Source organism: Butyrivibrio sp. AE3006, from assembly GCF_000424165.1.
In the GTDB taxonomy this organism is placed as follows: domain Bacteria; phylum Bacillota; class Clostridia; order Lachnospirales; family Lachnospiraceae; genus Butyrivibrio.
In genome coordinates this window covers 1-57,671 of the sequence record NZ_AUJJ01000023.1, presented here as the reverse complement: position 1 = coordinate 57,671, position 57,671 = coordinate 1, and the positions used below count along the sequence as shown (strand labels likewise).

48 protein-coding genes (1 of these 48 running past the window's edge) are annotated in these 57,671 nt (G+C 40.3%); 10 read left to right on the top strand and 38 right to left on the bottom strand.

Going from position 1 to position 57,671, the window contains the following annotated elements; genetic code table 11:
* Both G603_RS0112495 and G603_RS0112490 read left to right on the top strand, forming a co-directional pair.
* Positions 1 to 664: the 3' portion of a LysR family transcriptional regulator gene (locus G603_RS0112495; protein WP_026525170.1), read on the top strand. The gene continues 224 nt to the left of window position 1, outside the view; 664 of the gene's 888 nt are visible here — the last part of the coding sequence; its start codon lies off the left edge, out of view; its stop codon occupies positions 662 to 664.
* A 1-nt stretch (position 665) separates the two neighbouring features.
* Positions 666 to 959 carry a hypothetical protein gene (locus G603_RS0112490; protein ID WP_026525171.1) on the top strand — a complete coding sequence of 98 codons (294 nt, stop codon included), beginning with the start codon at positions 666 to 668 and terminating at the stop codon, positions 957 to 959.
* Here the strand turns inward: G603_RS0112490 and G603_RS0112485 are convergent.
* The 10 genes from G603_RS0112485 to G603_RS0112440 all read right to left on the bottom strand — a co-directional run bounded on the left by G603_RS0112485 (position 939) and on the right by G603_RS0112440 (position 15,920).
* Positions 939 to 2,087, bottom strand: coding sequence for an MFS transporter (locus tag G603_RS0112485; protein ID WP_026670435.1), 1,149 nt, complete (start codon positions 2,085 to 2,087; stop codon positions 939 to 941). The two genes, G603_RS0112490 and G603_RS0112485, sit on opposite strands and share 21 nt — an antisense overlap.
* 30 nt (positions 2,088 to 2,117) lie before the next feature.
* Entirely contained in the window at positions 2,118 to 4,607 is a 2,490-nt protein-coding gene (locus G603_RS21590) for an EAL domain-containing protein (RefSeq protein ID WP_026670434.1), read from the bottom strand.
* Between the two features lie 124 nt (positions 4,608 to 4,731).
* The gene (locus G603_RS0112475; protein WP_026670433.1) at positions 4,732 to 5,967 is read right to left on the bottom strand and encodes a hypothetical protein; all 1,236 of its coding nucleotides are present in this window, start codon (positions 5,965 to 5,967) and stop codon (positions 4,732 to 4,734) included.
* 63 nt (positions 5,968 to 6,030) lie between these two features.
* Entirely contained in the window at positions 6,031 to 8,022 is a 1,992-nt protein-coding gene (locus G603_RS22625; protein ID WP_051207810.1) for a glycosyl hydrolase 53 family protein, read from the bottom strand.
* A 275-nt stretch (positions 8,023 to 8,297) separates the two neighbouring features.
* The gene (locus G603_RS0112465; RefSeq protein WP_026670432.1) at positions 8,298 to 9,272 is read right to left on the bottom strand and encodes a carbohydrate kinase family protein; all 975 of its coding nucleotides are present in this window, start codon (positions 9,270 to 9,272) and stop codon (positions 8,298 to 8,300) included.
* 63 nt (positions 9,273 to 9,335) lie between these two features.
* Entirely contained in the window at positions 9,336 to 10,811 is a 1,476-nt protein-coding gene (locus G603_RS0112460; RefSeq protein WP_035793105.1) for a glycoside hydrolase family 32 protein, read from the bottom strand.
* Positions 10,812 to 10,879: 68 nt separating this feature from the next.
* On the bottom strand, positions 10,880 to 12,280 hold the full coding sequence (locus tag G603_RS21585) for a glycoside hydrolase family 32 protein (RefSeq protein ID WP_051207808.1): 1,401 nt from the start codon (positions 12,278 to 12,280) through the stop codon (positions 10,880 to 10,882).
* A 73-nt stretch (positions 12,281 to 12,353) separates the two neighbouring features.
* Positions 12,354 to 14,015, bottom strand: coding sequence for an ABC transporter substrate-binding protein (locus G603_RS0112450; RefSeq protein WP_026525208.1), 1,662 nt, complete (start codon positions 14,013 to 14,015; stop codon positions 12,354 to 12,356).
* 57 nt (positions 14,016 to 14,072) lie between these two features.
* On the bottom strand, positions 14,073 to 14,987 hold the full coding sequence (locus G603_RS0112445; RefSeq protein ID WP_035793099.1) for a carbohydrate ABC transporter permease: 915 nt from the start codon (positions 14,985 to 14,987) through the stop codon (positions 14,073 to 14,075).
* Between the two features lie 12 nt (positions 14,988 to 14,999).
* Complete coding sequence (locus tag G603_RS0112440) at positions 15,000 to 15,920, bottom strand: ABC transporter permease (protein ID WP_026495560.1); 921 nt, start codon at positions 15,918 to 15,920, stop codon at positions 15,000 to 15,002.
* Positions 15,921 to 16,107: 187 nt separating this feature from the next.
* On the opposite strand from G603_RS0112440, the gene G603_RS0112435 reads away from it, so the two are divergent.
* Positions 16,108 to 17,160 carry a LacI family DNA-binding transcriptional regulator gene (locus G603_RS0112435; protein WP_026495561.1) on the top strand — a complete coding sequence of 351 codons (1,053 nt, stop codon included), beginning with the start codon at positions 16,108 to 16,110 and terminating at the stop codon, positions 17,158 to 17,160.
* 115 nt (positions 17,161 to 17,275) lie between these two features.
* On the opposite strand, the gene G603_RS0112430 is transcribed toward G603_RS0112435, so the two are convergent.
* The 6 genes from G603_RS0112430 to G603_RS0112405 all read right to left on the bottom strand — a co-directional run bounded on the left by G603_RS0112430 (position 17,276) and on the right by G603_RS0112405 (position 22,623).
* Positions 17,276 to 18,532 (bottom strand): redoxin domain-containing protein, encoded by a 1,257-nt coding sequence (locus G603_RS0112430; RefSeq protein WP_330367649.1) that lies wholly within the window; start codon positions 18,530 to 18,532, stop codon positions 17,276 to 17,278.
* A gap of 660 nt (positions 18,533 to 19,192) precedes the next feature.
* Complete coding sequence (locus G603_RS0112425; RefSeq protein ID WP_026670430.1) at positions 19,193 to 20,437, bottom strand: sensor histidine kinase; 1,245 nt, start codon at positions 20,435 to 20,437, stop codon at positions 19,193 to 19,195.
* Positions 20,434 to 21,117 carry a response regulator transcription factor gene (locus G603_RS0112420; RefSeq protein WP_026670429.1) on the bottom strand — a complete coding sequence of 228 codons (684 nt, stop codon included), beginning with the start codon at positions 21,115 to 21,117 and terminating at the stop codon, positions 20,434 to 20,436. The genes G603_RS0112425 and G603_RS0112420 overlap by 4 nt, the downstream gene beginning before the upstream one ends.
* Positions 21,117 to 21,674, bottom strand: a complete 558-nt coding sequence (locus G603_RS0112415) for a hypothetical protein (RefSeq protein WP_026670428.1) — start codon at positions 21,672 to 21,674, stop codon at positions 21,117 to 21,119. The genes G603_RS0112420 and G603_RS0112415 overlap by 1 nt, the downstream gene beginning before the upstream one ends.
* A 136-nt stretch (positions 21,675 to 21,810) precedes the next feature.
* On the bottom strand, positions 21,811 to 22,356 hold the full coding sequence (locus G603_RS0112410) for a prolyl-tRNA synthetase associated domain-containing protein (protein WP_026670427.1): 546 nt from the start codon (positions 22,354 to 22,356) through the stop codon (positions 21,811 to 21,813).
* A 6-nt stretch (positions 22,357 to 22,362) separates the two neighbouring features.
* On the bottom strand, positions 22,363 to 22,623 hold the full coding sequence (locus G603_RS0112405) for a hypothetical protein (RefSeq protein ID WP_026670426.1): 261 nt from the start codon (positions 22,621 to 22,623) through the stop codon (positions 22,363 to 22,365).
* Positions 22,624 to 22,875: 252 nt separating this feature from the next.
* Here G603_RS0112405 and G603_RS0112400 point away from each other — a divergent pair, with 252 nt between their 5' ends.
* The gene (locus G603_RS0112400; RefSeq protein ID WP_026670425.1) at positions 22,876 to 23,748 is read left to right on the top strand and encodes an aldose 1-epimerase family protein; all 873 of its coding nucleotides are present in this window, start codon (positions 22,876 to 22,878) and stop codon (positions 23,746 to 23,748) included.
* A gap of 135 nt (positions 23,749 to 23,883) precedes the next feature.
* Here G603_RS0112400 and G603_RS0112395 read toward each other — a convergent pair whose 3' ends face one another.
* A complete protein-coding gene (locus G603_RS0112395) occupies positions 23,884 to 25,251 on the bottom strand; it encodes a leucine-rich repeat protein (RefSeq protein ID WP_026670424.1) in 1,368 nt (455 codons plus the stop codon).
* Between the two features lie 287 nt (positions 25,252 to 25,538).
* Between G603_RS0112395 and G603_RS0112390 the strand changes: the two genes are divergently transcribed.
* Entirely contained in the window at positions 25,539 to 25,796 is a 258-nt protein-coding gene (locus G603_RS0112390) for a hypothetical protein (protein WP_026670423.1), read from the top strand.
* 104 nt (positions 25,797 to 25,900) lie between these two features.
* On the opposite strand, the gene G603_RS0112385 is transcribed toward G603_RS0112390, so the two are convergent.
* The 9 genes from G603_RS0112385 to G603_RS0112345 form a co-directional block, all read right to left on the bottom strand.
* A complete protein-coding gene (locus G603_RS0112385) occupies positions 25,901 to 26,116 on the bottom strand; it encodes a hypothetical protein (protein WP_155832673.1) in 216 nt (71 codons plus the stop codon).
* An 88-nt stretch (positions 26,117 to 26,204) separates the two neighbouring features.
* Positions 26,205 to 26,759 (bottom strand): hypothetical protein, encoded by a 555-nt coding sequence (locus G603_RS0112380; protein WP_155832672.1) that lies wholly within the window; start codon positions 26,757 to 26,759, stop codon positions 26,205 to 26,207.
* Complete coding sequence (locus G603_RS0112375) at positions 26,756 to 27,943, bottom strand: hypothetical protein (RefSeq protein WP_026525219.1); 1,188 nt, start codon at positions 27,941 to 27,943, stop codon at positions 26,756 to 26,758. Before G603_RS0112375 ends, G603_RS0112380 begins: the two co-directional genes overlap by 4 nt.
* 3 nt (positions 27,944 to 27,946) lie before the next feature.
* A complete protein-coding gene (locus G603_RS0112370) occupies positions 27,947 to 28,351 on the bottom strand; it encodes a helix-turn-helix domain-containing protein (protein WP_026495573.1) in 405 nt (134 codons plus the stop codon).
* Between the two features lie 156 nt (positions 28,352 to 28,507).
* Complete coding sequence (locus G603_RS0112365) at positions 28,508 to 28,945, bottom strand: DUF3021 family protein (protein WP_026670421.1); 438 nt, start codon at positions 28,943 to 28,945, stop codon at positions 28,508 to 28,510.
* A 1-nt stretch (position 28,946) separates the two neighbouring features.
* Positions 28,947 to 29,381: a LytTR family DNA-binding domain-containing protein gene (locus G603_RS0112360; RefSeq protein ID WP_026525221.1), complete on the bottom strand. Its 435-nt coding sequence runs from the start codon at positions 29,379 to 29,381 to the stop codon at positions 28,947 to 28,949.
* Positions 29,382 to 29,393: 12 nt separating this feature from the next.
* On the bottom strand, positions 29,394 to 30,314 hold the full coding sequence (locus tag G603_RS0112355; protein WP_035793096.1) for an ABC transporter permease: 921 nt from the start codon (positions 30,312 to 30,314) through the stop codon (positions 29,394 to 29,396).
* Between the two features lie 2 nt (positions 30,315 to 30,316).
* Positions 30,317 to 31,228, bottom strand: coding sequence for an ABC transporter ATP-binding protein (locus tag G603_RS0112350; RefSeq protein ID WP_026525223.1), 912 nt, complete (start codon positions 31,226 to 31,228; stop codon positions 30,317 to 30,319).
* Between the two features lie 291 nt (positions 31,229 to 31,519).
* Positions 31,520 to 32,704: a response regulator gene (locus G603_RS0112345; RefSeq protein WP_026670419.1), complete on the bottom strand. Its 1,185-nt coding sequence runs from the start codon at positions 32,702 to 32,704 to the stop codon at positions 31,520 to 31,522.
* Positions 32,705 to 32,822: 118 nt separating this feature from the next.
* Here G603_RS0112345 and G603_RS21580 point away from each other — a divergent pair, with 118 nt between their 5' ends.
* Together G603_RS21580 and G603_RS0112335 are read left to right on the top strand one after the other, a co-directional pair.
* A complete protein-coding gene (locus G603_RS21580) occupies positions 32,823 to 36,572 on the top strand; it encodes a chemotaxis protein CheB (RefSeq protein ID WP_051207806.1) in 3,750 nt (1,249 codons plus the stop codon).
* Between the two features lie 30 nt (positions 36,573 to 36,602).
* Complete coding sequence (locus tag G603_RS0112335) at positions 36,603 to 36,959, top strand: hypothetical protein (RefSeq protein WP_026525225.1); 357 nt, start codon at positions 36,603 to 36,605, stop codon at positions 36,957 to 36,959.
* An 81-nt stretch (positions 36,960 to 37,040) separates the two neighbouring features.
* On the opposite strand, the gene G603_RS0112330 is transcribed toward G603_RS0112335, so the two are convergent.
* The 11 genes from G603_RS0112330 to G603_RS0112280 all read right to left on the bottom strand — a co-directional run bounded on the left by G603_RS0112330 (position 37,041) and on the right by G603_RS0112280 (position 51,042).
* Entirely contained in the window at positions 37,041 to 38,165 is a 1,125-nt protein-coding gene (locus tag G603_RS0112330; RefSeq protein ID WP_026525226.1) for an SLC13 family permease, read from the bottom strand.
* A complete protein-coding gene (locus tag G603_RS0112325) occupies positions 38,134 to 39,519 on the bottom strand; it encodes an MATE family efflux transporter (RefSeq protein ID WP_026670418.1) in 1,386 nt (461 codons plus the stop codon). The genes G603_RS0112330 and G603_RS0112325 overlap by 32 nt, the downstream gene beginning before the upstream one ends.
* A 929-nt stretch (positions 39,520 to 40,448) precedes the next feature.
* Entirely contained in the window at positions 40,449 to 41,120 is a 672-nt protein-coding gene (locus G603_RS0112320) for a methyltransferase family protein (protein WP_026670417.1), read from the bottom strand.
* Between the two features lie 176 nt (positions 41,121 to 41,296).
* On the bottom strand, positions 41,297 to 42,721 hold the full coding sequence (locus G603_RS0112315) for an ATP-binding protein (protein WP_026670416.1): 1,425 nt from the start codon (positions 42,719 to 42,721) through the stop codon (positions 41,297 to 41,299).
* 197 nt (positions 42,722 to 42,918) lie between these two features.
* A complete protein-coding gene (locus G603_RS20255) occupies positions 42,919 to 44,820 on the bottom strand; it encodes a glycoside hydrolase family 31 protein (protein ID WP_035793112.1) in 1,902 nt (633 codons plus the stop codon).
* Entirely contained in the window at positions 44,820 to 45,524 is a 705-nt protein-coding gene (locus G603_RS0112305) for a carbohydrate ABC transporter permease (protein WP_242829656.1), read from the bottom strand. The genes G603_RS20255 and G603_RS0112305 overlap by 1 nt, the downstream gene beginning before the upstream one ends.
* Before the next feature lie 118 nt (positions 45,525 to 45,642).
* Positions 45,643 to 46,554 carry a carbohydrate ABC transporter permease gene (locus G603_RS0112300; protein WP_242834879.1) on the bottom strand — a complete coding sequence of 304 codons (912 nt, stop codon included), beginning with the start codon at positions 46,552 to 46,554 and terminating at the stop codon, positions 45,643 to 45,645.
* Positions 46,555 to 46,611: 57 nt separating this feature from the next.
* The gene (locus G603_RS0112295) at positions 46,612 to 47,955 is read right to left on the bottom strand and encodes an ABC transporter substrate-binding protein (protein WP_026670413.1); all 1,344 of its coding nucleotides are present in this window, start codon (positions 47,953 to 47,955) and stop codon (positions 46,612 to 46,614) included.
* A gap of 56 nt (positions 47,956 to 48,011) precedes the next feature.
* Positions 48,012 to 49,793, bottom strand: coding sequence for a glycoside hydrolase family 31 protein (locus G603_RS20250; RefSeq protein WP_051207804.1), 1,782 nt, complete (start codon positions 49,791 to 49,793; stop codon positions 48,012 to 48,014).
* Positions 49,790 to 50,812 carry a LacI family DNA-binding transcriptional regulator gene (locus G603_RS0112285; protein ID WP_026670412.1) on the bottom strand — a complete coding sequence of 341 codons (1,023 nt, stop codon included), beginning with the start codon at positions 50,810 to 50,812 and terminating at the stop codon, positions 49,790 to 49,792. The genes G603_RS20250 and G603_RS0112285 overlap by 4 nt, the downstream gene beginning before the upstream one ends.
* 17 nt (positions 50,813 to 50,829) lie before the next feature.
* Positions 50,830 to 51,042, bottom strand: a complete 213-nt coding sequence (locus G603_RS0112280) for a hypothetical protein (RefSeq protein WP_026670411.1) — start codon at positions 51,040 to 51,042, stop codon at positions 50,830 to 50,832.
* A 181-nt stretch (positions 51,043 to 51,223) separates the two neighbouring features.
* Here G603_RS0112280 and G603_RS0112275 point away from each other — a divergent pair, with 181 nt between their 5' ends.
* From G603_RS0112275 to G603_RS0112265, 3 genes are all read left to right on the top strand, one after another.
* Positions 51,224 to 52,483, top strand: coding sequence for an ATP-binding protein (locus G603_RS0112275; protein ID WP_026670410.1), 1,260 nt, complete (start codon positions 51,224 to 51,226; stop codon positions 52,481 to 52,483).
* 540 nt (positions 52,484 to 53,023) lie between these two features.
* Positions 53,024 to 54,211: an AAA family ATPase gene (locus G603_RS0112270; protein WP_242834878.1), complete on the top strand. Its 1,188-nt coding sequence runs from the start codon at positions 53,024 to 53,026 to the stop codon at positions 54,209 to 54,211.
* Positions 54,212 to 54,739: 528 nt separating this feature from the next.
* A complete protein-coding gene (locus G603_RS0112265; protein ID WP_026670408.1) occupies positions 54,740 to 55,717 on the top strand; it encodes a flagellar basal body-associated FliL family protein in 978 nt (325 codons plus the stop codon).
* 374 nt (positions 55,718 to 56,091) lie between these two features.
* Here the strand turns inward: G603_RS0112265 and G603_RS0112260 are convergent, their stop codons facing one another.
* On the bottom strand, positions 56,092 to 57,570 hold the full coding sequence (locus G603_RS0112260) for an ISLre2 family transposase (RefSeq protein WP_026669892.1): 1,479 nt from the start codon (positions 57,568 to 57,570) through the stop codon (positions 56,092 to 56,094).
* Between the last annotated feature and the right edge of the window lie 101 nt (positions 57,571 to 57,671).

Sequence of the window (57,671 nt, the reverse complement as noted above, 5' to 3'; positions counted from 1 at the left end):
GTTCACCAACATCAGACGCATGCTGTCCAATAGCACTACTCTCATAAGACTTGGCTACAATGTCGGATGGAATGTCTCATATTTTTTGCCTGAAGTAGTCCGTAAATGTCGCGAAATTGACCCTGATTTCAACATAATATTTGAATGTCTTGGTTTTAAGGAGCTCACCCATTCCCTTGAGGATAAGCGACTTGATGCCATTATCACCACCAACGATTATCTTGAGAACAGAACGGAATTTGTGCGAAACAAGTTCACGTCGATAGACAGAATCATTGTATATTCGGAGCTTCTTCCGGGATTTGAATCAGTAAAATCTCCCAAAGATCTGTCAGAATATACATTCTATATGGTGGATGATCCCAGAATCGGTGAATTGTGTCAGGATATTGAGATCATATTCCGTCCCTACGGTTTTGTCCCTAAGTTTACTGCAGCTGCAAACATATCAACTGTTTTTGCAAATATCGAGAACGGACTTGGCGTGGCCGTTTTGGATGGATGGTATCAGGGAATACATCATCCCGGAATTCACACCCTGAAACTCAATAAGGATCTGCCCATATCCATGGCATGGCACAGAAGCACTGTTTCACCATCAATTGAATTATTGTATAATCAGCTTGCTGAATATTTTAATATGCATAAAGAGGAGGAAAAATAAAATGGAACCTGTACAGAGTATTGATGCTGAAGACGATCAGTTTGCATATCGCTATGACACACAGCTTCTTATCGACAGACGTGATAAGGACTTGGATGAGGATGAAATAGCAGATTATATCACTACACATTTTGAAGGAAACTCTCTTATCGCCGCAGGCGACGAGGAGATCGTTAAAATCCATTTCCACACAAATGAGCCCTGGAAGATCCTTGAATACTGCAATACCGTTGGAGAAATCTACGATATCGTAGTTGAGGACATGATCAGACAGTCAGCGGGTATGCAGGGATAATACCGCTATTATTGACAAAATGAAGAACGCTGCAAGGCACATCATTGCACCGGTAATTCCCATGGCTCCTGCCAGAATGCCTGTAAGTGCTGTAAACACAACGCCACCTATACCCGTTGATACAGTTATCATCGCGGTTGCGGTGGCCTTTCTTTTTCCTGAGAACTGCAGAAGTGTGGTCAGAACGCTGGGGTAAATGGCTCCGCAGGCAAAACCAAGAGGAATGCAAAGAGCCAGCACTACAGCTGCACTGTTCATCTGAGCTATGATCACTGTAATCACGGGAATGGCTATTACTGAAGTAATGAGTATTTTCTTAGCATGAGCGGAGAAATAGCCCACCAGCACGCGGGACGGAATCATAACCGCCCAGAACAGCGATAAAGCATATTTTCCAAGGGATGACTTCAAAACATCAGTAAAAAGTGTATCTACGAAGAATGCAAAACCATTCTCAAATCCCACATAGATGCACATAACTACGCAAAGCAGCAGAACTCCTATGATAATAAACTCTCCGTCTCCCACTTTTTCATCATCTGCAAGGTCCTTTACCTCTCCTGTGCTGTCTCGATTGGCCATAATTCCCACCAGAGTGATCACCGTTCCAAGGGACAATGTAAGGAAGAACATCCTCCAGCTAATTCCTCTTTTCAGATAAAAATCCACAAAAAGTGGCGAAACCAAGGCTCCAAGGGCATACATGGAGGTCATGATTCCTATCTTCTTTTTACCTGTTAAGGGATAGCTTTCCGCAAGAGCAGCGATAGCTATGAACTGAAGTGCACTTGTGGTCATTCCAAGGAAAAAGATTCCCACAACGAACAGCATCTGAATGGAACTTATGAAAATAGCGCAGGCAAAAGCAGCCTGTATCACCTGCAGGATAAGAATACATTTAAGTTTATCTGATTTATCTGCCCAGTTTCCAAGGATAAGCGGTGCAAGCATAGTTGCCAAAAGCTCTACGGCAGCAAAAAGGCCCATATTTGTTATGGACAGATCATAGGTTTGGCCAATACTGTACAGGCTTGCCTGATATCCACCGGCTTCAAATCCATTGATGAACACTACAAGAAAAAGGAACAGCCATAATAAATCTTTTTTTCCGTCTCTGGTCTGATTCATAAGCACCCCTCCATGCTCAGGATCTGATGATTATCTGGATTCCTTTTCATCAAGCTCATTCAGGGCCTGATAGTAGATATTCTCGTCCTTTACGCACTCATCTGTTCTGAGTTTCATGGACATTGAGACCTTAATGGTAACGCTCTTACCATTAACCTCATTTATACCCTCAATGCTTTTCTTTAGCTTTGCAGCCAGTTCTTCAAGTTTTTCTCTGGAATCAGTGTATGTAAGCACACTAAAATAAGCTTCCTTAATTCTCGAAGCAGCTGCGCTCTGACCGATACATTCTATTATCTTTTCACCTATTTCACGGACTACTCTGCCGGCCTGCTTTTCACCGTAATCCGCAGTAATCCTCTTATGGTTCATGTTATGGATGATAATTACGCCATAGTTCCTGCCTGCATCATTAAACTGCATAGCATAGTCAGACATAACATCCATATATGACCTGAAGTTCATAAGCCTGGTCAGATTGTCTAGTTTGGACGGATTAACCAGCTTCTGAACTCTGTAAAGCTCCTGGTCGATATCCGCAAAATTACCCACAAGACCTACTATTTCGCCCTTGTCATAAAGGGGCATCTTATTACAGATGATGTTGTGAACGACACCGTTAACTATGCACTGTCCACGGGCGTTAAAGACAAATTTGCCCTTTCCGATCACATCAAGCTCATCGCCCTGATAGGGTCCGTCATTGACATGCCAGTGCATCTCCTCGTCTGTTTTACCGATAATTTCATCAAGAGAGCCAATCTCATAAAAATCCAAAAATGACTGGCTGACACCTCTAAATCTGCGCTCTTTATCCTTCCAGAAATGCATGGTTGCAGAATTATCTACTATATTTTCCCAGATTAATGCGTATTCCTTAACCTTCTCAGAAAGCTCAGGACTGTCATGTCCTGCATCTCCGTATGTCAGATTATCAAGAGCCTCACCCATCTCCCTGGATAAAGTATTGATCGTGAACAGATATTCATTTCCATCGGTTCCGGGCACCATAAGAAGTATGATCGTTCTCCACTTATAACTGCCATCCTTTTGGCGAAGCCTGAAGTTTCTTGCGATATAGCCCTTCTTACTCTCTTCTCCCCTTTGCTTGATGGTATTTGTATCAATAAACGCCATAAATGAAACACGTTCATCGGGATATACGCATTCCTGTACAAACAACGCCACCATCTCATGGAAATCCTGATAAACGTTAGCGCTGCCTGTCATATATCTGTAAGCGCCAATAAGAGGTGATGCCTTATTTGTACTTATATTGATCAAAAGAACAACTTCAAAGAGGTTATTGAGCTCTCTTAGCCTGTAATCCAGCCTGTCTCTCTCCTTGATATTCTGGTCCAAGGATATATTCGATATGGTAGTTTTGAACAGATAACGGTCATCATTTTCTGCCAAAACCTTGCCCTTAAGATAGTAATAATTTCCCTTATCTGTATAATAAAAACTTTCATAATTCCTGCTTTTTATGGCTTTTTCAAGGAACTGCTCATGCTTGTCCAGAAGCGGTGAAGCAGGATTATAGATAGTGCTGTCGATATATTCAAGATCATCAACTGCAACTCTTATCTGCTGTCTGTAGGCGTCATTCATAAACAGAGTCTTGAAGTGCTTTCCATCATACTCCGCTACCTGAAGTGCTGTCTCAGTATCCCTTGTATTGAAGCTTGCAGTCTCATAATAATTTCGCCACTTTCGCTCTTCTATGGTAATGCCCTTCTTTTCAATGCTTTCAAGCATTTCATTTAAGGGTTTTGGCAAGCCGAAATAAGCCCCCTGAAGCTTACCGCAACCGATAGCCTTTAGGAACTTCACCTGCTCCTGGGTTTCAACACCTTCAGAAAGCGTCTTGATCCCAAGCTTTTTGGCCATTGCAAGAGATGAGCGAACAATGGTCTTGGACCTCTCACTCATATTTGCAAGGAAAGCCATATCCAGTTTTAGTACATCAAAATGGTAATCCTTTAACAGATTTAAAGAAGAGTATCCGCTACCGAAGTCATCAATCCAAACCTCATAGCCCCTGTTCCTGAAGCTTTCAATAACACCTGTCATCAATGCTTTATCCTGGGCTATCATGCTCTCTGTGAGTTCTATATGCAGATAATCTCTGGGAATATCATATTTCTCAACTGCTCGCTCAACAACTTCAAGCATGTCGCAGACCATGAAATCCAGTCTTGAAAAATTCACGGATACAGGGAATGCAGTTTTTCCGCTCGCTATAAGGTCATGGATATCCCTGCACACACTTTCAACCATAAAACAATCGAGCTTATGAATCTTTTGGGTTTTCTCCAAAACATTGATAAACTCGTCAGGTGATAAGAAGCCCACATCAGGCGCAACCCACCTTGCCAGTGACTCAGCCCCGGCAAGCTGCCCCGTAAGTGAACGCACAACAGGCTGATAATAGACCTTAATATCCCCTGCTGCGATTGCTTCTTCAATATGATCGACTATGTAATGACCTAGCGCTCTTTTCCCCGAATGATTAGCCATAAGTTATCCTCGCCAAAAACGTTAGTTCCACATAGTCATTCTATCATCGAAATATTAAATTTTTATAAATGCTATATTATGCGCGTATTATATTTTCAGAATATAAGTGCGAATTTTAATTTATTTATTCAAGTCCCATTACTTCTAAAATTTTGACATCATATCCGAATATGCTGTGATATATTTTTATGTGGGCCTGCCCGGTTTCAAGGGCCTGAATAGCTCTGCCTCTCTTAACGGTAAAGGTCTCCTTAGTACCATCATCATACTCAACATCAATGTAGAATTTGCGGGTTTTGTATTTGCTGCCCGACAATTTGGAATGTGTTTTGGTCATTGTGACATTCTCGTAGGTAGGCTCAGATGTTGTAAACACCATTCCTGCACCGTAGCTTGCGGTATTCATAAGGAGAAGTACAAGGAGCAGTCCCAATGCCACATTAAAAAAGGTGTATTTTTCCTGCTCATCTTTAACCCAGAGAATAATATGCCTGATAAATTCGCCAGCAAAAAACAGAATGACTGTGGCCGTAAGCACCAAAGCAACTTTCGTGTTAGTCCTTGGAGAATTCAGTAAATCCGTGTATTTCATCTGGTAAAGGTAATAGAATGTTATGCATAAAAACGAGAACAGATGGGCCAAATTCAGGTCTTCTGTTCTCTCAAGAATCCCCACAGGTCCGCCAATTATCATCAATCTAAGAGCTACAAACAGTGAGTAGAAAAGCATTGTCCAGGGAGATAAAACGCTCCTGCAGCCTGCAAAAAGGTAATCCGCGATAAACATGCACACAACAGGGATATCTATAATGCAAAAGATTATGCCAAATATTTTGTAATAAATCCTAAATGCCAGATTTCTTGGTCTTTTTGTCGTTACTTTCTTGGTCTTATCTCTGTACTGCGCCTCACTTTTAAGAAACGAGAACAGATCGTCAAAATTTTTATGAGTGCACTCCACGATGGAAACATTGTCGCCGTTATAAAGAATAACGATCTTCATTATGCCAAACACAGTGTCAAGGCAGTCCGTTATATCCTCTATCCTGTAGCCGTCCAGCTTTTTAACGTCGATTGTTACAGGCTTTCGAAGAAATTTCTTAATAGTGATCTCTCTTCCATCTACCGTGACCTTTGAAAGCACCGTGGTCACATAAAATTCAAGTGCGATAATGCAGCATCTGCAGACGCACAAATACAAGGCAGTTACCAGTATTTCAGCCCAAATGCTCATGACCTTCTCAGGATTGCTGTTTACAAAATTGAAGAACCACACGGTGGAAAAATATGCCGCAAGCACACTTACCACCGGGATCCAAAGGAAACTTATTACTCTACCTTTTACAACAAAACTTTTCAAAACTTACTCCAACTACTATTATTTTTGAACTGCGAAAGAAATACTAAGCGCGATTCCTTTATCTTAATCCAATTTCTGCAGGGTGAAATCATCCCATGCGCCCCAGCAGCCTGCTGATGCCTTTACTCTGGCTCCGAAGGTAACCTCCGTGCCGTCCTCTTTAACTTCTATCTTATCGATTACGGGATGCTTGTACTCGCGCCATGCGGTGACCTTGGTGCTCTCTTCAATGGTCTCGTCACCGTTAATGCAGTACAGAACGAACTCATCGCCGGATTTGCTGTCACCGCCGTGAATATAGCCGTCAAAGGCATAGGTTCCCTTATCCAGGGTAAGGGTCTGCTCAACCTTGAATTCAAAGTCCGACTCATACCAGAACTTCATGCACCACTCGCCGGTTCTGCAGTCGCTGTGCTTCATGATGCTCACATCCTTAGAGTTGCATTCTGTGGTTACTTCCCAGGCTTCCTTACCGTCTTCAAATCCGGGATTTGCAAGGAGGTTGTCTGCCTTTATCTCTAAGGGGATGGTTACTGCCATCTCTGAATCACCGTCTGTAACTACTCCGTCGATCTCGTACTCACCGATACCGGCTTCTTTTGCGGCATCTAGCGCTGTTTCATCCCAGGCTACTTCCAGCTCCTTCTCAGAGCCGTCGTTATATCTGACGTTTACTTTTTCCGGAAGATCTATGTCTTCACCGGGCTTTGCTGTCACGGCTTCAGTTGTTACGCCTGTCATGGCAAGTACGCCCTCTGAACCCTCTCGCATGTCCGCATACATTCTGGCAGAAGACAGCGGATGTCCATGAAAATCAAACCATGCCTCGTTTTCAACAACAGCGCCGCCACCGCCATAGCTTCTTACGTCCTTGTCGTATTCGCTGGCATAGCCTGTTGCCCAGCCTGAGCCCTTTTCCTCCCAAATGCTCTTATTCTGAGCAAGTATCTGGGTTGAGCCTTCTTTTCCAAGCTCAAAAACCTGTACAGGAAGCCATGCAGGTTCCCAGTAAAATACGCCGATTCCGCCATCTATGGACGATACTGTATCTACCACTGCTCGAACAGAATCTGCCTGCCCCTGAGGAGAAATGTCAAAATTAAATGCATCCACCTCAAGGTCCGCTTCATTCTGAGTATTTCCGCAGCCATCGCCGTCCTCTAAGGTATATACGTAGGAGGTCTCTGCTACCATTACCTTTTTATTGTAGGTCTTCGCTATAGATTCAAGCTCATTTTGGAGATTTTCAAGAGTTCCGTGCCAGTATGGATAGTAGGAGGATGCAAAGACATCATAATCCACCTCGTACTGATCCAGCTTCTCTGCGTACTGCGCAAAATGCTTTTCGGGATTCGCGAAGTGAACTGCCACAAGGATGTCCTCTGAAACGCTTCTTACAGCCTCACTTCCTGCCCTAAAGAGCTTGCACATGCTGTAAAAATCCGTCTCTCCGCACAGTCCGTTATTGGTCTCGTTACCAATCTGAACCATGCCCACATCAACGCCATTATCTATAAGATACTGAAGGCTCTCCTTGGTAAATTCCTTAAGTGCCTCCGCTCTGTCATCTGTTTTCATATCAGCCCAGGCCTTAGGTGCTGTCTGCTTGCCGGGATCTGCCCAGAAGTCTGAGTAATGGAAATCTATAAGAATTCTCATGCCTGCTTTGGTGGCAAGCTGGCCAATTTTCCTGGCATTTTCAAGGTCGCAGTTTCCGCCGCCATAGCCGTGGCCTTCCTCATCCTTAGGGTCATTCCATACGCGAATTCTCACGTAATTTACGCCGCACTCATGAAGAAAATCAAAAAAGCCCTGATCATCCAGCTCATTACCGTCATAATCGTAGTATTTAACACCGCTGTCCCTGAGGGCAGTAAATGAGCTTATATCTATACCGGTAATAAAATCATCTGTCATGTTTTCAACCTTTTTTACGAAAATTCCGGGATCGGCAGACTCACTATTTTGCGTGGGTTCTACGGTTTTTCCATCACCACATCCAGCTGTCATTACTATGGATGCCGCAAGAATCAAACTCAGTACTGCTTTTTTCATAATTACATAATCTCCTCGATTTGTTGTTTTCCTTAGCTATTCTACAACTAATACAACCTAAAAGCACCTGTTTATATTTAATTATTTATGATGCTTGTCAAAATGTTTTGGAACAAAAAAATAAGCGCAGCTGCCAGAGTTAATTACTCTGACAACTGCACTTTTAAAGCATTAAAAGTCCTCAATTTTCCCGCTTACCGGAACATCTTTTTTTGCAATCCTTTAGCTCCTCTACATCAACAGTCTTATCCTTATCTGCAAAAGCTCAAGGTATATCATTTAAATTCCAGAATATACTTGGTAACATCATCATATGAAGGCATTACGGCCAACGCGCCGCGTCTTGTAGTTATAAGGGACGCTGCGGCGTTTGAAAACTCAAGTGTTTTGCTTAGATTATCCATATTAAGGTTATCAAGCCCATAATGGTGCACAAAATGAAGCGCACTGGCGCAAAATGTATCCCCGGCACCGGTTGTTTCTATTGTTGCAGGATTAAGAAATCCTCCATGAGATACAACCGTATCTCCATAATATGCTCTGCTTCCTTCCGAACCTAAGGTGGCGAAAATGAGCTTAATTCCAAACTCATCTTTTATGGCAGCTATGCCTTCATCAATATCTGTTTTGCCTGTCACAAGTTCAATCTCATTGTCGGAAATCTTTAAAATATCACAGACGCTCATACCATATCTGATGGCTTCCAAAGCATCCTCAACCTTGTTCCATAAAGGTGCTCTGTAATTGGGATCAAAAGAAACAGTACATCCGCTTTCTTTTGCAATTTCAATGGCCTTCTCAGTTGCCGCTCTGCCACAGGTGCTGGTCATTGAAAGTGTACCAAAGTGAAAAATATCAGATTTCTTAATGTATGACGCTCTTTCCAAAACCTCATCAGCTGTAATCATCATATCAGCTCCGGGATTTCTGAAAAAAGCAAAATCGCGGTCTCCGTTTGGGAGCTTTTGTACGAATGCAAGTGTTGTTCCTACATTTTTATCCTTCAGTACTGCGCTCATATCAATTTCCTGTTCAGCTGCCTTTGAAACCAGCATTTCTCCCAGGAAATCTTCTCCAACCTTTCCGATAAAAGCTGTTTTATTTCCCAGCTTCTGTAACATGGACAGCACATTACAGGGTGCTCCGCCGGGATTTGCTTCAAAGATTGAATTTCCCTGTTCACTTTTCCCATTATCAGTAAAATCAACCAGCAATTCACCAAGTGCAACCACATCATATCGACTATACATTTCTCATTTCTCCTTATAAAACTGGCAGGATTACTTCTTAATCCTGCCATATCGTCAAAACTATTATTCCTCAGCTAAAGTATTCAGGCACACATCTACCACTGCTTCACCATCTACATTGAAGCTGATACCATCAGCGTGATAGTCCGTAAGAATACTCATTGACATAACCTGTTCCCCATCATTTACAAACACTTCAAGGCTATATCTATCCATTATTATGCGAAGCTTCACTGCTCCGTCATTCTTACCGACCTGACATCTTCTCTGATGAACGATAGCTCTTCTGCTACCCGAATATTTGCGGTCAATTTTTAAAACAGATTCAACCGGATCAAAGAAAACAGAAGAATGGAACCTGCCATTATCTGCAAGCCTTATCTCAATCTTTCTGTACAGATTCTCTGTTCTCTTTATATCCAAAGTCATATCTATTGTTCTTCCACTTATGCCGGAAAGAGTGCAGTCACCTGATATACGTACATTCTTTCTCTCAATAGTAGATGAATATAGCTTTTCAATCTCTTTAAGCGGCTTTTGGATCAGCTTTCCATTAACAATGGAGATTTCTCTTGGCATACTCATCTGTCCAAACCACGGGAAATCATCACGTTTAAATCCGGTGGTATCCCAGTTCTGCATCCAGCCGATCATCACACGTCTGCCATCTTCCAAAAGAAGAGTCTGTGGTGCATAAAAATCTATGCCATAGTCAACAGCCTGAGAATACTCGTCTTTAAACATGCCACTTTCATCCATATAACCTATCTGGCAAAGTGTTCCGTTACCATTATGAAATTCCAATTCTTCAGGAAGCATATCCTGAGGACTTGTAAGCAATACCTGTTTTCCATCTAATTCAAAGAAGTCCGGACATTCCCACATACGTCCGAAACGATGGTTGTTCTTTGCAAGAAGCCTTTCGTATTTCCAGTCAAATCCATCCTTACTGCTAAAAAGAAGCAGCTGACCATCTGCATCCATAGTCTTACTTGCAATTACAGCCTTAAAGCCATCCTTATCTCTCCATATCTTTGGATCACGGAAATCATTTCTGCTGGCGCCTTCCGGAAGAGATGATTCATCAAGTACAGGATTATTCTCATACTTTACGTAATCTTTTCCATCACCAACCGCTATACACTGAGTCTGAACATCATGAAAAATACCATCTTCGTCTTCTTCCCTTATAACTCCTGTATACATAAGAAGCTGCTTGCCATCTGAAAGTTCAATAGCACTACCTGAAAAACACCCAAAATCATCATATTTTTCATCCGGTGCTATGGCTGCGGGAAGATTCTCCCAGTGCAGAAGGTCTGTACTTACTGCATGTCCCCAATGCATCGGTCCCCAAACTGTATCATAGGGATAGTACTGGTAGAACATATGGAACTTACCACCATAATATGAAAAGCCATTTGGATCATTCATCCAGCCCACTCTGGGTACCAGATGAAAAATCGGCTTTAGCTCCTTTTTTATAAGCTTCTCCCTTTTTTCCTCATATTCTCTGGCTTTGCTTAACTTATCACTCATAATTACTCCGATCTAATATAATATGAAGCAACCATACTAAATCATGACTTCGTCATGATGGCTCCTCTTCAAAAAACAAACATATCTATATCCGAAAACTCAGCATCTCCTTCAATATAAATCTGCCATTCGTTATCTACAGCAGAATAAATCCGGTTACTGAGAGCTTTTTCATCATTAATATAAAGCACAACTATTTCATTCTCCACGACCAGCTTTATATCATACGTCTTTCCGGCTTCCAGCCTGCACTTCTGAGAATTCTCAAATGCATCATAGATAATCTCCTGCTGATCAGGATCAATAATTACTTTATAATCTCCAAAGGAAAAACCTGCTTTTCCGCTTGTATTATTGAAGGTTACCTTGCCCTTAAGCAGCATTTTTCGCGGAAGTATTCCCAGGTTTTCCGTAGAAGTAACCTTCATGCCCTGTTCTTTTTTGTCTGCTCCGTTTTCAAAATAGTCCGTGAACTGGTCAGGCATCGTTACTCCTAGTGTGTTGTCATCTTTTTTCACCAGTTTGTACGGCATGACTGAACCTGCCCAGGTATATTCCAAAATATCGCTGCCACGCTTTTTATGATCAAGAAATCCCACTAGATAACGGGTTCCGTCATAAAGGACAGTTTTTGCAGCGTAAAAACCGTTGCCATCAAATGTATCAATTTCAGGCTTTATCCATTCTCCTTCGAGGTCCTGTGTCATTCTGTAGTATGTGACATTATTCCAGGAAAAAACAAGATAATACCAGCCATCTATCTCAAACAGATCCGGGCACTCCATAAAATAAAGCTCATCACTATAATAAAATTCACCTTCAAATTTCCAGTCTGATAAATTCTTTGATGTATATTTCAGAATACAGCTTCCTGAATCATCATTTCTTTTTCCGCCAACCAGCATCCAATATTCGTCATATTCATCCATCCGGATAACTTGCGGATCCCTGAAATCATTTGTGCTATATCCTTCAGGAGCATGAATCGTATCTTTTGGTAGCTTTTTGTAGGATTTATTATTTTTGCTTACTGCGTGCATCAGGCACTCTCTGTCCTGATTATTATCAAAAGTTTCCGTATAGTCATTGTGTCCTGTATAAAACGCATGGTATTTACCATTTTCTGCCTTAATAAAGCTTCCGGTTCCTACCGCTATATCAGGATCCTCAATGTTTTCTCCAAACGGAATGATCTCTCCGACGTCTGTATAGCTACAGAAGTCTTTTGTGTCAAACCTGTAGATTGGATGATATCCTGTACCGTTATGATCCGTATCATACAGGTAATTGAGATGTATTCCATCTTCGTCAGCCTGTGCCATCACATCTCCAACCCAGGTCTCTTCGATATTGGGGAAAAGGCTGTCTATCTTCTCTCCGCTTTCCGTTTGTTCCATTGCGTTTCCACATCCCTGACAAAGAAAAAGTGATATGGTCAGAGCTGTTCCAATTACTTTTTTATAATTCATACTCTTTTAAAATGCCCCAGCCAGATCATCTGACCGGGGCGAAAACTATTTGTTTAGTTACATTTAAAAGCTCTTAATTAGCATAGAATGCATCAAGATATTTCTGATAGATTGAAAGGTACTCATCAAGACCATAAGCGTTAACCTTATCGAGGTACTCATTCCAACCTTCATCAGTCACACCATTCATAATGAAATCAGACTTGCTTGAATTTACATATGAGATAAGGTCTGTCTGGATTCCTGTAAGTTTTTCTGTATCATCTGCTGACATGAATACGTTAGGATATACATACTCACAATGCATATCGTCTGTGTAGTATTCCTTGATCCAGTCAAGACGATACTGTGCATCATCAGGGCATGTTACATAAACGCCATAATACTCATCAAGGATTGCAAGAGGACCACCAACAGCCTCTGCTTCTCTAACTTCTACAGGTGAAGCATCTCCAAGAGGTGCATGCTTAAGCATCTTGTCACCGTTCTCATTAGTTGAAAGCTCAAAGATATCGAACTCGTCATCTTCGCCATAGGTTCCCCAGTTGTTCTGAGGTGACTGGAAAGGATCATACATAAGATCAAGCCATGCACATACAAATGCAGGATTGTCACACTTAGCTGTTACTACGCATCTTCCGCGGTCAAAACCTGAAGTGAATGAACCGTTCATAGGTGTTACGTTTCTTGTATCTGCCTCAAGTGCAGCAAGGGGTACATAGTCCTCGATATTATCGATATTTGCTACATCCCATGTAAAGCAAACGCCGTATCTGTGGGATTTTCCCTTAGCAACATATGTAGACCAGTCCTGAGTAAAGCATTCAGGATCCATAAGTCCTTCATCATATAACTTGTGAAGCCATTCTACACCTGACTTGAAGCCATCCTGCGTAGCAGTGAAGATAACCTTCTTGTCATCAGTTACAGCAATGTGCTGTCCGATATCATTGTCACCATAGCCTTCGCCAAATCCATTGATAAGAAGGCTGGGATCGTTGTCATTGATGATGCATGACATAGGAATAATGTCACCGTCAATTCCGAATTCTGCCTGAAGCTCAGAAGCATGATCCTTGAATGCAAGGAGTACCTGTTCGAACTCATCAACTGTTGTAGGTGTCTCAAGTCCAAGGAAATCAAGCCACTTCTGGTTGATGTAAGTAAAGTTGTTACCTACAGTCTGGATAGCAGTCTTGTTAGAACCAAGCTGCTCGATCCAGGGAAGTGCCCAGATATGTCCCTCTGAATCTTCACACATTGCGCGGTATTCAGGATACTTGTCAAATACAGCCTTTAAGTTAGGCATGTTTGAATCGATATATTCCTCAACAGGAATGATTACACCCTGATCTGCGTATCTGATAAGATCGCTGTTTGAGAAGCCTGCGTTAAATACGAAATCAGTAAGTGCATCCTTGTTAGCCATGTTAAGACTTATCTTGTCTCCCCACTGATCATTTGAGATTGCAGTCCAATCTACATGTACATTTGTCTCTTCCTCAAGTCTCTTGAAGATTGTCTTGTTGTTCTGATTCTCTTCTGTTCCTGAAGGATAGCTGATCATACCGGTAATTGTAACCTTATCAGCAAGTGGGAAGCTGATGTCTTCAGCTGTCACTTTAGCCGCATCACTTTTTCCGGCTCCATCGCTACTGCCACATCCTGCCATCATTCCGGCAACCATTGTTGCTGTCATAACTGTGGCAAAAATTCTTTTCATTTCCTTTTTCATTTTTCCCTCTCCTTTTTTATTTGAACCCTTTGGGTTATTAACAACGAAGTTCTGCTCTTAGCCTTTTACAGAGCCCACCATAATTCCTGAGTCAAAGTACTTCTGGAAGAACGGGTACATGACTAACAGCGGAAGGCTCGAAATTATGATAGTTGCATATTTCAAAAGCTCAGCAAGCTGCGCTCTTTGTGCTGTACTCTGCATATCCGCGATCATTCCCGGATCAGGCTCATTCTGGATCAGGATTGCTCTGAGCACCAGCTGAAGTGGCTGCTTTGATGAAGAATTGAGATAGATCATCGCATCAAAGTAGCTGTTCCACATACCTACAAACTGCCAAAGAACTAATACTGCAATAAGTGGTGTACATACCGGAAGAAGAATTCTGAAGAAGAATACCAGCTCATTAGCACCATCAACATCTGCCGCTTCTCTGAGCTCGTTCGGAATTCCTTTATAGTAAGTTCTTGCAATTATCATGTTCCACACACTGAAGGCTCCCGGAAGGATTACTGCCCACATAGTGTCCAGAAGACCAATGTTATTTATAAGAAGATATGTAGGAATAAGTCCGCCACCAAAAAACATGGTTATTATGAAAATTGTGTTAAACAGTTTTTTTCCTTTAAAATCATCCCTGGACATGGGATATGCACAAAGTAGTGTTATGAAAACAGAAATTACGCTGAACAACACTGAGTAGATAATTGCATTTTTAAAACCTACCCATATCTGCGAATTCGTCATAACTCTCTCATAAGCAGTGAGCGTCCACTTTTCAAAATCCAGCACGATTCCCTTATTCTGAAGAGTGATGGGATCCATGAAAGACGCCACAACGATATATACCATCGGCAAGATTATCGCAAAGACAAATGCTGCAAGCAGGGCATAACCGAATATCAGAAAGCATTTATCTCCAAATCCATATTTTGCAAACCTGCTTTTTTTCTTAACTATCGTTTTTTCCATCTGAACGCCTCCTTATAATCCCTGTCCGTCGTTCATCTTCTCAACTATCTTATTTACAAGGACCAGCAAAATTACATTGATTACTGTATTAAATAGTCCAACAGCCGTTGAGTAGCTGTAGTCTCCGTTAATAAGACCCTTTTTGTACACATAGGTTGCTATGATCTCAGAAGACGCGAGGTTCATATCTGACTGAAGTGCATAAGCTTTCTCAAATCCAATGCTCATGATGTTTCCTGCCTGCAGGATAAACTGGATAACTACCATATCTTTGATTGCAGGCCACTCTACAGCCTTGATCTGCTGGAAAATGTTGGCACCATCTATCTGTGCAGCTTCCTTAAGCTCCTGGCTTGCATTGGATAATGCCGCAGTATACATAATTGAAGCCCATCCTGCTCCCTGCCATATTCCGCTGATAATGTAGATCGGTCTGAACGCTGCAGGAATTGTCAGGAAGTTGATGTTTGTCCCCATCATCATATTCAGTGGTCCGGTAACTGATAAAAGAATTCTTACCATACCGCAAAGTACTATGACTGAAATGAAATTAGGCATGTACAAAACAAGCTGTATATTCTGTTTTAATTTGCTGCTTCCCACTCTGTTTAACAAAAAGGCCAGAATGATCGGTACCGGGAATCCCCATAACAGTCCGAAAATACTTAACTTTAATGTATTAGCAAGATATTGGAGAAAGTCAGGTGATGATAAAAACTGTTTGAAGTATTTAAGACCGACCCATTCGCTTCCCAGCAATCCTTTGAACGGATTGTATTTCTGGAATGCAATCAGTATTCCTCCCATAGGTACATATCTAAAAAGTATTGTCAAAAACAACGCAGGTCCTAAAAAGAGTACATAAAGCTGCCAGTGTTGCCTGATATATACAAGCGTATTATGCAGCTCTCCTTTTTTTGTCTTTGTATTCATAATATTCTCCCAAAACATTTTACATTTGCACATCTGTGTTTTACATGTGTAAAATATAACACCAACAGGAACGAATGTCAACACTATATTTTTACATATGTAACACTTTACTTTTACATTTGACACCCTGGTTTTTACATTTTATAATGAAGAAAACAATTCAAGGAAATGGAGATCAGAATAACAGATGGCATCCAGAGTAACATTACAAGACATTGCAGATGCTTTGGGCGTATCAAGAAATACCGTCTCAAAAGCCATTAATAATACAGGCGTTTTAGCTGATTCAACCAGAGACAAAGTATTACAAAAAGCTTTGGAAATGGGATATAAACAGTTTTCCTACGCAAGCTCGGTATCAGAGATAAAGGCTCCTTCTTTTTCTCAGCCGGCTAAAGCATCAGGAGAAATAGCCCTGTTTACAGGAAATCTTTTGAACAATTCTCACTTTGCATCAACCATGCTGGACAAGTTCCAATATGAGATTTCTCTTCTTGGATACAGCCTTAGCATGCACAGAGTGGACTCCAAAAACATCGAGGATCTAACACTTCCTATTTCTTTTATAAAAGAAAAGACTGTAGCAATAATGTGTATCGAGATGTTTAATCACCCCTACTGTGAAATGCTATGTGACCTGGGTCTGCCGGTTCTTATGGTGGACGCACCCGTGGCAAGCTATTGGAAACCGTTAAATGCAGATCTTATTCTCATGGATAACTTTTCCAATATCTACACAGTAATTAATGATATGAAAAAAAGGGGAATCAGTAGTATTGGATACATTGGACAAGTTACTCATTGCCGTTCTTTTTATGAAAGATTTATGGCCTTTAGAGAAGCCATGTATATCAATGGGCTTACTATTGACGAGAAATTCTGTTTAACAGAAGTACATTCTCATGGAGACGAATACAAGGACTACATCTCTATTGCGCTTTCAAGGCTCAATGAGCTGCCACAGCTTTTTATCTGTGCCAATGACTTTGTTGCAATAGATGTACTATATGGTTTGAAAAAAATGGGGCTTGATTGTCCGGGAGATATAAAGCTTTTTGGTTTTGATGATTCACCCGAATCAAAGATAATGACTCCTTCTCTTTCAACGAGCCATATTCACAGCCAGGTAATCGGATATTCCGCTGCTAACCTGATTATTACCAGAATAGAACAACCTGACTTAAACTTCAGAACTGTCTATACTGAGACGGATCTGATCTATCGAGACTCTACTTCATAGAATAGAATGCTGCTTACATCGCACACCAACATTATACACCATGCACAAGAATTACCGCCATGTGATATCACACGGCGGTAGTTTCTTTACTTCTTAAGCAAATCTTTTACAGTTCTTATTTTAATTCTCTTGCCTTATTTATCACATCTTCCATTATTTCTTTGGTCATGCCGCCAGGAATGTATCCAAGAACATAGCCTTCAGGGTTAATTAAAAATGTGGTTGGGTATGCCGTTATGTAGTAAGGAAGCTGGAGCGATGCCCCCTCATCCATAAGTACAGGATAGGTGTAACCGTTTTCATCAAGGAAGTTGCTGATCCCTTCTATGCTGGTCTCATCTCCCATGTTCGGAAATGCAACACCTAATATCGCCACATCAGAATCCGGCTGAGAGTACTTTTCATATAGCTCCTGTATGTAAGGCATCTCTGCCCTGCAAGGAGGGCACCAGGTAGCCCAAAAGTTGAGGAAGACAATCTTTCCTCTATAATCTGACAAAGAGTGCGTTTCGCCATACTGATCCACCAGGGTAAAATCAGGAGCTAAAATACGCTCTTTCTCAGAAGTTTCAGTTGCCCGGTTCTCCTCACTAGCTTCTGTTGCAGCCACATCCTGCTCGTCAGCCTCTTTTGAATTCTCAGCACTAATCTGTGTTCCAGTGAACTGTGAGAGATAATTTGAGATACTGTTAAGTCTTCCTGTAAACATAAGGATTCCAATAAGTATCATGAGCACAGCTCCGATTTTAACTGTATACTTTACAACACTCCTGTGCTTTCCAAAAAACTCTAAAAGTGTTGTGGTAAACAGCCCCATCAGTAAAAACGGGATAACGTAGCCTATGGTATATATTCCAATCAGCAAAAATCCTACGGATGCTGAATCTGCGGAAGCCGCCATGATCAGCACTGATGACAGCACAGGTCCTATGCAGGGGCTCCAGGCAAAACTTATAACAAAACCCATAAAAAGCGCTGTTATAGGAGACATTGTGAGCTTTCCAAAATCTATAGGAATCCGCACATCCCGGCTTAATAGCCTGCTGCTACCAAATACTCCCAGTTGATATAATCCGAACATTATGATAATAATGCCTCCGATTCTCACAAAGAGTATCTGATTACCACTAAAAAACCTTCCAAGAACGCTAAGCCCCATTCCCAGAAGGAAAAAGGCAAAGCTTATGCCAATCACAAAAAATATGGTATTCACCATGACCCTGGCTCTGTCATAGTGTTTTGTACCATCATTTTCTTCCTTTAGCGCCCCGCCGGAAAGATAACCCATATACGCAGGTAAAAGCGGTAACACGCATGGTGAGAAAAAGCTCAATATACCTTGTAAAAAAACTGTTAAAAATGAAATATTCATATCAGAAACCCCTATCTCACTGTTTTATTACGGGGAAAATATTGTTTTTCTTTTTTCATCCCCGTAATTTTTAGCCATTTTTCCGCCATTCTTACGTGGATGAATCTCATTTCTCTAAGCACCCCCGTAATCCTGAGCCTTTTTTTCGCCAATCTTACGTGGATAAATCACATTTTCCCATTCATCCCCGTAATCCACTTCGCCATTTCCTGATTTTCTTACGTGGATAAATATTGTTTTTCACGATACCCACGTAATTCAAAACAGCAACTGTAAAAAACTAAAAAGCAGCTAATGATTGACCGACCTTCCATGGAGCACCCACAGTCATATCAACAGCTTTAAACGATTTAAATTTCATAGCTTGTCTTTCTTTGTAATCGATTGTATTGTGCGCAACCTATTATGATATTATTTCTTTTTCCCGAAATTGTCAATGTACTCAGATTGACCAATTAAAAAGACAGCTATTTCAGGAAAAAAAATCAGCAGGTGCTTCCTGCCGATTTTTGCTATTTAGCTCGCTTAATAAGTGATAGAATTTTCTATCCACTATGTGAAATTATGTCAGCTTCTGCCGTATGACTCTATATTCTCACTGCCATCACGGCTGCTTTCCAATGTACGCGAGGATGCCTGCCTCCTTATATATAAGTTATATTATATCGAAACTACCTCCGGATCAAAAGACACCGTTATTCTTGTGCCTATTTCCTGACGCGACAGAACTTCTACTGTCCCCTTATGTGCATCTACAATCCATTTTGCAATGGAAAGACCAAGTCCGGACCCGCCGGTTGCAGAATTTCTTGCCTTGTCGGATCTGTAGAAGCGCTCGAAGATGTGGCTCAGCTCCTCGCCTGCCATACCGATACCTTCATCCTGAACCGTATAAACGATATTGTCGCCCTCATTTTTAACTGTAAGCTTGATTGTGCTGCCTTTATCTGAGTATTTTGCGGCATTCTGGACAAATATCCTTATGGACTGCTTTATCATGGCCTGATCGCCTAAAATAAAACAGTCATCACTATCCTCGATAACATACTTGTGATCAGGATCGATCATCAAGGACTCTTCCCACACTTCGCGCATTATTTCTGTCAGATCAAGTCTCACCATAGACAGCTTCTGACGGCCGTTATCTCCACGTGCAAGGAAAAGAAGCTGGTCAATGAGCTCCTTCATGTTCTCGGATTCATGCTTGATAGCTTTAATAGATTCATCGAGAACTGCCGGATCATCCTTTCCCCAGCGGTCAAGCATATTGGCATAGCCCTGAATAACAGCTATAGGCGTCCTAAGTTCGTGTGACGCATCGTCAACAAACCTTGCCTGCTGCATTCTGGCCTGCTGCATTCTGTATAAAAGGCTGTTAAGCGCAGCTTCTATGCTGGCAAGATCTTCATCTCCCGTAGATATCCTTGCTCCGTTACTATCGGCAGGAACCTTCAAAATAGCTTCTTCAAGCTCTTCAAATTTTGTTGTATCTAAAGGCACTTCACTTATGGCCTCTGCCTTCAGCGCCAGCTCATTTAAAGGGCGGAGTCTCCTTCTAATCCTTGAAGTATGGGTAAAGGATGCAAGAAGATTAAGAAGCTGGTAGGCGATTACAGCGGCAAGAATTATCCCAATAAATAAAACATAATCCCCCATCGGAAAGCTATACTGGGAGCTGTCCGTATAATAGTTGAGGACAACATTGCTTATCTTATCACCGCTTATTAAAAATCTCCTGATAACCTCGTCTTCAGGAACCGACAGATAGCTGTTATAGCAGAACAGCCCAAAGGAAACCATAAGTATCAATAAATCCAATGTAAAAAAAGCTTTCAGTTTATTAAACCAGAAAGCTGTATTTATACCTCTTGCAATTGATGTGGCGCGGTTTTTTGCATTATTCATAGCTGGCCTTCTTTTATTACATATCCGACACCTCTGACTGTCTGGATAAGCTTGATGCCATATTTGTCATCTATTTTAGTGCGCAGATGTCTTACATAAACATCCACAACATTAGTTTCACCATCGAAATCATAGCCCCAGATTTCGCTTATTAAGTGCTCTCTATCCAGGACTATGTTACAGTTTTCCATAAGAATTCTAAGTAGCTCAAATTCGTAGTTTGTAAGCTCTACCGGGTTACCGGCGGCAACCACTTCATGTCTGTCCAGATCCATCGTCACGTCGTTTATCGTAAGCTGTCTGGAGGCAGGAGCTGAACCACCTTTTCTTTTCAGAGCTACTCTTATACGTGCGAGCAGCTCCTCAATAGCAAAAGGTTTGGTGATATAGTCATCCGCTCCGGCATCAAGGCCCGACACCTTATCCATGACCGCATCCCTTGCAGTCACAAGGATTATAGGTGTCTCCTTTTTTGCTCTTATCCTTCTAAGAACCTCGAAGCCATTGATGCCCGGCAGCATGACGTCTAAAAGAATCAGATCATAGTCGACTGAAAGAGCCATATCAAGACCGCCTCTTCCATCCTCTGCCTTATCCACGGTATTTCCCTCATGAATAAGTTCAAGTTCCACAAAACGTGCAAGCTGTGTTTCATCTTCTACGATCAATATTTTACTCATTAGTTTTGTTCATCATCCTTTTTGAATTCGTTTTTGATGTTCTCAGCGGTCTGAGCTGCTTTATCACAAACATTGTTCATATCTGCAACCACCTTGTCAGCACCTGTAAAGTTGTAAGATACTCCAAAGAAAAGTCCGATAATGATAAGCGGAACTGTTACCCAGAAGAATCCAAGTACCATAAGTGCCAGTACAAGAACAGGAACACTTGCGATCTTCTTGCCATCCCTGTTTATGTTAAAGTAAATCTCAAGACTCTTACGGAATAACAGTCTGAAGAACTCCGCGATATTTCTGAATCCTTCCTTAACATTATTCTTGTTGCAATCCTTTTCGTACTGTCTCTGAGCCAGCTCAAACTTCTTAACATTTTCCATATCCTGGCTTGCTCCGGTTGTGTAGCTGCCTTCCTTAGGCTCTATAACCTTGCCCTGCTTTTCCAATTCGATGATTGCATCCAGCATATCGTAATTGGTCTGTTCAAGAACCTTCTTGGCCTCCTCGTAGGATACGCCTGTCTTCTCTCTGAGCTTTTCAACCTTTTCAAAATTTTCCATAACTATTACCTTCCTTTCAGATATTTATGAATTGCTTGTTCATTTGATATCTGAAATATACACGCCCAAGATTAATATAAGATTTTTGAAAGATTAAAATCAGATTAAAATTAGATTTATATTTAGCTTTTTTATGTCAATCCTCTCCTACAAGGTGCACTGTCTGGGGTTCGTGCCCTACAGCAGGCAAAAACTTCTCGAAAATATCAGAAGTCTTTATCTTCATACTTGATGTGCATACACATGGATGGCAGCCAAGATACTCAGATTCCCTTACATCCTCATCAACAAGGAGCTGTACTTCATGGTTTTCATCATTCATGAGTCCCATTACGCTTACTGCTCCGGGTTCGATATCCAGGTATTTAAGCATATCCTCGGCTTCTGCAAAAGAGAGCCTTGTTGAATTGATCTGACTTGAAAGCTCTTTTGTCTTGAACTTCTTATCTCCCGGCATGAGCAGCAGATAAAACCTGGTCTTTTGCCTGTTACAAAGAAAAAGGTTCTTGCACATCAGCGTTCCAATGGCCTTGTCCACTTCCTCGCAGGCTTCCATGGTGGTTGCGGGCTCGTGGTCCACTCTTTTAAACTCTATTCCAAGCTTATCCAAAAGGTCGTAGACTCTGACTTCCCTTGGTAAGCGCCCTTCAGCATTTTTCGGTCTTCCATCAAATAATTCCATCTGTCCTTACTCCTTAATGCTTTCTTTTATCTTTTTACTAATGGTATGAAGAACAAAGCTGATGCACACTGCAGCAATCGATATTGCAAGACATGTATAAAAAACAGGTCTAAACAGCGGCGCATATTCTTCAGGCGCAAAAATTCCCTGACTGTGAAGCTGTGCAGAATAATATATCCAATAGACTGTAGATACCAGAGCAATGATCCATAAGCATACTCTGGCTGCGAAAAGAACTCGTATCTGCGTTTTAGATTTTCCCTGCATGTTTTCCCTCTTCCTCCCCATGCTCTGCTGCATCGCAAATACTGATTCCGGCAGAACATCAAAACTTTCATACGGATATAATTATACAGTAAAATGGCCTATCCTTATATAGCAAGGTCTACTTCTCTTTTTATATGAAATCTTTTTTTGCTCTGCTATAATATGAATACTGAAATTATTCTGTCGGGTTATTGCAATAACTGTTTTTATCTGAGAAAACAAAGTATTACCCACTAATTATGAGGTGAATCCATGAGAATAGTATTAAAAAACGAGATTTTAGAAGTATCTATAGAATCAAAAGGCGCTGAAATAAAGAGCGTCGTTAAGGATGGCAAGGAACGCATGTGGCACGGCGATCCAAAATTCTGGGGCAGGACATCTCCTGTTCTTTTCCCTTTTGTAGGCTCAGTTGCTGAGGGTAAATACAGAGCTAAGGGTCAGGAATTTCCCATGGGTCAGCACGGCTTTGCAAGAGATATGGAGCATGAGCTTGTGGAGAGTTCCGCTGATTTTGCTCATTACAGGCTGGTTTCAAATGAAGAGACAAGGGCAAAATACCCCTTTGACTTCTGTCTTGAGATAACCTATAAGCTTGTTGGCAACGAGATCACCATTGGCTGGAAGGTAACAAATACAGGAAGTGAAACTCTGCATTACGCAATTGGCGCTCATCCTGCATTTAACTGTGAGCTTGATGAAAACGGCACTCTTAAGGGCAATTCTGTCGTATTTGATACAGATAAGGATGTCCTTACAGTAAGAAAATTCCATGATCCGCTAGCAGCAAAGGCTACCTGCGAGCTTCCGCTTCCTGCAGATAAGTCAATCGCTGTGGATGAGCACACCTTCGATAACGGTGCCATCATCCTTGAAAACAGCCAGGCTAAAGGCGTAGGAATTAAGGATGCTTCCGGAAAACTGTTCATAAAGCTTACATTTGATGCTCCTCTCCTTGGAGTATGGTCACCATCCGGCAAAAATGCTCCTTTCATTTGCTTAGAACCCTGGTATGGCAGAGCTGATGCCGAGGGCTTCACCGGAGACATCAGCGAGCGTGAATTCGAGCAACACCTTGAACCCGGCGAAGCATTTACTACTGAATATAAGGCGATCTATTATTGATTCTTTTTACAATCAAGCCTACCCTTAATAGAAACAGGATCCATTTATCTTGCCCCTTCCACAATATGTCGCTAAGTCAAAACAGTAAAAAAATCCTCCTGCCATTTCTTCGAAATAATGACAGGAGGATGAAACTTACTTCTTATTTTTTACTCTCTTAACTGTTGCATTCTTTGGAAGTTCGGACTTTACAAGAAGCTTCTTGTTCTTCCCAAAGTTCTTGGCTCCGGTCTTAACCTCTATGGTCACGTTCTTCTTCGTGTTCTTAAGAGCGCCCTTTCCAACCTTAGTAAGCTTTCCTCTGATGATTATAGTCTTAACCTTTTTACCGTAATTAAAGGCATTCTTGTCGATAGTGTTGACATTCTTGCCTATATCTACTTTTGTTGCCTGCGTGCAGTTTTTAAGAAATCCCTTGCGGATTCTTGTAACTTTGTAGGTCTTGCCATTTACATTTACTGTTTCTGGAACTACTACAGTTTTGAGGCTATTACTGCTTACATTTGTAAGGTCTACTGTTGTTCCTTTTGCTTTTTTGAAGACAAATTGTGAAATCTGTTCATCAGTCTTGCTGTAATTGGTAATCACTATTGTTTTGCCATCAGCATTCTCTTTTGTAACCGTGGCCGCCGTCTTCTCCACCGCGTCGGGAACCGTGATGGTCGCATCCGAAGTCGGCGTACCGGAAACTGTTACAACTGTACTACTCGTTCTTTTGGCAGTAATACCATTGTTAGTTATATCAGTAAACTCCGCAAAGTAATATCCGGTGTTCGCCGTATAGGTCACTGTGGTCATAGCGCCTGTCAGCCCGGTCTGGCTCGTTGCCCCGTCGATTGTTGCATTTGCTCCGCCGGAAAGAGTCACACTGTACGGCTTCAACGAAAATGTATTTGTTCCAGATTCGAAGATGACCGATGACAGATTGAGCTTTAAAGCGGGGCGGACACCAAGCGCGTTGTTATACACGTAACTGCCAAAATTGTCGACAGCCCCGGACCCGCCGTAAACGAACGCCGCATAATAATTGTAAGTGTTACCCTGCGAGCAGAGCCACCAGTCAACGCCTGCTCCTTTTGCCTTAGTCACAGACAATCCTTGTGCCGTTATTTTATCAATCAGGGTTAAATCGGATATCACTCTGCTGATTTTTTCGAGCGGCTGCCCCTCTCCAGTCAATCCATCCACATATTTTTTGATATCGGATGTTTCATAATTATTCCCTTTTGATGTGTCACTGTTAAATGCTTGGTTCGCAAAGCTTTGTTTTGACAGCAGTGTGACCGTTGAACTATCGTTAGCAATTACATACCAGGTTTTCCCGGACACCTCACTAATGGTCACCTCGGTGTCATTTGTAATCAAATCACCAAAGCCGGTATACGTTGAAGCCGGATTATATGTTGTGCCATCCGCATACGCCGTCAGGCTCATCCCCGGCATCAAGCCCAACACCATCACAAGGCTGAGCAGGAATCCTAAAAAACGTTTCTTAATTTTCATAAGCTATTATCTCCTTTATACTTTATTCACGGCTGTTATGGTCGCCGCCTATTATCATGGCAATCCTGCGCTGGGGGGCAACCATATCAACCACAACATTAATGGTAGGAACGTTTGGTTGGTTGAACGACCCTCCAAATTTGGAGGGTCGTATTTGTTTAGGCCTCCGAATTCATCAAAGGTACTATATGTATGATTTTATCACAGTTTTAATTACAGTTTGATTGTTTTGTAACGTGAAAATCCGCGTTTGTCTACGCTGCCGTCATGAACTACCTCCACCGACTATGTCGGAAGGAGTTTTCTCGCTGATACATCATAATTATAAGGAAAATGAGAGTACTGCTAATAAGGATGCAGATAAGAAGCAGGAAAACGTAAATAATACTCCTGCAGCAAGTAATACAAATACTCAGAATGTTCTTCCTGTCGGACAGGAAGCTAAGACCGGATCAGGTGCTACAGTTCAGGTATCTGATAACAGCTATCATTATCTTTCCTATACTATTTCTACAAAGGATGCAGGAATATATCTTTTTCTTTAGTTTATCCGGTAATTCTCCGATTGCGCGTACCTTTTTCTTTTCAAGATCAATTGCATAGCCGCCTGCGAAGATCATGTTCTTTTCCCTAAGATAAACGAATCCGCTCAAGATATTTTCAAAATCAAAAGATCCAGTAACAGGTATACAAACTGTGCTTTTAAGAGAATAGTCATGACCATACTACTTGTAGCACCTAGATCATACATCTTTTTATCCATAAAAAGAGGAATCTCGCTAAGCGCACTGAGCATAGCAATAACTTCACTTGCATCGGACTCTTTTTCCAGGATTTTCTTAAAGGCCTTCGCTGCCTTTTTCATCAAGTTCAAGTGCTGAAATAAGCTGAGGCAGTCCGCTCTTTTTACAAAAGCCATTGTCTAGCAGGTATTCGCCTTTCTTGGCCTTACGTTATATCTCCCCTACAATTCCAGCCGTGTTTTCCACATTCCTTGTCCTATGTTTTCTTGCCACTACACATAAGTAGATTGAGACCAAAATGTCCAAAACGATACAATAACTAAGAATACCTGTAATCACAGCCGCAACTATAGATATCTTTTTCTCTCTAAGGAGACATATTATGGTGCCTATCTGAATTGTACCTGTCATCAGCATTATTGAAAAAAGATATGCATAAACAACTGCACTTGCCATCCAGCCATATATCGGTATGATAAGTCCAATCGCCATTAACACGCACATTTCTACACAGGCATAGATTGGAACAAGCTTCATTACTATTGAATAAATAGTAGTTTCGCTGCCTGTATGTTTTCCTATGATACACAATATAAGATGCCAAATGACTACTATGACAGATAGTATGAGCGATAAAAGAATCACCGATGTGAACCAATCCGGGTAAGAGGATACCTCATATGATATCCTGCTCTGACAGTAGTACCATACATAGCTGTATACGATGACCGGTAAAAACTTTAAAAATCTTAATATTCTCATCATTTCCATATGTCTTTGCCCCTTTGGAAAGCCTCCAGTTTCATGAGTTTCTGCTCATATAGTCTTTTTAGCTGAGGTATTCTTATTTGCCGTTCAAACATATCTTTTTCATATATATCAAAATTCATGCAGGCTTTCTCCAAATCAACAGCCTGCCTGTCCTGAACATATGACAGTAATTTGCTTTCCATTGCTATAAAGGAGTGCGTTTTTATTGAAGACAACTTTACATGCTCAAGCTCAGTATATGGAATATTGTAAAACATGGAATTTCCGGAATCGTAAATCGGGGCAAATCCCATGAATTCCAAGGTGTCCGGGTTACGAACGACTGAAATATTGTTCATGTGCCTGTCCGTATTGGATATAAGATAATCTGTCATAATCTCATAGTCCATAAACCGGGTGAACTCTTCATCACTGATTCCAATACTTATACATACCTTTTTGAGTGGATAGTATAGGGATTCATTCTGCTTGATTTTTATTGTTTGCAGTAGCTCCCAGGCGCTTATGCACTCCAGATTTTCGCTGCAAAAATCATAAGACATGCATCCGATACCTTCTATCCCTCCCTCCACATCAACGGTAGAAAGAATATATTCTGTATAATTGCTAAAGCCTTGCTTGCGATGAAGGTCAGTTGCAAAAATCTCATTTAAACTCTGCTGATAAGAACTACCATAGTTTCCTTTGACCATATATCTGCGTCCGGCATCATCAATGCACCATTTCTTTTGTAATTCTCCTTGAGACGCTGCACATTTGAACCGTGTTTTCCTGCGAAGATCTATAACATGATCCTTGTTTATCGTTAGTTCTCCAAAGGTATCCACAAAGTCATTTGTGAACAGGTTTACCTCTTCCCACGACAGATCTTCACCACGTGGCTTTATCCAGTAACAATCTGACAGGCTGAGCGCAAGATTATCCACTAATGCACTATTAGTAGATTCATATCCCAGCTTTTGAAGCGCAGATTTAGCACCATTTCTGGTCTTGGGAATAGCACGGTCTTTCCACCATTCATGGAATCGCATGTCATTCAGCCTGCCGCCCAATGGAAAATGATCTATTTGTGCTTCATTTTTCTTATAATTCCCAAGTTTGCCATCCTCAGAAATCTCCATCAGACATACCGGTATGTTTTTGTGCATAAGATAGTATTCGTTACCAATTTTTTTCACTTATTAACTCCATATAATATCTTCGTTCTTGTCATATTCGCAATCCTGCTCGAATCTCCCACGTACATCATAAAAAGAATCAAACATGTCTTTAACATACAAGCGGAGATTCTCTCTCTTGACCCCTTCGAGAGAAACTCCTATTTGTATCGTGTTACCAAGAGAATCGCTAATACTGTTAGCACTCTTATCATAGAAATATCTATCGCCACTTGCTGTCTGAATGATTTCTGAATACTTTTCCGGCATTGGTAAGAGCATTGATATCATATTCATGATATATGGAGCAGGTCTGGATTCACCCTGTTCCCATTTTCTCAGTGTACTCACAGGAATGCCAAACTTAGCAGCAAAAGCCTTTTGTGTAAGACCGGTATTTTCTCTTAATTCTTTTATTGTTACAGCCATATTATTGCCTCATCAGTTCGTTTAAACTTGTATCCACATTGGATAGTATTATTATATTAGTAACCATATTAGATATCTATATAAAAATAGTACCCAATTAGGGTACTATTGTCAAGCCGCAGGTCTTTATTCCATATATTAGTTCCTTCCACTTTTTTATTCTTCATCCCTGATTTTATCAAGTGCTTCACTTATTATTTTCGAATCATGCCTGAATATCAGCGTGGTTCCTGCCCATGCACCGAAATATATGATGACATAGATCACAGAAGTTACGATGAAACCTGATGTTCCTCTGTACCAGTGACACAGGTATCCAAATCCCATTATAACAAAATATAACAGCACAAAGTGCAGGATCAAGCTAACCCAACCTCTTACTTTGGACTGTTCATTTTTCTCATCAAAATCATACAAAAAGAAAACAGTTACAACGCTGCACATAAAACTTGCCAGCACAATTGATCCCGGAATATACCAATCGAAGGTGTAATCATATTTTTTCATAGCCAAAAGGCCATAAATGCTTACATAACAGAGCACCATAAAACTCACCATCATGGTCTGTTCGATTATTATTTTTATTCTATTCATATCACAGTCCCAACCTTTTCTTCATCTCTTTTACATAACTTCTGGTGATTATGACAATTTCTCCGTTTAAAAGGACAGCCTGCATTCTTGCGTTGCTCTCCGCTTTTACACTTTTTATTTTCCTGATATTGCAAAGCATGGATTTTGAACATCTGAAAAATCTGAAATCGAGGTTCTTTTCTATCTCATAAAGTCTCGATCGTATCTCAAGACAGTTGTCCTTTGTATATGCAAAACATTTATCATCAACGGTTTCAATATAGTATATCTTAGAAATCGGACAGGGAATGCTTTCGCCATCCCTGTATCCGACTATTATCTGCTCCCCATTTTCGAGAAGACCTATTGCGGTATCTATCGCAGAAGAACGCTCACAGGCATTTATTACTGCGTATTCATCCTCTCCCGGTATAATCTTATTGAACCTGACCTTCAAAACTTTTCCCCTTTAGTTTTTGTTGTATGTTTTTGGATAAATGAATCTGATTGCAAATATAGAAACAACTGTAATAATTATTATGTAAAATACAGTCTTATTCAACTCCCAATTTCCGCCAAATACCTTCGAGTTAAAAGAGAATATTTCCTTCATTGATCTCAAAAATTCTCCGTTATCAAGTCCACCAATACATTCATCCATGTGCTTTAAAACGCCGCCTGTGAGATAATTCCTGATAAGTATGGATATTCCTGTGGAAGGGACCAGATTACACACATTCTGAATGTTCTCATTAAACTCTGAAAGCGGGATGTACGCTCCGACTACAAAGCCTGATACAGCTGACAATATTCCCATAAAAGCACTGCAGGTACTCATATTTTTAAAGAACATCATAAAGAACATTAATACAGCAGTTGATGATATTGTGCCAAGCAAGACTATTCCCATCAGTTTAAAAATATCCGCCGATTCAAAATACATACCCCCATTTACAGTAAGTACACCTATTCCCAAAAACATCACAGTTACTACCTGCAAAAACGAAGTCATTACAGCTGCAAAAAAGTAGGACATGATTATTTCCGATCTCTTTACAGGTGTGGCACTCATATCAAAGAAAGTCTTATCTTCTCTGTCTTTTACCATTACTTCAAGTGCATTGTAAGGTATAGTAAGAAGTGCCGTACTCATGATTCCTGTAAGAAGAAGCCCGTTTACAAACCTGTCGATATCATCTTTTGATACAAGTTCTCCAAGCTCTGATACTGCTTTTTCAATAGGCGAAACCAATGTATTCTTTAGGAAAAGAATATACAAAGCAAGTATTATCAGCGGTGTCAGCATTGAAAAAAAGATCGATCCTTTGTTTGTAAAAAATACCAACATATTTCTCTTAATAAGTCCCCATATACCTCTTAACTTTTTCATTTTCAGCTCACCATTTCCTTTCCTGTCAGTCTTAAAAATACGTCGTCCATTGTGCCCTTAATTATCTCGAAATCCTTAATGCGATCTTTGTTTTTCCAGACAAAATCAGTTATGCCTTCGTCCATTGAAATGCTGTAATGGTCGGCCTCATACCTGTACTGCAATACATCGGCATTTTCAATTATTTTTCTGTTATCATCGTTTGCCTGGGTGTACCAGATCAGCTTTTTAGCGGTGTATCTGCTCCTTAATTCTGCCGGAGTTCCTTCCGCTATAATGTTTCCTTTGTCCATGATCACTACGTTGCCAGCTCCTGTTGTTTCCTCCATATAATGCGTTGTAAGGAAAATCGTGAGTTTTTCTTTTTCCCGCAGATGATTTATATAATCCCAAACCATTTTTCGTGACATCGGGTCAAGACCTGTGGTGGGCTCATCCAAAAACAGGATTCCCGGCTTATGTATCAGTGCTCTTGCAATATCTATTCGCCTTCTCTGTCCTCCTGAAAGCTTCTCGTACTTTTGATTCCAGATTTCTTCCAAGTTAAACTCCTCCCAGAAGTCCCTTAGCCTATTCATTATTTCATCCTTACTGTATCCGTAATATGCGCCTCTTGTGAGCAGATTCTGTTTTACTGTAAGCTTGCTGTCCAAAACGGAATTCTGAAAAACGATTCCAATCTCTTTTCTTATTTCATCATCATTTTTTCCGAGCTCATGCCCCATCACGAAGGCTTCTCCCGATGTTTTGGGAAGGATTGTGCTAAGCATGTTTATTGTCGTTGATTTACCTGCACCGTTTTCACCCAGAAAAGCAAATAACTCACCCTGATTTACAGAAAATGAAATATTGTTTACGGCAGTAAGATCACCGTAACTTTTCTGCAGATTTCTTACTTCAATTGCTTTGTTCATACTGTACCTCTTTCCTCTGATTTATTATCCTAATCAGGTATCCTTTTTCTTCCCAAAAGTGTTTGTTGCTACTGTAGTTCTTTCTTACGAAATTGATATTATCGCATTTGAGACATAAAAAAAGCGTAACTGCGGTGAGTTACACTTTTCATAGGGTGAAATGCAATTTCTTGCCTCAATTTTCCATGGTTATTTCCATTGTCTACTTTAGGGGAATCATATCACAAAACTTGTGTCAGGTCTTTGTAATATCATGTAATTGGGCTAAAAGCTCAGGTTGAGCTCTCAACCTTAAATATACTCGACAATTGTGTTATACAGCCTTCTGGATTCAATCGGCTTTACAAGGTGAGCATTCATCCCGGCCTTGATGCTCTGTTCGTAATCTTCGTGGAAAGCATTCACTGTCATAGCTATGATTGGAATACTCCTGGATGAAGGAATTGTTGTATTCTCTCTTATCTGTCTTGCTACGGATAATCCGTCTATATCAGGCATTACAATATCAAGCAGTATAATATCAAATTTACCATGTTCCGTCCTGTATGTATGTAGCGCCTCCCTGCCATCACGTACCGTAACTACTTCCGCGCCTTTCTGTCTAAGAAGCCTGTCTACAATCTCAAGATTGATCTCATCATCATCTGCAACAAGAATTCTTTTATGTGAAAAGTCGAAGTTGCGATTAATCAAAGCAGCATACTCTCCAGCCGATACCATAGAGAAACGGATCGTTAACTGTATACTTGCTCCCTCTTCAGGATCAGAGGTGGCTTTAATAGTGTCCGCTCCCAATTCATGCGCATAATATCTAATGATAGTAATAGTTGGATCCATAGTTTCCAAAAAGGAATACGTATCATATTCAACAGCTTCAAACTCATCCCTTAAAGCCTGCAGCTTACTGCTTGTAATTGTTGTATCTTCCCCATAGGCTTTAAAACTTATATCAATATAATTGTTGACGTTGCCTACATTTTCTACTTCCAGATTAACAACACCCTTATTGGACATCATCTCTGTAACCACTCTTATCATCTTACGGAGAATACGAAAAAGAATTAAATAATCTGTACTGATGTAACAGTTCTTAAGCTTCTTTTTCTCTATGACAAGCTCTATTCCCACCGGACTTAAAAAATTAGCAACATCCTTTTTCAATGAATCCAGTAATGCATCCATATCAACAAATTCCGGATGCAATCTTACATGGTTCAACGTAATTTGACGCATTGCCATAACATCATCAATAGATGCATTCATCAAATGGCTTGCACGGTTTATCTGATCCAGGTAATGTTTTGTGGCTACTTCATCATAACCACTCTCTTTTGCCAAATTTGAAAACTCAATGATAGAATACAGTGGTCCTCTGACACTTCTGTTCATCTGCTCAATTAAGGAATTGCTATTTTTTAACTTATGTTCTGTATCAATAAGTTTGTCAATTAGCTTCTTATCATCAATATCGTCCATGTTTTTTCTCTTTTCTATGGAAAAATGTCTGAAAACTTGAGATAATAATATCATATATTCTAATAAAAATGGGTGAATTAAATATAAAATTATTATGCTGAGCATAGAAAGGCACTATATGTATAACACTCAGGAGATTTCTGTCAATATTCAACCGCACTGTGTAGTAGGAATTGGAGCTTCAGCCGGTGGACTTGAAGCTCTTCAGCAATTTCTGACTTTTCTTCCATCCAATACCGGCATGGCTTTTGTTATAATCCAGCATCTGGCTCCCAATCACAAAAGTATGCTTGTTGACATACTTGGAAAATATAATTCAATGCCTATAAAGGAAATAGAGGACGGAATGCAGGTCGAAAGAAACCACATATATATGATTCCGCCCAAATACAACGTAGTAATCCATAACAATGTCTTGAGTCTCAAGGAGCAAAACCCCCAGGAGATAAGCCACCCTATCGACATCTTCTTCCGCTCTCTTGCCAATGCCTATGAAAACCGTTCCGTTGCTGTCATTCTTTCAGGAACAGGTTCTGACGGAACAAATGGTATCAGGGCCATCAAAGAACAAAATGGTATGATTATTGTTCAAAGCCCTGAGTCTGCCAAGTTCGATGGCATGCCAAGAAATGCAATAAGTACAGGTTTTGTGGACCTTATGTTAAAACCGGATTCCATTGCCAGAGAACTTGCGCATATTGCCAAATCTGTGGTAGACGCGGAAACACAGCTAGGCGTCACCGATGATGACCTTCTCTCCAAGGTTTTTTCAATATTAAAAAATGTCACCAATATAAACTACGCTTACTATAAGCAGACAACCATCCTTCGAAGAATAGAAAGAAGACTTGTAGTAACACATAATCGTAACCTTCGGGAATACGTCAACTACATGACTACAAACCCGGAGGAAGCAAAAATCCTTGCGAAGGAGGTTCTGATTGGTGTCACATCATTTTTTCGTGACCCTGACTACTTCGAAGTATTAAAAGAGAATGTCATCAAAAAGTTGATCACAAGATCTCATTCCGACGATGAACTGCGCGTCTGGGTTGCCGGCTGCTCAACAGGTGAAGAAGCCTACTCTATTGCTATTCTGTTTGCCGAAGCCATGGAAGAGCTTTCAACACACAGAAGCGTAAAGATATTTGCAACAGACCTTGATCCTGACTCAATAAGCACTGCTGTCCGCGGAATTTACGGAAACAACATAATTGAGGATGTGTCTGTCGCAAGACTCTCCAAATTTTTTACACGAAAAGGGAACAAATATGTAATTCATCATGACATAAGAAAGATGATCATCTTTGCCCAACACAACGTATTCCAGGATCCTCCTTTCGGAAAACTGGATTTAATCTGCTGCAGAAACGTACTTATATATTTCCAGGCTGTTCTGCAACGGAATCTTTTTGCTATTTTTCACATGGCTCTTTCCGACAGGGGATATCTGTTCCTTGGTCGTTCAGAATCAGTTATAGACTATGCGGATGTATTCCGTGTTGTGTGCGCTGATGAAAAGATTTTCATACACTATGCAGAGGGGAATGCACCCGTTCACGAGCAATTTGCCTATTCAATGAGCAATATCGAAACCCCTATTGAGCCCATCAATGTTTCTGGAATTGACGATGAAGATACCACCAGTTACAAGGCGCACGAGCTCGACACCTCTGTTCTTGAAGCGCTTATGCCCGCGACTGTTCTTGTTAATGAAAAGAACGAGCTTGTAAGAAGTTATGGTGACTGTTCAAGGCTCATCTCACTTCCTACAGGCCAAGTTACTTTGGATATTTTCCAGCTCATCAGGGCTGATATTAAAATTGCGCTCTCAACTGCACTTAAAGAAGCCAGAATTACTGGCGAACGCAAAGCATACTCAGATATTCCTGTTGAAATTGATGGTAAAGCAGAATTTGTTTCAATTGTTGCATATCCTATCTCGGATAATCATGGTGATAAAACAGATTTTACTGCAGTTTCATTTATACGCAGACGCGAACTTGCAAATATCGATATGCAGAAATATAAGGTTGATTTTGCGGCATCCCAGCGTATATCAGATCTCGAACAGGAACTAAAGGCAACCAAAAACTCGCTGCGCCAGACCGTAACAGAGCTGGAATCAACTAACGCCGAGCTCCAGGCCGCCAACGAGGAGCTTCTTACCGCTAACGAAGAACTTCAGTCAAGTAACGAAGAGCTTCAGTCAGTTAATGAAGAATTATATACTGTAAATTCCGAATATCAAACCAAGGTTACAGAGCTAGCCGTTGCAAACAACGATATCTCGAACTTTTTGTCCTCCACCCTTGTTGGAATACTTATGGTGGACAAGGATCTGAACATAAGAAAATATACGGAATACATCTCATCCGAATTCAGTATTGCAGATCAGGATGTAGGTAGATCACTTCGCTACATTGGCTTTAACTTTACCACAATAGATCTTCTTGAACTATGTCGTGTAGTTCTTAATACCATGGAACCAGTAGAACAACGATGTGCATCCGTTGCAGGAAAAACCTATCTTATCCGCATTGCACCTTACCACGAAATCAATGGAACTGAAGAATCCGGTATCTCACCCAACGATAAAAAACGGGCACTCAAAGGACTGGTTCTTACTTTTGTTGATACTACAAAGCAAATCGATGATCAGGAGCAGATTGATGAAATGGGTAAAGCCCTTCGCGCTGCGGTAAAATCAAGTCGCGAAAAAGAGACCTTCCTTTCACAGATGTCTCACGATATGAGAACTCCTCTCACTGCTATCTTTGGACTTACACAGCTTTCACTTCAGGAGGATTCCATAACACCTGCACTTAAGGATAATCTTGATAAGATTATGACTTCCAGCCAATATCTTTTGACACTTATCGAGGAAATTCTGGAGACAAGCAAGATTAACGCAGGAAAAATAGTTTCCATAAGTTCGGCTGTCCGCGAGGAAAATCTTATAACTTCAATTTCAACTATGACAGCCGAGCAAGCTCGTGAAGCAGGCCTTAATTTTGAATATAAGATAAATGGTTCAAAGGATCGTTATGTCCTTATGGACACCAAGCATGTGGAGAGATCCATCCTGAACCTTCTTTCAAATAGTATTAAATTTACTCCAAAAGGCGGCAGGATAATCTTTACAACAAATGTAACCTATACTGATACATCTTCTGTTCATACATACACTATCAGAGACACAGGTATCGGAATAAGTGATGATTTCCAACAGCGTATGTTTATGCCCTTCGAACAGGATCGTGGTACAGATGATCCATACCAGGAAGGGACAGGACTCGGTCTTTACATATGCAAAAATCTCGTAGAACTCATGGGTGGAACCATCTCCTGCACTAGTCACGTAGGCGTGGGAACCGAGTTTACCATAGTTCTTACATATCCTCTCGCAACAGATGAGCAGATATCACTGCATACGCATCAATCTGAAGAATACGAGGATCAGATTCTCTACGGAAAAACCATTCTTCTTGCTGAAGATAACACAATAAATGCGGAAGTCATTATTAAACTGTTAAAAACAAAGGGAATTCATACAGAAGTAGCCAGAGATGGACAGGAAGCCATTGATATGTTCAAAGGACGTGATCCTTACCATTATCAGGCCCTTTTAATGGATCTTATGATGCCTGTCAAGACGGGTCTTGATGCGGCAAAAGAGATTCGAAGCCTTTCTACGCCTGATGCAGCTGTTATTCCAATCTTTGCGCTTACTGCAGATATGGCTAACGATGTAGAAAGCCGCTGCCAGAATGCAGGTATCGATCTGATACTGGAAAAGCCAATTGACCAAAACAGACTGTTTGCAAGCCTTGCCAAGGCTATCCAGAAGCAGCTCGATAAGGCCTGACACTTTACGCATTTTTCTAGGAGATATTGTATGGACAATAAGCAAATTGAAGCACTTAACTTATGGGGAGCGGATTCAGAATCAGCAATAAAAAGGATGCTTGGCGACGAAGTCTTCTACCTCAGTCTTGTTGATGCTTTTGTATCAAATAATGATTGGAATGATATGTGTAAATTAATTGAGAAAAAACAATACAGGGATGCCTTTGTCATATCTCACAGAATGAAAGGCTCCTGTGTCGATCTCTCGTTGACGCCGCTTTTCAAAGCTATGTGCGAACTTACAGATGATCTGCGCTACGAAGAAATACGTCCAACGCTGGAAAGCGACCTTGAGGCAGCACAAAAGCTCAGAGACTCTTTAATCAAAGCCTTACATTTAGAATGATTTATTTTCTGTTAGTTATAAAAAGCCTGTCACCTTTACAGAACTTGTGATATGTATAAGTGACAGGCATTTTTTCCGATTTTAACGTACAAATATATGAACCACTATGAAAACAGCCAGATATGCGATGTTCACAAGAGTGAAGGTCAGCAGATATTTGCCTGTTTTTTCTTTGTAATCATTGGTATATGCCTTAAAAGAAATCAGGCTGGCCATTGATGCGATAAGAGTTCCAAGACCTCCTACATTTACACCTGCAAGAAGCTCTTTGTAGTCTCCTGCAAAATCCGTAAGAAGCAATGTCGCAGGCACATTACTGATAAACTGGCTTGTTATAACAGATGTTATGAATTCTTTTCCCTGAACAAGATTCTGCAGAATATCGCGGATCTGAGGGATTTTTCCTATGTTTCCTGTAAAAATGAAGAATCCTATAAAGGTAAGAAGCAGGATGTAGTCTGCTCTCAGCAGAATTTTTCCATCAAGGATTGCCACGGTAACCAGGATGATACCCGCCATGATCTGCCATGGAATTATTCTAAGTACCGTAAGAAGTGCAACTACAAACAGGATGGAGTATATGACCACCTGCCCGGTGCTTCCGAAGCTTTTTACTATGTGGTAAGTGTCTGTCCTGTCACCAAGACCTTCCTTTTTTCCTGGAATGAACAGCACGGATATCATAAGAAGAACCAGCGCCAGTATCGAATACGGCAGCATACATCCGATGAACTGCGCCATGCTCATGCCTGTAACTCCGTACAGATAGAGATTCTGAGGGTTTCCGATGGGAGTAAGCATACTTCCAAGGTTGGCTGCCACGGTCTGCAACACTACCACAGGGATCATCATATCTTCTCTTTTGCAGTTGTGAAGTGTCATAAGTGCGAAGGGCACGAAGGTGATCAGCGCCACATCATTTGTGATAAGCATGCTTCCGAAGAAACACATGAGGATGAGGATTACCGCTACCTGCCATCCTTTTGAAACCTTTTTGAGAAGAATTTCTCCTATTTTTTCAAAAATGGAGTTCTCCCTGAAACCCTGGACCACGATCATCAGTCCCCATAGGATGCCCAGCGACCTGAAATCTATATAACCGAGATAATCTTTTCCCGGGTGCACGAAAAAAGCTGAGATCACGGCGAGAAGCCATGCTGCCGCAAGGACAGGATCAGATTTTAACTTGCTTATTATTTTTTTCATTACTACTATCCCCTTTGATATAATCATTGGAATTCCAGGCCCAGATAAGCTCCATGGCCATGAAAATCCAAATAGATGGCTCACACCATATTACAGCATTATACCCGAAACTGGGAATAAGTAGTATCACAAACATAACTTTTCCGCAAAGTTCTATTACGCTGGAGATCACAGCAACGATCTTGTAACCGATTCCCTGCAGGGAGTTTCGGTTGAAATTGATGATGCCAAGAACACACAGAAATGGTCCAAGGACATAGAGATATTTTGCGCCGTTTTGGATCACTACAGGGTTATCAGATCCGGAAATCAGCCTTATAAGAAAAGGAGCTGTTGTCCAGAGAATAAGCGCCATTACGGCTGCTCCTATGAAGAAAAAGATGTAGCACTCCTTCATGGCTTTTAGAATCCTATCCTTGTTGTCTGCACCTTTGTTTTGGGACACGAAAACGGATACGGCCACCGGCACGGAAATAAATGGCAGAGCAGCCAGACCCATTATTTTCCTTGCTGCTACATGGGCTGCAATAATCTGGGTTCCAATTCCGTTTATGCCTGACTGGAGAATGACAGAGCTGATGCTGACTATTGAAGACATGAACATCATGGCAATTCCCTGCCCTGCCAGGTCCTTTATCAGTTCCGGTTCTGTCTTGAAATGCTCCGGTCCCGGAATGAGGATTTTTACTTTTTTCAGAAGATAAATCAGGCACAATATGGCTGAAAATGCCTGTGATATGACTGTTGCTATTGCTGCGCCGTCCACGCCCATTTTGAGAATGGCGATGAAGCTGTAATCAAGGATCACGTTAAGGACAGATGAAATTATAAGGAAAATCAGCGGCATCACTGAATTACCGATGGAGCGCAATATCCCTGAGAAGAAATTGTATGCAAATGTCACAAACAGGAACGCTGTGACGATTCTGATATATAAAAGTGCATCAGCGTAGATTTCATCAGGTGTGTTGATGGCATGAAGTAGATAGGGCATTCCGATCATACCAAGCAGTGTGAAAGCAAACACCATCACAAAGCCCAGCTTTAATGAGCCCGCAACCGCTCTTTTTATAAGATTCTCATCCTTCGAGCCGTAGGCTCTCGCTATAACTATTCCAAAACCACCGCAGGATCCGGTGGCAAAATATACTATAAGCTCAAAAACCGAAGCCACTGAGCCAATCGCCGCAAGGGCATTCTCACCAAGAACATTGCCCACTATCGCCGTATCCACCGCATTGTACAGCTGCTGAAAAAGCATGGACACAACGATTGGCACTGCGAATATTATGATAGATTTCATTATCGGGCCATTCAGCAGATCAATCTGGCCAAGGGTTTTCTCTTCAGACATTGGATTCTCCGGTAGTTTGCGAATTTAATCGTTTCCTATTTGATAGTTTACGCCCTTTTGGTGAAAAAATAAAATAGTAAAAGCTGCTCAAATGAAACCATTTACACGCCTCTTTGTCTGGCAACGCTAATTACACTCGAATTGACTGCTTCCTGTTTTACATAATCTGCCAAATAAGGAATGCAAAACATTACCTTACCACGTTCCGGAGCTGCAATAATATTCTCCTTTAAAATCATCTGTTTTATCTATATGGTAATGATATTTTATGTTATATCTAAAATTTTATATTGATTCTGTAAAATCTGTCTAATCTGTTATTTCTGTCTTATCTGTTACTAATATTTAAATCTGTAATGTAACACATATTCGTTGTCCCCATATAATTTCTAATCTTTTCAGAGGTTTGGCAAAATCTTAAATTTCTATAAATTCTCATAAATGCAAAGTGATGATTTTTGGTCGAGTTTTATAAACATTTAATTCATTTGCGCTACTTGCTCGCTGTCTTCTTTACGGGGATAAATAGAGCTTTCCTGCCTTATCCCCGTAATCTGAGCCGCATTTCCTGCCTTTCCTACGGGGATGAATAGTGTTTTCCCACTCCATCCCCGTAATCTGAGCCGCTTTTCCTGCCTTTCCTACGGGGATGAATAGCATTTTCCCTAACCATTCACGTAATCCTGAACCATTTTCCCGCCATTCTTACGGGGATGAATAGCATTTTCCCTAACCATTCACGTAATCCTGAATCATTTTCCCGCCATTCTTACGGGGATGGATAGCATTTTCCCTAACCATCCACGTTATCCTGAGCCATTTTCCCTGTTATTCTACGAGGATGAATAGCATTTCCACTAATCACAAATAGTATTATCCATAAAGCTCCTCTGACAATATGCCGATCATCCCTGAAACAACAGTACCGTTTACCAGATCCACGGTATCAACTTGTGCTTTACCCGCTTCCTGTAATCGGAATATCCCGCAAGTCCTTGTTCAAGTACCTGTTCTTCATTGCGGATGCGTTTCGCGATGATCGGGATATATACAAGCATGATAACAAAAGATATAACCGATCCAAGTACAAGCGGCATTGATAAAAACAAAAGAAGGGTGCTCGAGTACATCGGATGTCTGACAATCCCATAAAGGCCGGTATCTATCACCTTTTGGTTTTCCTGCACCTCGACAATTCTGGAAAGGTAAGCGTTTTCCCTAAGAACCTCCGCATAAATCAAATAGCCAAGCAGAAACACTGCGGTTGCGGCATAGGCGATCCAATTTGGTAAAACGATCCAGCCAAACCGGAAATTTAACCCTGCTACGACAAAAGCGGCAAAAAACATCAGTCCGCTCAATACGATGACCGTTTTCTGCTCAGATTGCTCTTCTTTTGCGTTCAGCCGTTTTTGTAACAGTTCCGGGCTTTTCTTCATCATGACAAATCCCGCTACGATCATGGGAACAAACAAAACTGCCATCAGAAGCCATCCGTTCCAATAGGAAAAAGATCCCGCGGGTATAAACAGAAGAATACCCATCAGGAGCACCCCCGAGATCACTTTTATGATTGCCTGTGCAAATAATTTACCGTTCATACTATCTCCTTTTCTCATACCGTATCATCAGCATATGCGCCGGTTTAAGATTTGCCACGGTGTATCGACGAACTACAGGAAGCGACCCTGCTACAGTTCATGGTAATATGGACAGATGTTCTCATAGTGTCCATCCTTCATACGAAATCCTCCGGGAAAAATGGCAGGTGCAAATGTTACTTATACATATCATCAACTGTGATAAGAACAAGATTTGTCTTATCTATATCATTAAACCAGTCTGTAAATCCGCTAAGTGAAAACAGCAAATATTTTGTAATATTGTACTTACCGGAAATGAGTCTTGCTCTTCCGACCAGGGTTTCATATATTCCTTTATCGATTTTCTCATTCTTAAACTTGCATTCACCGATAACAGCAGTCTTATCTATTGTGGAAATGCCAACAACGTCTATGTCTGTTGCCTGCTGATACCACTTATCTTCCGCATCCTGAAGCTGTTCTACGCCCCACCAGGTTCCGGTCTCAGTTAAGAATGATCCAAATGCTCCCTGGATTCCCTGCTCTAAAGTATAGTATCTGCACATTTCTTCAAAAACACTTCCCATGAATTCATGGAGTTTTGGCTTTACAACCTTTTCATAGTAGAGTTCTCCCTGCCCCATCTCTATTACGCTAATGGCCTTGGGAATAAACTCATACCAGAACTTAAACATATGATCCTTTAGTACATACTGAGTCTTTTTCTTGTTCTTTTCCTCTGTGATGCATTTTTTCTTCTCTACAAGACCTACATCTATCAGCTTTTCAAGGGAATAGAGAACTGTCGGATCCTTTTCCTTTACTTTGGATGCAATGATATTAAGGGCATTTTCTCCTGATGCTACCTGTTCTATAACGTTATTTACAAGAGTTACATCAGCAAATTCCTGGGTAAGAAGATTCTTTGTTTCATCAAAAAGATATCCGTTTGTATTAAAGAATAGACGCTTGATATTATCATCAAGGCTCTTTTTAGGATCAAAGAGTGACAGATACTTTGCAACTCCTCCTGTTACGCCGTAGCATATAGCCTTATCTTCCGATGAGTAATCCGGAACAAATAGCGCTGAATCTCTGTAATTAAATGCTTCCAGCTTAATCTGAGCGTCTCTCCTTCCAAAGACAGGACTCTTTTCACTAAGGACCTTTTTCTCCATAAAACTAAGTGCCGATCCGCAAAGTATCAGCATCAGATTCTTATCAAGCCATTTTGTATCAATATACTTCTGAAGGATTGATAAGAGTGCTTCATCCTTCTCAGCCCAATATGGAAGCTCATCTATTACAAGTATGATCTTTTCATCAGATTCACTTAGCTTTTTTGTCAGAATATCAAGTACGCTCTCAATTGATGGGAAGGTCGCATCACTATATTCAGGATTAAGAACGTCCAGGACTTGTTTTGAAAAAAACTCTAAGTTCCTTTCTGAACCCACCTTTGTTGCTGTGTAGAATATGGCCTTCTTATCTTTTATGAACTCTGTAATAAGGTACGATTTTCCTACTCTTCGTCTGCCATATATAATGGTCATTCCGAAGCCCGCTTTGGAATATACTTCATTTAGCGATTTTAATTCTCTTTCTCGTCCAATGAACATATGGCTCTCCTTAATTCAAATCATTTTTATTCAAATTGTTTTTAATAAAATCTCTTTGAATTAATATAACATGCCGACACTTATATTTCAATCAGGCTTTTATAGTTTTTGCATAAGGATCTTACTAAGTCAACTCTGAAAATTTTCAATTGAGGCTATTCATTTATAGTGCGTCAATCTGAAACATCCCCAGTGCCTCATACATATTTCAGGTTAGAATAATCTATTTTTTCCGTCCTGTCTGCAGGCGATGCCAAAGGAAGTGAATGTCCTCTTCTTATGAACACCAGAACCTCATTAAGCTCGGCTTTAATATAGTGGTGTCCTTTATCTATTATCTCAACATCGTAATCATCATAACTTCTGAATCTGCAAAGCTTCATTTCCTCCGGTAAATATACATATCTTCCGGTTACATTCTGCTTATAGACAGGTGCTATCATGATGCTTTCTCCCACAAAGAGCTGATCCTCTACTTCATAAGCCATATCATCATCGGGATATTCGAAGCATAAAGGAGTAAATAACATTCCGTCGCTGTTAACTGCCTTCATAAACTCTGAATAAAGATAAGGTATGAGCGAATATCTGAGTCTGACAATGTTTTTAAAGCTCTCTGTATCCGAAAACCTATAGAATTCCTGCCTCCTCGTACCTTCTGCTGAATGGTTTCTGAAAAGAGGCGTGAAAATACCAAATTCTAACCATCTCATCATAAGATCTTCTGTGACATCTGCGCCAAAGCCGCCTACATCTGCTCCGCTGTATAAAAATCCGCACATGTTAAGTGCCGGCATCTGTTGTATATTAAGCAAAAGGTGACTCCACCAGGATTTATTATCACCACACCACACACCGCCATATCGATGCATTCCTATATATGAAGATCTAGAAAACATCAACATTCGTTTATTTGGAGACAATCTTTCAAAAGCCTCTCCGGCAGCTCTTGTCATATTGTACCCGAAAAGATTATGAACTTTATCATGTCGATATTTTTTTCCTTTATAGTTGTGGTAAAACCTTCTGTAATCCTCTTCATTATTTTCAAGTCCACCGACAATATCCTGCATCTTGAAGAATGATCTTATATCCAGATTTTGGCCTTCATAATCCTTTAACTGCTCGAATACTTCCTTTAAATGGTCTTCTGTATAAAAGATAGCAGGCTCATTCATATCATTCCAAAAACCGTCTATTCCATAATCCAAAAGAACCTTATACTTGTCGCCAAACCAGCGTCTCGCATCCTCATTTAAGAAATCCGGAAAATGTACCTTCCCCGGCCATACTGCTGCAACAAGGTTTTCTCCATTTTCTTTTTTGCAGAAATAGTCATTTTTAATTCCTTCCTCATATACATCATAACCGTCTTCAATCTTTACCCCGGCATCGATGATAGGTACAAGGTGGATACCTTTGTCTGCCATCTCTTTTACAAAGTCCTTAAAATTCGGAAATCTCTCCTCATCTATGGTAAAGTCCTTATATCTTTCCATGTAATCGATATCAAGATAGACACTGTCGATAGGAATATTTTGCTTATCATAATTATCTACGACATCCCTGACTTCCTGCTCATTCATATAACTCCACCTGCTTTGGCCAAATCCAAATGCCCATCTTGGTGGAACATAACTTTTACCTATTATTTTGCGGAACTGTTTTACAATATCCTTGATACTTTCTCCATCTATGACATAAATATATGCATCATAATCTTCAAATAATATGGAAAAGGTGTCCTTGTCGGTATACCCAATATCAAAAGATACCTGTCCAGGTGTATCCACATACATTCCAAAGCCCATTTCTTTTCCCCAATAGACAAAGAAATTCTGCGCTGCATACAAGGATCTCTTATCCTCTGTGTGATTGGGATCATCAGAACAGTTGCTTGTGTAGATATATCCTCTTTTATTTATTCCCCTTACTGTCTCTCCAAGTCCATATATTCTGTCCTTTTTTGACATACTAAGTGTCAGTTCTCTCTTGTCGCTTAGTGCTTCAAAGTAAGGAATTTTACTATTTTCAATATCTATATTGGTTACTACAGAATCTGTCTCGATCGGATTTCCTATCCTGTATTTTTTTATCATTATCCTTTTACTCCTCCTACGGTAATCCCCTGCTTCATCTGGGTCTGGGCAATAATGTATATGATTATTATTGGTATCATTGAGATAAGACTTCCTGCCATCAACACATTATATTCAGTGTCATACTGGCCGTTAAGTGTATTTAATGCAAGAGTCAGCGTCATCTTATTTTTATCTGATAGCATTACAAGTGGCCATAAGTAGTCATTCCATGCTTCCATGAAAGTTGTTATAGCTAATGTGGCTACTGTTGGAATCATCATAGGCATTATCACATCCTTATATATTTTGAACATTCCTGCTCCATCGATTCTTGCTGCCTCGAGATAATCATCCGGAAGTGCTCTCATATTTTGTACCAGCAAAAATACTGCAAATGCCTTAAAAATAGCAGGTGAAATAACGCTTGTATATGTATTTATCAAAGAAAACTTATTCATTATGATGAACATTGGGATTAGCGTAATCTGAACCGGTATCATCATGGATGTCAGATACATTGCAAAAACCACATTTGCACCTTTAAATCTTATTTTGGAGATGGCAAAAGCCGCCATGGATGCTGACAAAACTGTGATCACAACATAAGCGATAGTTATGAATGCGCTGTTGGCTATTGCCCTTGCAAAGGGAAAGAGCGTAAACACCTTTTTATAAGAATTAAGTGTCGGCTTTTTCGGAATCCATTGTATAGGAAGCGCCATCAATGCACCTTTTGATTTTAGTGATGTCGATATCATCCAATACAAAGGAATAGTTACTATAACCAAGAGTAATGCTGATCCTATGTAGAATAAAACATTATATATTAGTTTTTGAGTCTTATGATTCATAATGCACCCACACTTTCTGTACCTTCAATTGAATGAGAGTCAAAATGAGTATTATCAAAAACAACAGCCATGAATATGCAGCAGCATATCCCATCTTGAAATAGCTGAAAGCATATGTATAGATCCTTTCAACCATGACCTGTGTAGCACCGTTAGGACCACCTTCAGTCATGATGAGAACCTGTGGGAATAGCTGAAATGCATTTATAAGGGACATTATCAGGCAGTAAAATAAGGTAGGTGATAAGAGTGGCATTGTTACACTTATCAGGGTCCTGAATTTTCCTGCACCATCCACTTTTGCTGCCTCATAGTACGTAGGATCAATTCCCCTTAAACCGCCAAAAATATACAGTCCATAATATCCCATATCCTTCCACACAGATGCCAGTACGATTCCGGGCATTGCCCAGTACTTGTTGGTAAGCCAGTCCGGTCCACTCATTCCAAATATTCCAATGATAGAATTGATTACTCCGTACTGAGAACTAAGCACCCATTTCCAGATAAGACTGGCAGCGACCCAGGATGTTAACACCGGTATATAGAAAAGCACCCTCATAACACCCGTTAATTTCTTCTCTGTATTGAGGATAAGAGCTATTACCATCGAAAACACAAATCCAAGAGGAATATACAATACGATGTAATATACAACATGTAATAAGGTACTCCAAAACTCTTTGTGGGACAGTAAATGTGCGTAATTGCTTAATCCTACAAAATGCTCGGGTATCGTGTGTATCGTAAATTTCTCAAGTCCGCTCCAATCTGTCATGCTAAGCGCTGTAGCCATTATTATCGGAAGAAAGCTGAATATTATCATTCCTATAACGCTTGGAAACATAAATGGTATCGCCTGAATTATCTTTTTTCTTTCTTTTGACATTGTTGCCATCATTCATTCTCCGTGCAAAATTTGAGCCTGCAGCCTTATACGGATGCAGGCTCATTTCTATTACTGCAAGTTTATCTGTTCTTCACAAAGCTTCTGGGCTTCATTGAGAGCTTCTTCCGGGGTGCTTTCTCCACTTGCCGCCTTGCTTACCGCATCTGAAATGATGTCTGACATCTGGCTGTAATCAGTAATGATCGGAGGAAGTACAAGTGAATCAAGAGATTCAAACACTGCTTCCCTGTTTTCAGGAGGAGTTATCTCAAGATAACTTGAAAGTGCATCCATATCACTAAGTGCCGGAAGATCCCAGCCTGCATCAAGTCTGATCTTGGCTGCCTCGTCACTTGAAGCCAGGAATGATAACCACTTCTTTGCAGCTTCTTTTGCTTCATCACTTGCATCATTATTTACAACCAGGGCATTTGCAAAGAAATGAGTAGCCTTACTAGTCTGACCGGGTTCAACACAGATATCCCATGAAAAATCACAAGCATCAGTAAACGTATTAAAGCACCATGTACCGGTAGGGATCATTCCAAGTCTTCCGCTTTCAAAAAGATCCCAGTCACCCATTCCGCCCATCTGTTCCTCTGTGGGCTGAACATTTGTCTTCTGCACTCTGTCTACCATACTCTGAAGTGCTTTGATATTCTCTTCTGAATTTATAGTAAATGTCTTTCCATCAGTACTTACAAGGCTTCCGCCATACTGAGCTGCTACCTTATAGAATTCGTTGTATGTAACCGGCTGATAAATACCATAGATATTATCTCCAAGACCTCTTATTGCTTCTGCTGCTTTATCGACGTCTTCTCTTGTCCATGATGAAGTAGGATAATCTATTCCTGCCTGATCAAACAGATCCTTATTATATACAAGTACTACCGTTGAGAAATTTTCAGGAAGTGCATACTGCTTTCCGTCGTATGTGAAAGCTGAAAGTGCAGTCTGATTAAGACCTGTAGTGTCTGCATCTGAAAGTTCTGCAAGAATACCCTTTGATGCATACGCAGCAAAGTTTTCAATATTCATCTCAAAGCAATCCGGAGCTGTTCCACCAGCTATTCTGGTCTGCAATGTGGTAAAGTAGTCATCCATCGCAATTGTTTCAATCTCTACATTAATATCAGGATTTTGCTCATGAAATGCCTGATACATTGAATCAAGAGTTGCCTCATTGCCACCTGATGCATTAAAATTAGCATAAGTGATTGTGATCGCTTTTCCGGGTTCTGCCTCTTCGGTAGTACTCTCTGAGCTGGTTTCTTCTACTGACGAGCTCTCGGTCACAGTTTCATTAGGCGCTTCTGTCTGTGCTGTGTCCGGATTCGCACTCCCACAGCCTGACAGAAGAGTTGCCAGCATTGATAGTTGAATTAAAACTGATATTGTTTTTCGTTTCATTTTGGACCTCCCTAATAAAAAACCTTTTTTGTTTCTTATATTTTCAGGAAAAATAATTATTTCCTGTCAATATCAAAATCTGCTCCCTGCTTGATAAATACCGGATAATCCTCCTTGTCTGAGCTTACTATGCTGCCGCCCTCATACAGGCTTTTGCTAAACATTCCTATCCATTTTCCTTCGGGAAGATAAAGATTTCTGCTCTTTATATTTTCTTCCAGCAATGGGGCAACCAGCAGGTCATCGCCAAAATAGTATTCATCCTCCCACTCAAATCCCTTTTCGTCTGATGGATTTTCCATGAAAAGAGTCCTCATCATCGGTATGCCCTTGTCCGCTGCTTTCTGAGCTTCCCTATAAATATAAGGAACAAGCTTCATTCTTAATTTATGCCATCTTCTTATCTCATCTATAAGCTCGGGTTTTTCATAGTAACAAGCTATATTCCATGGACTTCTTTCATTATTCCCTTCTGCCCCTTTAAGAAGATCCTTAAACTGACCTCCATCAGGTTCAGAATGCCACTGCATTACCGGGCAGAAGCAGGCAAACTGTGTCGACTTAAGGTAAAGATCAGCAGATGGCAATGGCCCTGCAAATCCTCCTATATCGAATCCCCAAAAGATGATTCCGGAGCATGCTGATGATATAGCTGCGGTATAGACATTCTTCAATTCTTCATACGTTGACTGATGATCTCCTGCCCACAGAATCGGAGTCCTCTGCACTCCGGTATAACCTGCTCTTGAGAACAAGACATGATCTTTTCCAAGATAGTCATAATAGGTCTTCGTATAATTCTGACAATATGCATTCTTTAGCTCTTTACCTGTTTTATTGTCATAGGATACTACTGAGTCATCATAAATGAATTCACCGCCATCCGTTTTAAATCCCGAAATCCCCATGTCGAGAAGATATTGTCTTTTTGAAAACCATGCTTCTCTTGTCTCCGGATTGGAAAAATCAGGCACAAGGGAACCTTCAAACCAGTTGCCTTCCGGAATTCTATATGGCGTGCCATCCTTTTTATATAGACAGAGTTTGTTGTCTATCGCATACTTCTCATCCATTTCGTTCTGAAGATTGCTGATGCCTTCTTCCATCTTTTTGTAGACGGGTATCTGCCATAATACTGTATGGATTCCTTTTTTAGCAAGATCAGCGACCATCTGTCTTGGATCACTCCACTGCGCACTCTCTGAGAAGTCGAAATCCTCGTACTTAAACGGTTCTTTTCCATTCTTTTCTTTGTATTTGGCACCGTTCCATATATAGAACGTTGACTCATCACTCCATGCCTCGAGCACAAGTACTGTTGCAGGAAAGTCATATTTTTCCAATTTCGTAACTACTTCTTCAACGTCCTTCTGATTATTCCATCTGTTTGCGGAAATCCATGGTCCAAAGGCATATCCGGGCGGAGTATCAATAACTCCGAGACAGTTGTTAAATTCCTTTATTATGTCCAAAGGCTTCCCCTGAAACAGGAATAATGAAGCATTTAAGGGGAAATTAACCCTGATCTCCTTTTCAAATTCAAACGAAGTTAAATAGTCGGTTTCAACATACAATCCCCATCCCGAATCAGTAAAAAAGAATGGAATACTGCAATATGTCTTATCTCCCTGATTACAGAACTTTTCTTCTACGCAGTTTATGCAGGTATGTCCCTTATGGTCGATATAGTCGAATTTCTCTCCCATACCATACACATGCTTATAGTTATTTTGGATAACGGCATGGCACATCTCATCATCTTTTATATAAGTAATTGAAATGTCCCCTTTGTCCGTTTTTATAATTTCAGTAGCCTTGTCAGTATCAAGTCTTATCATGAAAGATCCCTTACACTTTCTCTCTCAACAACCTCAAACTTCATCGTCACATCCTGTTTGGGATATTCCTTATCTTCAAGAGCTTTTTCAAGGATATCCACAGCACATTTCCCTTTTCCATATATATCCTGCTTTATCGTGGTTAATCCCGGTGTGATGTATTTTGATATCTCAAGATCATCAAAGCCGATGATCGAATAATCTGAAGGCACTCGCTTGCCCATCTGATGAAATCCTTTTATCGCACCGATTGCAAGTACGTCCGCAGTAGCTACAATACCTGTGATATCTGTTTTTTCTCTCACAATTCTCTCTGCCGCTTCTATACCGCTGTTATAATCAACCTCTACTTCAAAAATAAGCTCTTTGTCATAAGGTATTCCATGTTCTGCCAAAGCCTTCTTATAGCCTTCATGACGTTTCTTGATTACTCCGTCTTCCTTCATCTCACCGGAAAGAAATCCTATCCTTGTATGATGTTTTTCAAGCATGTAATTAGTTGCCATATATGCACCAAGTTCATCATCTATACGAATATTGTGAAAATGAGCATCCTTGCAATAGCTGTCTATAAGCACTGTCGGAATCCCGATCTTCTTAAACTGTTCAAAAAACTCATCCGGATAAACTCCGATAGCTATTACCGCATCAAGATTTCGCTCATAAATCAGTTTCATATAAGATTCATCAACATCGGTGCCGGAAATAAGAATGTGATATCCGATTTTTCTGGCATGGTATTCGATTGCACTTATGATCTCGCTGTAAAAGCTGTTCTGAAACATGAGCTGAGATCCCGGTTCAGTCTGTGGAATAACCACTCCTATCATTTTGGATGTCTTATTTGTCAGCGCTGCCGCTCCAAGATTAGGAACATACTGAAGCTCTTCCATGGCTTTCTTTACTTTTAATCTTGTCTCTTCAGTAATTGGCTTATCAGCATTATTTAATATGTATGATACTGTTGCTTTAGACACTCCTGCCCTTTCAGCAACGTCTTTTAATGTAGCTCGTTTCATTTAGTATCCTCGCTCGTTTAACCGGTTAAACTAATCATACATCTTACCTCTTGAAATTTCAATATCCAAATGGAATTTTTAATTATGCCAGCTTTACTTTTCATATTACCATTGGAAATAAGATTTATTGGTCTGCTCTTTGATGCATCTATCATTTTGATGTATGCGGCCAGCTTACTATGGTCTTTCATAAGATCAAGTTCAAGATCATGTCTCTCAAGCAAAGCCATAAGCTTCTCCTGTTTCTTCTTATCAAGACCCTTTTGATTATTGAGATAAGCGCTTGGCTAATTCTGAATTCAATTACTGATTGGTCGTTTTTCTGATTGAGGGATACTATCAATTATGATAAAATATGACTAATCCGGAATCAAATTCAGAATCAGTCATATAGATGAAAGGATAAATAAAATGGACTATATTCAAAGAGCAATCGAAAAAGTAGTTGAGCATTCAGGCAAAACATTTAAATGTGTGCTAGTTACTGGTTCCAGACAGACAGGTAAATCAACGCTGATAAGGCATCTTTATCCAGATGTAAAAGAAGTAACATTTGATGACCCATTTGTAGAAGAACAGGCTAAAAATAATCCTGAAATGTTTATGTCATTGAATGAACCCCCTGTTTTCTTAGATGAAGTTCAACATGTATCTTCATTGTTTAGATATATCAAGCAATCTTGCGATACAAAGGATTCTAAAGGTTTGTATTATCTGTCGGGTTCTCAGCCATTTAAACTTATGGAATTGGTATCTGATTCATTAGCAGGACGGGTTGCTATTGTTGAGCTTCCACCATTATCACTTAGAGAAATTATGAACAGTGAGTTTACAAAGCCTTTTCTTCCTACCATGGAATATGTTCAGGAACGAAACAAGAATGCTGCAAAACCAGATAATATATGGGAAATAATACATCGTGGTGGTTACCCGGAAATGCAGAATTCTGACATGGATTGGACGATGTTTTTTGCCAGTTATGTTAAGACTTATTTGGAACGTGATGTAAGGGAGCTAACTGCTGTTCAGGATTTAGATACATTTCGAAGGTTCATGGTAGCCTGTGCTGCCAGAACGGGCCAAATGCTCAATTATTCCAATATCGCAGATGAAGTCGGTGTGGATGCTAATACTGTAAAAAATTGGGTTTCCATTCTGGAAGCATCTGGAATAGTATATATACTTGAACCATATGCAAACAGTGCATTGAAACGAATTATTAAAACTCCCAAAATGTATTTTAGAGATACCGGTTTAGCCGCTTACCTTACCAGATGGCTTACTCCAGAAACATTAGCTAATGGTGCGATGAGCGGAGCATTTTTCGAAACATTTGTCATATCTGAGATATTAAAGAGTTACTCTAACCAGGGCTTGGACTACCGCTATTTTGTATCGTACTACAGAGGGAAAGATAAGAAAAAGGTCAAGAAAAACGGCAAAGAAACTTGGGAAGAAGCAGAAATTGATTTTATTATCGAGCAGGATGGTGTTTTGTATCCAATCGAAATAAAGCAAAGTAACAATGCTTCATCTGATATGACTTCAGCATTTCAGATTCTAGACAAGATCCCTGAAAAAAGAAGAGGAACTGGAGCCGTCATATGTATGTGTTCCATGCCAGGTGCACTCAGAGAAAACGTTCTTCAAATCCCCTATTGGTTTATTTAACAGGCATTGCCGCCTTATCCTCCATGTTGTAATAGTTATACCTTAGCCCCATAGTTTCTGCATTTTCTGAAGCACAGTTTTATATTCCAAATCTGAATCAGGCCTTACTTTTATAAAAACAACGTCCTTATCAGGATAATCTGATTCATAAACCAAGTAACTATTGTCTAAAGCATATTTATCATTACAAATTTGGGCTGCTCACGAGAGTGAACAGCCTTTAATTTTGTTAAGATTTTAGTGGCCTGTTGCCCGATCCAGAGCATATGAAATGGTCGAAGATTTTCTATATTTGCAACCGCTCTATTTTTGAATTAGATATGCCATTTTTGAATTAGATATGCCATTTTTAAGAATAAGCATGCTATTTAATTTCAAATTTAGATAAGCACAAAATATACTTTTCAGCGACATTAAAAAGGCTGTTAAGTGGCTATTTTATGCGATTCTATAAAATTTAGATACACACTTTTTTAAAGAAAGTGCTATAATTATCTTGAATTTAGATAAAGCATTTTTTTCTAAAAGGAGCATATTTAAATGGGAGAAATGGAACTAAAAAGAATAGCTATTCAGAACTTTAAGTCATTATATGATGTTACATTTGAGCCGGGCAGAGTAAACGTATTTATTGGCGCCAATGGTTCAGGAAAGTCTTCTGTTCTGGAAGCCATAGGCGTCCTCAGTGCTGCTATGACAGACAGAGTTAATTCAAATAGTTTGCAGAGAAAGGGTGTCCGCCTTAGCACTTCATCTTTGTATAAATCTAAATTTTTGTCTGTTGAGAAAGAATCAAAAACAGTGGATTTTTCTCTGGAATGGCAGCTGGATGGACATGATTATAATTATATAAGTCATCTTACGGTTCCTAATGATGATGATTCATGGAAGTATTTTGCAGAAAGTGTGTCTTGTGATGGGGACGCTGTCTATGGTCGTAGTAACAGAACCAGCGCCCAGCTTAATAACAAGATCGGTTATTTTACAATTTCTGAGTCACTTGCAGCAAAGGAATATACTACAGCGGCCAAATATATTGGAAACTATGGCATATATCAACCGGATACATTAACTCTTAGAGGAACAGTTGCGGATCCTGCACAGGCTAATCCCATTGGACTTAATGGAGGCAGACTTGCTGAGGCAATACAGGATCTTCTCCATGAGGATGGTGATGAGTATATGTTTGGAAGCATGTTCATGGAAGACATGCTTGAACTGATTGACTGGGCATCGGAATTTAAAGTCAGTAAGCCTAAAAAGACCATATTAAATCCGGGGGTTCCGACCACTCAGCAGATAATAGAGTTTAAGGATAAGTACCTGAAAGATACTGCATCATTCACTGGCTACGATGCCAGCGAAGGTGCGCTTTATGTCTTATTTATGCTTGCACTTGCTATGCATGAAAAGGCACCAAAAATGTTTGCAATCGATAGTTTTGATCATGCCATGAATCCAAGACTTGCAAGAAAAGTTACGGAAATATTCAGTCAGAAAATAATCGAAGAAAATAAGACTGTATTTATAACAACCCATAACCCGCTCGTTCTTGATGGACTCGACCTGTCCAACGATGCCATACGATTATTTACTACGGAAAGGAATAGGCAGGGGCATGTTGAGATAAGGAGAATTCAGGTATCTGATAAACTTCTTGAGATGAACCAGCCATTATCCAGGCTTTGGATCAATGGAGTATTGGGAGGCGTTCCAGAGTTATTATGAGCAAAGTTATAGGAATTGTCTCTGAGGGTCCGACAGATTACGGATCTGCCTCTGTATGCAATTTTGTAACGTTTATCTCGCTTCATAATAAGTCCTCTTAGACTGAAAACGCATTAGTTTAGCTTGTCGGAATATCTAAAAACGCACTCAATCACTGATAATAATTTGCATTTTTTGCTTATCATCATCTGCCGTCAGCTAGTGCGCCTAATACAATTATACTATTCTAGCGAATATCATTTTATTAAAATACGATAAATAAAGCGGTATGAAAATCAAGGAATTTTAATCACGGTGAAATTTACTTCTTCACTGGAATTTAAAATTTCAAGTCAGCTTGTTCACATAATTAAGAGAAGTTTTAGAATTATATAGATGCTGATGCGATAAAATGAATTATAGTAACCAAATGAAATCTATATTTTATTTTAGTATCCACTAATCACGCTTTTCTTTTGTCACTAAATGCAAAGGATTGTAATAAGAACTACAACTACTTCTCCGAAATAAAACAATAAAGGAAATAAAATGAAAAAAGGTTTAGTCAATTCAATTATGGCAGTAGTCACTATCGCTTGTGTGATTACTGCCTGTGGCGGCAAAAACACAAATCAAACCGCAGATACAAATGTAAATGCTGAAATAGAAGATACCACTATAGTCGCAAATCAAGAAGATGATACAGTAACAGAATCAGACAATTCTATCAATGACCAAATACTAGATGTAGAAAACATATGGATTCTTATGAATCAGGATACCTCCACCTTAGACAGTGGTTACTTTAGCACATATTACTATCATTTAGACAATGGTCAAGATACTTCTACAACTTGTTCATTTTCATATTATGGCTTAAATTATGAAACAGATATTACCGACCAGGCTGCAAATATTGCATTTTCAAAAGATAAATATAACGAGATTGTGAATCTCATATTATCCAATCCAATTACTCCATATACATATCCCACAGATGAAGCAGGAAAAGTATTATATACTACAGAAGATTATGTAATGGTTCTCGGCATAGAAGGTATGGACGATGGTTTATTTCATTCTATTCCCATTAACCTTCCGACAAATTTTGATGAAATACTGAATCAATTTAATATAATGAAAGATTCCGCAGTAGCAGATAATAAGCCAGATGGTGTTTCATCAATGGATGTATCTCCGGAAAATATAGAAACATATACTATCCCTGATTTGACTATAACACTAGAAAATAGCGGAGATGGTCAGACACACTATATTCTCGTTACGGTTGTTCTTTCAATGGACAAATCCTCTGTGGATTATGGAGCTTATGGAAGCGCTGATGCGATGACTTCCTATGAGGACATGATCAAGGCACAGATAACTCAGGTTATAGGCTCTTATACACTTGATGAAATCAGACAGCATGAGAATGAGGCGAGAGCTACACTTCTTGAGAAGATTCAGGAGTTGTTCGGATCTAATTTTATTTATGACGTGAGCTTCTCAAGTATGATATATCAATAATTTATTGTATGCCAAGAATCAGCCGGATACGATAGCGTAAATCAAAATTCGGAAACAAAAGGGTGGAATACACCCGGAATCATTTAAGATCAGACTTTGTCTCCGTTATTATACAGCACTGAAGCCCCCGTTACCAGCCCCTAGCCGTTTGTTCCCTGCGGAACCTTGTGTTCCGCTTATATTCCTTGGTCTGCTTGTTGACTACTTTATCTGCCAGTAAATATCAGTCAACCCCAAAGCCGCTTTGCGGTGCGCCGTGCGCAGGGTTGACAGATATTTCCTGACAGATATTCTGTAGTCAAGCAGATCAAGGATATCTGTGCGCCTCAGCGCACTTTATTCAAGGGCAGAGGCGTCAGCCTCTGGCTTCCTTTTTAAGCAAGTTTCTGATCTATGATATCTTTAAGCCATTTCATGCTTGTTTTCTCTAAGCCCAACACATGGGTATTCAGTTTATCTGCATAATCCCATCCATTCTGACGTCTCTTTATGTCAGCTATAAGATCATCCTGTTCCTTTCTCTTTGCCTCAAGCGTCTGATGCCTTTCCTGATATCTGAGCAGATCTATGATCTTACCATCGTTTCTTGTATACGCTCTGAGCTTTGAGATGTTATCGCAGCCCAGCTCACTCCATCCCATGGGTCTGCTGCTGAGCCGGTCGCTTAAGACATGGCTTACCTGTCCCTCTGCACAGCACTTCCATGCTCCTCCTGATTCGGTAGATCGGATCTCGATTCCATCCCAGTTGTTCATGAAGTAATCCCGGCTTTCCTTTACCTCTTCGTATTTGTTGCTGCCTTTATCAGTTACCTCAAGTATTGCTCTGAACGCTTCTTTAAGCCCATTCTTGTCAGCTTCATTTATGCATTCCCACATGTATTCTTTCATTTCATCTTCGTTTCCCAGATGGCATACTGATTGGTTCAGGTACTTCATCATGTGGAACTTATCCAATACAAACCGTCCATTCAGAAGAACTTCAGCGCCTGTCCTGATCCATGATGCCCCATCTCCAGCAACATAGATTCTCTCGAGCACATCCAGATCATAGTTGGCGGATATGTAGTCCTGGACTTCCTGCCAGAACTTATAGTTGTTCTCTGATCCTTTATATACCCCACAGAAAGTATGCTTGCCTACAAGCCTGTATCGGTGGTTCTTTGAGTCTTCAGGCGCATCATCTACTACATCCTCAAACAGGACAATTATCTTATCGATTATGGTATTTATCTTATTGCCTGCACTGCTGATTTTCAGGTCACCCTTTTTATCCCAAAACTGCGCAGCAACGTGATCCTCATCTGCAACGATATGGAGATTCTTGAGTTTCTTTTTCTCGGGCAGTTCCTTTATGGGGAAATCAACTACCAGTCCATGAACGATATCCTTGACTGTCTCTTTACTTACCTGATCAGTCAGATTTACTTTCTTTCCAGCCTTGGCATAACTGCTTTCTACCGCTTCCTCGAGTATCTTGGCTGCTGCAGCCATGGTGACTTTCTGGTTGTCATCGAATCCCATGATCAGGTCTAAAAGGTAGATGTATTCTCCTCCTTGCTTTGGTACATAACCTCTTCTCTTGAAAGATATGGTACCCATAACATCAACAAGAGATCTGGGCATATCCTTCTGCTCGACATAATACTTGTTCTTTCTTACAAGGCTCTTGAATATCTCCTCATCAATCTGCTCATATATCTCACTGATAAGCCTGCATCCAAGCTTTAACACACGCTCATGAACATCGTTTGAAAGATCTGCTGCATCCTTCTCTCCATCAAGGAGACTTCTGACATTTTTCTCAATCTCCTTGATATCATTCTGAATAAACTGTAGTATACTGTTGTACATGGAAAGCACCGCCTTTTTAGATTTTTGTCGCAAACTCAATCTTAACATGAAGGCTGGTGCTTTTCCTTTTTTTATTTCTCCGAATCTATATTTACCCTAAT

What these genes read in the sequence shown, in the direction of transcription:
- G603_RS0112490 (WP_026525171.1), top strand. Translation starts at nt 666, where the DNA reads ATGGAACCTGTACAGAGTATTGATGCTGAAGACGATCAGTTTGCATAT.
- G603_RS0112485 (WP_026670435.1), bottom strand. Translation starts at nt 2,087, where the DNA reads ATGAATCAGACCAGAGACGGAAAAAAAGATTTATTATGGCTGTTCCTT.
- G603_RS21590 (WP_026670434.1), bottom strand. Translation starts at nt 4,607, where the DNA reads ATGGCTAATCATTCGGGGAAAAGAGCGCTAGGTCATTACATAGTCGAT.
- G603_RS22625 (WP_051207810.1), bottom strand. Translation starts at nt 8,022, where the DNA reads ATGAAAAAAGCAGTACTGAGTTTGATTCTTGCGGCATCCATAGTAATG.
- G603_RS0112465 (WP_026670432.1), bottom strand. Translation starts at nt 9,272, where the DNA reads ATGTATAGTCGATATGATGTGGTTGCACTTGGTGAATTGCTGGTTGAT.
- G603_RS0112460 (WP_035793105.1), bottom strand. Translation starts at nt 10,811, where the DNA reads ATGAGTGATAAGTTAAGCAAAGCCAGAGAATATGAGGAAAAAAGGGAG.
- G603_RS21585 (WP_051207808.1), bottom strand. Translation starts at nt 12,280, where the DNA reads ATGAATTATAAAAAAGTAATTGGAACAGCTCTGACCATATCACTTTTT.
- G603_RS0112450 (WP_026525208.1), bottom strand. Translation starts at nt 14,015, where the DNA reads ATGAAAAAGGAAATGAAAAGAATTTTTGCCACAGTTATGACAGCAACA.
- G603_RS0112445 (WP_035793099.1), bottom strand. Translation starts at nt 14,987, where the DNA reads ATGGAAAAAACGATAGTTAAGAAAAAAAGCAGGTTTGCAAAATATGGA.
- G603_RS0112440 (WP_026495560.1), bottom strand. Translation starts at nt 15,920, where the DNA reads ATGAATACAAAGACAAAAAAAGGAGAGCTGCATAATACGCTTGTATAT.
- G603_RS0112435 (WP_026495561.1), top strand. Translation starts at nt 16,108, where the DNA reads ATGGCATCCAGAGTAACATTACAAGACATTGCAGATGCTTTGGGCGTA.
- G603_RS0112430 (WP_330367649.1), bottom strand. Translation starts at nt 18,532, where the DNA reads ATGAATATTTCATTTTTAACAGTTTTTTTACAAGGTATATTGAGCTTT.
- G603_RS0112425 (WP_026670430.1), bottom strand. Translation starts at nt 20,437, where the DNA reads ATGAATAATGCAAAAAACCGCGCCACATCAATTGCAAGAGGTATAAAT.
- G603_RS0112420 (WP_026670429.1), bottom strand. Translation starts at nt 21,117, where the DNA reads ATGAGTAAAATATTGATCGTAGAAGATGAAACACAGCTTGCACGTTTT.
- G603_RS0112415 (WP_026670428.1), bottom strand. Translation starts at nt 21,674, where the DNA reads ATGGAAAATTTTGAAAAGGTTGAAAAGCTCAGAGAGAAGACAGGCGTA.
- G603_RS0112410 (WP_026670427.1), bottom strand. Translation starts at nt 22,356, where the DNA reads ATGGAATTATTTGATGGAAGACCGAAAAATGCTGAAGGGCGCTTACCA.
- G603_RS0112405 (WP_026670426.1), bottom strand. Translation starts at nt 22,623, where the DNA reads ATGCAGGGAAAATCTAAAACGCAGATACGAGTTCTTTTCGCAGCCAGA.
- G603_RS0112400 (WP_026670425.1), top strand. Translation starts at nt 22,876, where the DNA reads ATGAGAATAGTATTAAAAAACGAGATTTTAGAAGTATCTATAGAATCA.
- G603_RS0112395 (WP_026670424.1), bottom strand. Translation starts at nt 25,251, where the DNA reads ATGAAAATTAAGAAACGTTTTTTAGGATTCCTGCTCAGCCTTGTGATG.
- G603_RS0112390 (WP_026670423.1), top strand. Translation starts at nt 25,539, where the DNA reads ATGTCGGAAGGAGTTTTCTCGCTGATACATCATAATTATAAGGAAAAT.
- G603_RS0112385 (WP_155832673.1), bottom strand. Translation starts at nt 26,116, where the DNA reads ATGAAAAAGGCAGCGAAGGCCTTTAAGAAAATCCTGGAAAAAGAGTCC.
- G603_RS0112380 (WP_155832672.1), bottom strand. Translation starts at nt 26,759, where the DNA reads ATGATGAGAATATTAAGATTTTTAAAGTTTTTACCGGTCATCGTATAC.
- G603_RS0112370 (WP_026495573.1), bottom strand. Translation starts at nt 28,351, where the DNA reads ATGGCTGTAACAATAAAAGAATTAAGAGAAAATACCGGTCTTACACAA.
- G603_RS0112365 (WP_026670421.1), bottom strand. Translation starts at nt 28,945, where the DNA reads ATGAATAGAATAAAAATAATAATCGAACAGACCATGATGGTGAGTTTT.
- G603_RS0112355 (WP_035793096.1), bottom strand. Translation starts at nt 30,314, where the DNA reads ATGAAAAAGTTAAGAGGTATATGGGGACTTATTAAGAGAAATATGTTG.
- G603_RS0112350 (WP_026525223.1), bottom strand. Translation starts at nt 31,228, where the DNA reads ATGAACAAAGCAATTGAAGTAAGAAATCTGCAGAAAAGTTACGGTGAT.
- G603_RS0112345 (WP_026670419.1), bottom strand. Translation starts at nt 32,704, where the DNA reads ATGGACGATATTGATGATAAGAAGCTAATTGACAAACTTATTGATACA.
- G603_RS21580 (WP_051207806.1), top strand. Translation starts at nt 32,823, where the DNA reads ATGTATAACACTCAGGAGATTTCTGTCAATATTCAACCGCACTGTGTA.
- G603_RS0112335 (WP_026525225.1), top strand. Translation starts at nt 36,603, where the DNA reads ATGGACAATAAGCAAATTGAAGCACTTAACTTATGGGGAGCGGATTCA.
- G603_RS0112330 (WP_026525226.1), bottom strand. Translation starts at nt 38,165, where the DNA reads ATGAAAAAAATAATAAGCAAGTTAAAATCTGATCCTGTCCTTGCGGCA.
- G603_RS0112325 (WP_026670418.1), bottom strand. Translation starts at nt 39,519, where the DNA reads ATGTCTGAAGAGAAAACCCTTGGCCAGATTGATCTGCTGAATGGCCCG.
- G603_RS0112320 (WP_026670417.1), bottom strand. Translation starts at nt 41,120, where the DNA reads ATGAACGGTAAATTATTTGCACAGGCAATCATAAAAGTGATCTCGGGG.
- G603_RS0112315 (WP_026670416.1), bottom strand. Translation starts at nt 42,721, where the DNA reads ATGTTCATTGGACGAGAAAGAGAATTAAAATCGCTAAATGAAGTATAT.
- G603_RS20255 (WP_035793112.1), bottom strand. Translation starts at nt 44,820, where the DNA reads ATGATAAAAAAATACAGGATAGGAAATCCGATCGAGACAGATTCTGTA.
- G603_RS0112305 (WP_242829656.1), bottom strand. Translation starts at nt 45,524, where the DNA reads ATGGCGCTTCCTATACAATGGATTCCGAAAAAGCCGACACTTAATTCT.
- G603_RS0112300 (WP_242834879.1), bottom strand. Translation starts at nt 46,554, where the DNA reads ATGATGGCAACAATGTCAAAAGAAAGAAAAAAGATAATTCAGGCGATA.
- G603_RS0112295 (WP_026670413.1), bottom strand. Translation starts at nt 47,955, where the DNA reads ATGAAACGAAAAACAATATCAGTTTTAATTCAACTATCAATGCTGGCA.
- G603_RS20250 (WP_051207804.1), bottom strand. Translation starts at nt 49,793, where the DNA reads ATGATAAGACTTGATACTGACAAGGCTACTGAAATTATAAAAACGGAC.
- G603_RS0112285 (WP_026670412.1), bottom strand. Translation starts at nt 50,812, where the DNA reads ATGAAACGAGCTACATTAAAAGACGTTGCTGAAAGGGCAGGAGTGTCT.
- G603_RS0112280 (WP_026670411.1), bottom strand. Translation starts at nt 51,042, where the DNA reads ATGGCTTTGCTTGAGAGACATGATCTTGAACTTGATCTTATGAAAGAC.
- G603_RS0112275 (WP_026670410.1), top strand. Translation starts at nt 51,224, where the DNA reads ATGGACTATATTCAAAGAGCAATCGAAAAAGTAGTTGAGCATTCAGGC.
- G603_RS0112270 (WP_242834878.1), top strand. Translation starts at nt 53,024, where the DNA reads ATGGGAGAAATGGAACTAAAAAGAATAGCTATTCAGAACTTTAAGTCA.
- G603_RS0112265 (WP_026670408.1), top strand. Translation starts at nt 54,740, where the DNA reads ATGAAAAAAGGTTTAGTCAATTCAATTATGGCAGTAGTCACTATCGCT.
- G603_RS0112260 (WP_026669892.1), bottom strand. Translation starts at nt 57,570, where the DNA reads ATGTACAACAGTATACTACAGTTTATTCAGAATGATATCAAGGAGATT.